This window comes from Devosia sp. (assembly GCF_035944845.1).
Lineage (GTDB): Bacteria > Pseudomonadota > Alphaproteobacteria > Rhizobiales > Devosiaceae > Devosia_A.
This window is the reverse complement of the sequence record NZ_DASZAW010000124.1, coordinates 1-56,636: the sequence shown is the minus strand read 5'-3', so window position 1 is coordinate 56,636 and position 56,636 is coordinate 1. Positions and strand designations below refer to the sequence as shown.

The 56,636-nt window shown below is 65.6% G+C and carries 51 protein-coding genes, 2 tRNA genes and 1 pseudogene (1 of these 54 running past the window's edge); 25 read left to right on the top strand and 29 right to left on the bottom strand.

The genetic code is table 11. The annotated features are described in order from the left end of the window. A protein-coding gene (locus VGV07_RS24565) for a LysR family transcriptional regulator (RefSeq protein WP_326871361.1) crosses the window boundary here: on the bottom strand, window positions 1-484 show its 5' portion. The gene continues 392 nt to the left of window position 1, outside the view; the window shows 484 of its 876 coding nt (coding positions 1-484); it begins with the start codon at window positions 482-484; the stop codon falls past the left edge of the window. 195 nt (window positions 485-679) lie between these two features. Here VGV07_RS24565 and VGV07_RS24560 point away from each other — a divergent pair, with 195 nt between their 5' ends. The 6 genes from VGV07_RS24560 to VGV07_RS24535 all read left to right on the top strand — a co-directional run bounded on the left by VGV07_RS24560 (window position 680) and on the right by VGV07_RS24535 (window position 7,523). After that, a complete protein-coding gene (locus tag VGV07_RS24560; RefSeq protein WP_326871360.1) occupies window positions 680-1,663 on the top strand; it encodes a nucleoside hydrolase in 984 nt (327 codons plus the stop codon). A 29-nt stretch (window positions 1,664-1,692) separates the two neighbouring features. After that, window positions 1,693-3,009 carry a sugar ABC transporter substrate-binding protein gene (locus VGV07_RS24555; protein ID WP_326871359.1) on the top strand — a complete coding sequence of 439 codons (1,317 nt, stop codon included), beginning with the start codon at window positions 1,693-1,695 and terminating at the stop codon, window positions 3,007-3,009. Between the two features lie 247 nt (window positions 3,010-3,256). Beyond that, window positions 3,257-4,126: a sugar ABC transporter permease gene (locus VGV07_RS24550; protein ID WP_326871358.1), complete on the top strand. Its 870-nt coding sequence runs from the start codon at window positions 3,257-3,259 to the stop codon at window positions 4,124-4,126. Next, window positions 4,123-4,980: a carbohydrate ABC transporter permease gene (locus VGV07_RS24545; RefSeq protein WP_326871357.1), complete on the top strand. Its 858-nt coding sequence runs from the start codon at window positions 4,123-4,125 to the stop codon at window positions 4,978-4,980. The genes VGV07_RS24550 and VGV07_RS24545 overlap by 4 nt, the downstream gene beginning before the upstream one ends. A 13-nt stretch (window positions 4,981-4,993) precedes the next feature. Then, on the top strand, window positions 4,994-5,980 hold the full coding sequence (gene add / locus VGV07_RS24540; protein ID WP_326871356.1) for an adenosine deaminase: 987 nt from the start codon (window positions 4,994-4,996) through the stop codon (window positions 5,978-5,980). A gap of 304 nt (window positions 5,981-6,284) precedes the next feature. Beyond that, on the top strand, window positions 6,285-7,523 hold the full coding sequence (locus VGV07_RS24535; RefSeq protein WP_326871355.1) for an AGE family epimerase/isomerase: 1,239 nt from the start codon (window positions 6,285-6,287) through the stop codon (window positions 7,521-7,523). Window positions 7,524-7,568: 45 nt separating this feature from the next. On the opposite strand, the gene VGV07_RS24530 is transcribed toward VGV07_RS24535, so the two are convergent. Next, complete coding sequence (locus VGV07_RS24530; RefSeq protein WP_326871354.1) at window positions 7,569-7,907, bottom strand: hypothetical protein; 339 nt, start codon at window positions 7,905-7,907, stop codon at window positions 7,569-7,571. 117 nt (window positions 7,908-8,024) lie between these two features. On the opposite strand from VGV07_RS24530, the gene VGV07_RS24525 reads away from it, so the two are divergent. The 4 genes from VGV07_RS24525 (at window position 8,025) to VGV07_RS24510 (ending at window position 15,364) form a co-directional block, all read left to right on the top strand. Next, window positions 8,025-8,594, top strand: a complete 570-nt coding sequence (locus VGV07_RS24525; protein ID WP_326871353.1) for a TetR/AcrR family transcriptional regulator — start codon at window positions 8,025-8,027, stop codon at window positions 8,592-8,594. A 135-nt stretch (window positions 8,595-8,729) separates the two neighbouring features. Beyond that, entirely contained in the window at window positions 8,730-10,154 is a 1,425-nt protein-coding gene (locus tag VGV07_RS24520) for an MFS transporter (protein WP_326871352.1), read from the top strand. Between the two features lie 63 nt (window positions 10,155-10,217). Beyond that, window positions 10,218-10,574, top strand: coding sequence for a hypothetical protein (locus VGV07_RS24515; protein ID WP_326871351.1), 357 nt, complete (start codon window positions 10,218-10,220; stop codon window positions 10,572-10,574). Between the two features lie 155 nt (window positions 10,575-10,729). Further along, window positions 10,730-15,364, top strand: a complete 4,635-nt coding sequence (locus tag VGV07_RS24510) for a hypothetical protein (protein WP_326871350.1) — start codon at window positions 10,730-10,732, stop codon at window positions 15,362-15,364. A gap of 230 nt (window positions 15,365-15,594) precedes the next feature. On the opposite strand, the gene VGV07_RS24505 is transcribed toward VGV07_RS24510, so the two are convergent. After that, window positions 15,595-16,500 (bottom strand): S1C family serine protease, encoded by a 906-nt coding sequence (locus VGV07_RS24505; protein ID WP_326871349.1) that lies wholly within the window; start codon window positions 16,498-16,500, stop codon window positions 15,595-15,597. A gap of 244 nt (window positions 16,501-16,744) precedes the next feature. On the opposite strand from VGV07_RS24505, the gene VGV07_RS24500 reads away from it, so the two are divergent. From VGV07_RS24500 to VGV07_RS24490, 3 genes are all read left to right on the top strand, one after another. Beyond that, window positions 16,745-18,151: an ABC transporter substrate-binding protein gene (locus VGV07_RS24500; RefSeq protein ID WP_326871348.1), complete on the top strand. Its 1,407-nt coding sequence runs from the start codon at window positions 16,745-16,747 to the stop codon at window positions 18,149-18,151. 144 nt (window positions 18,152-18,295) lie between these two features. After that, window positions 18,296-20,251: an ABC transporter permease subunit gene (locus VGV07_RS24495; RefSeq protein ID WP_326871347.1), complete on the top strand. Its 1,956-nt coding sequence runs from the start codon at window positions 18,296-18,298 to the stop codon at window positions 20,249-20,251. Between the two features lie 227 nt (window positions 20,252-20,478). Next, entirely contained in the window at window positions 20,479-21,804 is a 1,326-nt protein-coding gene (locus VGV07_RS24490) for an enolase C-terminal domain-like protein (protein ID WP_326871346.1), read from the top strand. Between the two features lie 329 nt (window positions 21,805-22,133). On the opposite strand, the gene VGV07_RS24485 is transcribed toward VGV07_RS24490, so the two are convergent. The 11 genes from VGV07_RS24485 to VGV07_RS24435 all read right to left on the bottom strand — a co-directional run bounded on the left by VGV07_RS24485 (window position 22,134) and on the right by VGV07_RS24435 (window position 34,399). Beyond that, on the bottom strand, window positions 22,134-23,288 hold the full coding sequence (locus tag VGV07_RS24485; RefSeq protein WP_326871345.1) for a mandelate racemase/muconate lactonizing enzyme family protein: 1,155 nt from the start codon (window positions 23,286-23,288) through the stop codon (window positions 22,134-22,136). A 272-nt stretch (window positions 23,289-23,560) separates the two neighbouring features. Further along, window positions 23,561-24,412 carry a penicillin-insensitive murein endopeptidase gene (gene mepA / locus VGV07_RS24480; RefSeq protein ID WP_326871344.1) on the bottom strand — a complete coding sequence of 284 codons (852 nt, stop codon included), beginning with the start codon at window positions 24,410-24,412 and terminating at the stop codon, window positions 23,561-23,563. 113 nt (window positions 24,413-24,525) lie between these two features. Further along, complete coding sequence (locus VGV07_RS24475; RefSeq protein WP_326871343.1) at window positions 24,526-25,566, bottom strand: Gfo/Idh/MocA family oxidoreductase; 1,041 nt, start codon at window positions 25,564-25,566, stop codon at window positions 24,526-24,528. Window positions 25,567-25,729: 163 nt separating this feature from the next. Further along, window positions 25,730-26,932: a hypothetical protein gene (locus VGV07_RS24470; protein WP_326871342.1), complete on the bottom strand. Its 1,203-nt coding sequence runs from the start codon at window positions 26,930-26,932 to the stop codon at window positions 25,730-25,732. Then, window positions 26,929-27,807: a carbohydrate ABC transporter permease gene (locus VGV07_RS24465; RefSeq protein WP_326871341.1), complete on the bottom strand. Its 879-nt coding sequence runs from the start codon at window positions 27,805-27,807 to the stop codon at window positions 26,929-26,931. The genes VGV07_RS24470 and VGV07_RS24465 overlap by 4 nt, the downstream gene beginning before the upstream one ends. Next, on the bottom strand, window positions 27,804-28,694 hold the full coding sequence (locus VGV07_RS24460) for a sugar ABC transporter permease (RefSeq protein ID WP_326871340.1): 891 nt from the start codon (window positions 28,692-28,694) through the stop codon (window positions 27,804-27,806). Before VGV07_RS24460 ends, VGV07_RS24465 begins: the two co-directional genes overlap by 4 nt. Window positions 28,695-29,029: 335 nt before the next feature. Continuing rightward, complete coding sequence (locus VGV07_RS24455) at window positions 29,030-30,340, bottom strand: ABC transporter substrate-binding protein (RefSeq protein ID WP_326871339.1); 1,311 nt, start codon at window positions 30,338-30,340, stop codon at window positions 29,030-29,032. 103 nt (window positions 30,341-30,443) lie between these two features. Continuing rightward, window positions 30,444-31,718 (bottom strand): neutral/alkaline non-lysosomal ceramidase N-terminal domain-containing protein, encoded by a 1,275-nt coding sequence (locus VGV07_RS24450; protein WP_326871338.1) that lies wholly within the window; start codon window positions 31,716-31,718, stop codon window positions 30,444-30,446. Then, window positions 31,706-32,851 (bottom strand): N-acetylglucosamine-6-phosphate deacetylase, encoded by a 1,146-nt coding sequence (locus VGV07_RS24445; RefSeq protein WP_326871337.1) that lies wholly within the window; start codon window positions 32,849-32,851, stop codon window positions 31,706-31,708. The genes VGV07_RS24450 and VGV07_RS24445 overlap by 13 nt, the downstream gene beginning before the upstream one ends. Continuing rightward, on the bottom strand, window positions 32,848-33,621 hold the full coding sequence (locus VGV07_RS24440; protein WP_326871336.1) for a sugar isomerase domain-containing protein: 774 nt from the start codon (window positions 33,619-33,621) through the stop codon (window positions 32,848-32,850). Before VGV07_RS24440 ends, VGV07_RS24445 begins: the two co-directional genes overlap by 4 nt. Then, window positions 33,614-34,399 (bottom strand): glucosamine-6-phosphate deaminase, encoded by a 786-nt coding sequence (locus VGV07_RS24435; protein WP_326871335.1) that lies wholly within the window; start codon window positions 34,397-34,399, stop codon window positions 33,614-33,616. Before VGV07_RS24435 ends, VGV07_RS24440 begins: the two co-directional genes overlap by 8 nt. 176 nt (window positions 34,400-34,575) lie before the next feature. On the opposite strand from VGV07_RS24435, the gene VGV07_RS24430 reads away from it, so the two are divergent. Further along, on the top strand, window positions 34,576-35,580 hold the full coding sequence (locus tag VGV07_RS24430; RefSeq protein WP_326871334.1) for a LacI family DNA-binding transcriptional regulator: 1,005 nt from the start codon (window positions 34,576-34,578) through the stop codon (window positions 35,578-35,580). Here VGV07_RS24430 and VGV07_RS24425 read toward each other — a convergent pair whose 3' ends face one another. Further along, complete coding sequence (locus tag VGV07_RS24425) at window positions 35,581-36,375, bottom strand: hypothetical protein (protein ID WP_326871333.1); 795 nt, start codon at window positions 36,373-36,375, stop codon at window positions 35,581-35,583. It lies immediately after the preceding gene. 56 nt (window positions 36,376-36,431) lie between these two features. Here VGV07_RS24425 and VGV07_RS24420 point away from each other — a divergent pair, with 56 nt between their 5' ends. Then, entirely contained in the window at window positions 36,432-37,280 is an 849-nt protein-coding gene (locus VGV07_RS24420; RefSeq protein ID WP_326871332.1) for an AraC family transcriptional regulator, read from the top strand. Window positions 37,281-37,341: 61 nt separating this feature from the next. On the opposite strand, the gene VGV07_RS27470 is transcribed toward VGV07_RS24420, so the two are convergent. From VGV07_RS27470 to VGV07_RS24400, 5 genes are all read right to left on the bottom strand, one after another. Further along, window positions 37,342-37,455, bottom strand: coding sequence for an SEC-C metal-binding domain-containing protein (locus VGV07_RS27470; RefSeq protein WP_414649994.1), 114 nt, complete (start codon window positions 37,453-37,455; stop codon window positions 37,342-37,344). A 171-nt stretch (window positions 37,456-37,626) separates the two neighbouring features. After that, window positions 37,627-39,384, bottom strand: coding sequence for a SulP family inorganic anion transporter (locus VGV07_RS24415; protein WP_326871331.1), 1,758 nt, complete (start codon window positions 39,382-39,384; stop codon window positions 37,627-37,629). Window positions 39,385-39,390: 6 nt separating this feature from the next. Further along, on the bottom strand, window positions 39,391-39,717 hold the full coding sequence (locus VGV07_RS24410) for a TIGR01244 family sulfur transferase (RefSeq protein WP_326871330.1): 327 nt from the start codon (window positions 39,715-39,717) through the stop codon (window positions 39,391-39,393). Between the two features lie 42 nt (window positions 39,718-39,759). Then, window positions 39,760-40,116, bottom strand: a complete 357-nt coding sequence (locus tag VGV07_RS24405) for a TIGR01244 family sulfur transferase (RefSeq protein ID WP_326871329.1) — start codon at window positions 40,114-40,116, stop codon at window positions 39,760-39,762. 2 nt (window positions 40,117-40,118) lie between these two features. Continuing rightward, window positions 40,119-41,018, bottom strand: coding sequence for an MBL fold metallo-hydrolase (locus tag VGV07_RS24400; protein WP_326871328.1), 900 nt, complete (start codon window positions 41,016-41,018; stop codon window positions 40,119-40,121). 97 nt (window positions 41,019-41,115) lie between these two features. Between VGV07_RS24400 and VGV07_RS24395 the strand changes: the two genes are divergently transcribed. The 3 genes from VGV07_RS24395 (at window position 41,116) to VGV07_RS24385 (ending at window position 42,964) form a co-directional block, all read left to right on the top strand. Next, the gene (locus tag VGV07_RS24395; protein ID WP_326871327.1) at window positions 41,116-41,457 is read left to right on the top strand and encodes a metalloregulator ArsR/SmtB family transcription factor; all 342 of its coding nucleotides are present in this window, start codon (window positions 41,116-41,118) and stop codon (window positions 41,455-41,457) included. After that, a complete protein-coding gene (gene trxC / locus VGV07_RS24390) occupies window positions 41,447-41,896 on the top strand; it encodes a thioredoxin TrxC (RefSeq protein WP_326871326.1) in 450 nt (149 codons plus the stop codon). The genes VGV07_RS24395 and trxC overlap by 11 nt, the downstream gene beginning before the upstream one ends. Window positions 41,897-42,334: 438 nt before the next feature. Continuing rightward, window positions 42,335-42,964, top strand: a complete 630-nt coding sequence (locus tag VGV07_RS24385) for a peroxiredoxin (RefSeq protein WP_326871325.1) — start codon at window positions 42,335-42,337, stop codon at window positions 42,962-42,964. A 103-nt stretch (window positions 42,965-43,067) separates the two neighbouring features. Here the strand turns inward: VGV07_RS24385 and VGV07_RS24380 are convergent, their stop codons facing one another. From VGV07_RS24380 to VGV07_RS24370, 3 genes are all read right to left on the bottom strand, one after another. Then, entirely contained in the window at window positions 43,068-43,835 is a 768-nt protein-coding gene (locus VGV07_RS24380) for a pentapeptide repeat-containing protein (protein WP_326871324.1), read from the bottom strand. Further along, window positions 43,832-44,566: a hypothetical protein gene (locus tag VGV07_RS24375; protein ID WP_326871323.1), complete on the bottom strand. Its 735-nt coding sequence runs from the start codon at window positions 44,564-44,566 to the stop codon at window positions 43,832-43,834. Before VGV07_RS24375 ends, VGV07_RS24380 begins: the two co-directional genes overlap by 4 nt. Window positions 44,567-44,672: 106 nt before the next feature. Further along, a complete protein-coding gene (locus tag VGV07_RS24370; RefSeq protein ID WP_326871322.1) occupies window positions 44,673-46,448 on the bottom strand; it encodes a pyrroloquinoline quinone-dependent dehydrogenase in 1,776 nt (591 codons plus the stop codon). A gap of 232 nt (window positions 46,449-46,680) precedes the next feature. Here VGV07_RS24370 and VGV07_RS24365 point away from each other — a divergent pair, with 232 nt between their 5' ends. From VGV07_RS24365 to VGV07_RS24350, 4 genes are all read left to right on the top strand, one after another. Then, window positions 46,681-47,295, top strand: coding sequence for a ubiquinol-cytochrome c reductase iron-sulfur subunit (locus VGV07_RS24365; protein ID WP_326871321.1), 615 nt, complete (start codon window positions 46,681-46,683; stop codon window positions 47,293-47,295). Between the two features lie 32 nt (window positions 47,296-47,327). Continuing rightward, window positions 47,328-47,720 carry a hypothetical protein gene (locus VGV07_RS24360; protein WP_326871320.1) on the top strand — a complete coding sequence of 131 codons (393 nt, stop codon included), beginning with the start codon at window positions 47,328-47,330 and terminating at the stop codon, window positions 47,718-47,720. Between the two features lie 69 nt (window positions 47,721-47,789). Next, a complete protein-coding gene (locus tag VGV07_RS24355; RefSeq protein WP_326871319.1) occupies window positions 47,790-48,509 on the top strand; it encodes a GntR family transcriptional regulator in 720 nt (239 codons plus the stop codon). 90 nt (window positions 48,510-48,599) lie between these two features. Next, on the top strand, window positions 48,600-49,649 hold the full coding sequence (locus VGV07_RS24350) for an SMP-30/gluconolactonase/LRE family protein (RefSeq protein WP_326871318.1): 1,050 nt from the start codon (window positions 48,600-48,602) through the stop codon (window positions 49,647-49,649). Between the two features lie 17 nt (window positions 49,650-49,666). On the opposite strand, the gene VGV07_RS24345 is transcribed toward VGV07_RS24350, so the two are convergent. The 3 genes from VGV07_RS24345 to VGV07_RS24335 all read right to left on the bottom strand — a co-directional run bounded on the left by VGV07_RS24345 (window position 49,667) and on the right by VGV07_RS24335 (window position 51,238). Then, window positions 49,667-49,743: transfer RNA gene (locus VGV07_RS24345), tRNA-Arg, on the bottom strand. A 77-nt stretch (window positions 49,744-49,820) separates the two neighbouring features. Then, on the bottom strand, window positions 49,821-50,438 hold the full coding sequence (locus tag VGV07_RS24340) for a hypothetical protein (RefSeq protein ID WP_326871317.1): 618 nt from the start codon (window positions 50,436-50,438) through the stop codon (window positions 49,821-49,823). Between the two features lie 119 nt (window positions 50,439-50,557). Beyond that, window positions 50,558-51,238, bottom strand: a complete 681-nt coding sequence (locus VGV07_RS24335) for a pseudouridine synthase (protein ID WP_326871316.1) — start codon at window positions 51,236-51,238, stop codon at window positions 50,558-50,560. 153 nt (window positions 51,239-51,391) lie between these two features. Here VGV07_RS24335 and VGV07_RS24330 point away from each other — a divergent pair, with 153 nt between their 5' ends. From VGV07_RS24330 to VGV07_RS24320, 3 genes and pseudogenes are all read left to right on the top strand, one after another. Beyond that, window positions 51,392-52,489, top strand: coding sequence for a Gfo/Idh/MocA family oxidoreductase (locus VGV07_RS24330; RefSeq protein WP_326871315.1), 1,098 nt, complete (start codon window positions 51,392-51,394; stop codon window positions 52,487-52,489). 331 nt (window positions 52,490-52,820) lie between these two features. After that, a pseudogene (locus VGV07_RS24325) lies at window positions 52,821-53,306 on the top strand (transglycosylase SLT domain-containing protein); the annotation flags it as partial. Between the two features lie 100 nt (window positions 53,307-53,406). Further along, window positions 53,407-54,516: a hypothetical protein gene (locus VGV07_RS24320; RefSeq protein ID WP_326871313.1), complete on the top strand. Its 1,110-nt coding sequence runs from the start codon at window positions 53,407-53,409 to the stop codon at window positions 54,514-54,516. Between the two features lie 54 nt (window positions 54,517-54,570). On the opposite strand, the gene VGV07_RS24315 is transcribed toward VGV07_RS24320, so the two are convergent. The 3 genes from VGV07_RS24315 to VGV07_RS24305 all read right to left on the bottom strand — a co-directional run bounded on the left by VGV07_RS24315 (window position 54,571) and on the right by VGV07_RS24305 (window position 56,563). After that, window positions 54,571-55,533, bottom strand: coding sequence for a GlxA family transcriptional regulator (locus VGV07_RS24315; protein WP_326871312.1), 963 nt, complete (start codon window positions 55,531-55,533; stop codon window positions 54,571-54,573). A gap of 336 nt (window positions 55,534-55,869) precedes the next feature. Further along, window positions 55,870-55,945, bottom strand: a tRNA-Ala gene (locus tag VGV07_RS24310). Window positions 55,946-56,140: 195 nt separating this feature from the next. Continuing rightward, complete coding sequence (locus VGV07_RS24305) at window positions 56,141-56,563, bottom strand: TIGR02300 family protein (protein WP_326871311.1); 423 nt, start codon at window positions 56,561-56,563, stop codon at window positions 56,141-56,143. Window positions 56,564-56,636: the final 73 nt, after the last annotated feature.

The following is a 56,636-nucleotide window of genomic DNA, read 5'->3' as shown; positions in this document are numbered from 1 at the left end:
CGACGACGGCGACAGTCATGCCGGGAATCTCGGGCACCGGGCCGACGCCGATATAAATGTCGATGGAGCGATCGGCCGGATTGATCTCGCGGCTCCAGGTGGTGAGGCGCACCGAGGTGCCATCGAGTAGCGCCTCGAGGCTCTGCAGCCGCGGCACCAGCCAGCGCAGGAGGAAGGCGTCAGGCGCCGTCAGCATGATGGTCTGGCGGTTATGGGCGTGACGCAGTTGCTCGGTGCCGCGCGCAATCGAAGCGAAGGCCTCGGAGATGGTCGCGGCATATTCCGCGGCGGCGGGCGTCAGGCGGATCGAGCGGTTGCCGCGTTCGAACAGCTCCACCCCCAGCGCATCCTCGAGATGCTTGATCTGACGGCTGACAGCGCCGTCGGTGACGCTCAGATCCTGCGCTGCCTTCTTGACGCTGCCGAGCCGGGCTGCCGCCTCGAAGGCGCGCAAGGCGTTCAGCAGGTGGCCAGTCTCAACCATTGACGAAAACTCAATCGAACGGCCGATTTGTAAATTGTTGCCGAAGGCCCGTCCAGCCTAGTGTTTTGGCTCGGATGCGAGGCGCGAGGCCGCCGGAACCGGGTTCCTCCCTCTCCAGGTTTCGAAGCCTGGCGCCCTCGTGTCCGGATCCACGCACGGCGACGTTCTCTTCCACTGCCCAGAGCAAGATTTCTTATGTCCGCATCGACTCTCCACCGCATCATCATCGATTGCGACCCCGGCCATGACGACATGGCGGCGATCCTGCTCGCGGCGTCGCATCCGGCGATCAGGATCGAGGCGATCACCACGGTGTGCGGCAATGCCTCGCTGGAGAACACCACGCGCAATGCGCTGAGGATCGTCGACGCATTCGGGCTCGACGTGCCGGTGCATGCCGGCGCCGTGCTGCCGCTGCTGCACCGCTACGAATTCCCGGCCGCCTTCCATGGCCCATCGGGCATGGACAGCGCCGGGGTCGAGCTGCCGCAGACCGAGCGGAAGGCCGATGCGGTGGGGGCGGTCGAGGCGATCATCGCCAAGGTCGATGCCAACCCGGGCGAGGTCACCCTGGTGGTGATCGGGCCGATGACCAATGTGGCGCTGGCGCTGGCGCTGCGGCCGGACCTGGCGACAAAGCTCAAGCAGATCGTCTTCATGGGCGGCTCGGCCACCGAGGGCAACGTCACCCCCGCGGCGGAGTTCAACACCTGGGCCGATGCGGAAGCGGCGCGCATCGTCTTCAGGTCGGGCGCCAGGCTGGTGATGTTCGGGTTGAACCTGACGCACCAGACGCTGCTCAGCCGCGCCGACATCGCCCAAGTGCGCGCCGCCGTCGCCGGCGACAATCCGGTGGCCGACATCATGGCCTTCTATTGCGGCACCTATTACGCCTTTGCCGGCGACGACAAGCCGGGCGCGCCGCTGCACGACCCCTGCGCGGTGGCCTACCTGATCGACCCAACGATCTTCGGCATCGCTCAATTGCCGGGTGAGGTGATCATCGGCGATGGCCCGGGCTATGGGCAGACGCTGATCGATTTCCGCCCTCAGGACCCCAGGCACGACACGCGGGTCAAGAATGTCGGCGTCGCCATGACGGTCGACGCGCACAGATTCACGCAACTGGTGACGCCCGGCCTGATCTGGGGCGCCAGGCGGTTCGCGAAACTGGCCTAGAATTCAGCTACAGGAGAAGGGTACGTAAAATGAAGATGTGGACCACGGCCTTGGCGATCAGCATGGTGGCGGCGATGACCGCCGTACCGGCGCTGGCGCAGGACAAGACGCTCAACATGATCGTCATCGAAGGCGGCGACACCACGGCCATGCAGGCCGTCGTCGATGCCTATACGGCGGCGCATCCGGGCACCAAGATCAACCTGCAGCCCTACCCGTTCGCGCAGTTCTTCCAGGTGGCGGAGCTCCGGCTGCGCTCCAAGGACGCCGGCATCGACCTCGTCTATGTCGATGCGCCGCTGGTCGCGAGCTATGCCTCGCGCGGCTTCCTCGCGCCTGTCGATGCCTCGATCGATACCTCGAGCCTCGTGCCCGCAGCGATCGACGCCGGCAAGTATGATGCGACGCAGTTCGCGCTGCCGATCAACAGCTCGGCGCAGGTGCTGTTCTACAACAAGAAGCTGTTCGCCGATGCCGGCATCACCGCGCCGGACGGGCTCACCGCCGGGCAGAGCGCCACGCAGGCGGAAGTCGATACGCTGGGCTCGACCAAGCGCTGGACCTGGGAACAGGTGGCGGACGCGGCGCAGAAGCTGACCGTCAAGGATGGTGGCCGCACCACGCAGTATGGCTTCACCGTCGAGCAGTTCGGCGAGCTCTACCAGTTGCAGCCCCTCGGGGAATCGCTGGGCACCGACGTGATCGCGCCTGATGGCGTCACCGCCAAGGGTTATCTCGACAGCGAAGCCTGGGTGAAGGCAGGCACCTACTGGCACAACCTCTATAACGAATGGGCGGTGAGTCCGAAGAGCCTCGGCTATGGCGAAGCGGCGTCGCTGTTCGGCAATGGCCAGCTGGCGATGTTCGCCGGCGGCACCTGGAACCTGCCGATCCTCGCTCAGACCGGGGTCGATTTCGGCGTCGCCCCGTTCCCCTATTTCGAGGGCGGCAAGGTGCTGACCCCGACCGGCAGCTGGTATGTCGGCGTCAGCGCCGCCTCGAGCAACCAGGCCGAAGCCTTCGATTTCGCCAAGTTCCTGACCACCTCGGACGAAGGCACACGCGTCTGGTTCAAGGCGCTGAACCAGTTGCCGGTGAGCAAGCCCTTGCTCGACGAGATCAGCACCGCGACCGATTTCGATGCGTTCCCCAATAACGTGTTCCGGCTGGGCGTCTACGACTCGCTCAACACGGCCAAGGCGCGTCCGGTGACGGCGGCCTATGGCCAGTTGCAGGATGCGTTCCGCACCGCGTTCGTCGATATGGCGAATGGCGTGGCGGTGACCGATGCATTGGCGAGCGCCGTGCAGAAGTTCGAGTCGGCTGCGGCGCGCGTGGCGCAGTAGTCTATCGTGGGCGACAAGTTGCCGGCCAGTGACGGAGTGCCTTCTCCCCTTGTGGGAGAAGGTGCCCGAAGGGCGGATGAGGGGTATCTCTCCGCGTACTGGTAGCCCGTCGCTTCGCTCCGGTCTCGCTACACTTCGTTGCGCGGACCCCTCATCCGGCCTTCGGCCACCTTCTCCCACATGGGGAGAAGGCGACTGCCTCAACAATCGTGCCTACGCCTCCATTCACCCGGTGAACCGCTCCACAATGGTCAGAAGCAAAACTCCCCTTTTCCTGCTCGCGGTGCTGCTGGCGCCGGCGCTGGTCGGGCTCGTGGTGTTCCGGCTCTATCCGATCGCGCTGGCGGTCAGCGACAGCTTCTTCAACATGCTGCGCGGCAACCAGGTGTTTGTCGGGCTCGACAACTACGTGGCGCTGTTCACCGATTCCGCCTTCTGGAAATCGCTGCAGGTGACGCTGTGGTTCAACCTCTTGATCAACCCGATCCAGATCGCGCTCGCGCTGGGGCTGGCGCTGCTCTACGTGCAGAAGTTCAAGGGCGTGGCGTTCTATCGGGTGCTTTTCCTCATCCCCATCGGGGTGTCGCTGCCCACCGCGGTGATCATCTGGCGCATCATGCTGAGCCCGGATGGGCTCGCCAACGGCGTGCTCAACATTGCCGGCATTCCCGGCCAGCCCTGGCTGACCTCGGAGAGCCTGGCGCTCTATTCGATCATCGCCATCGCCACCTGGAAGGGCATCTCGTACTGGATGATCTTCATCATCGGCGGGCTGCAGAACATTTCGCCCGAGATCTATGACGCAGCCAGGATCGACGGCGCGCGAGCCTGGCAGCGCCTGATCTTCATCACCATTCCGCTGCTCAAGCCGACGCTGCTTTTCGTGCTGGTTGCCGACGTCTCGATCAATTTCCTGCTGTTCGCCCCCATCTTCATGATCACCCAGGGTGGGCCGGCCGACAGCACGAACGTGCTGATGTACGAGGCCTTCAAGTCGGGCTTCATCTTCGGCGACATGGGCCGCGCGATGTCGATCATCGTCGTGGTGGTTGCCATCCTCCTCGTCATCGTCGGGCTGCAGTTCCGCCTGCTCAACGGCAAGCCGGAGAAGAAATGATGCACGGCACCCCGCACGCGCTCAAGAAGGGCATCGGCTTCGGCCTGAAGCACGCCGCCTATCTCGCCATCGCGTTCATCTTCGTCTTGCCGCTGTGGTGGGCGATCGTCTCGTCGCTTCGCCCCAACACCGAAGTCTTTGCCGATATCTTCCCGTTCACCGCCAAGGCGCTGATCCCCTCGCCATTCTCGCTCGAGGCCTACCAGGGGGTGTTCGACCGCGGCTTCGGCCTGATCATCGCCAACACGATGTTCGTCGCGATCGTCACGATGATTGGCGGACTGATCGTCAACGGCATGGCCGGCTTTGCATTCGCGGTGTTCGACTTCAAGAGCAAGAACGCCATCCTGACGCTGATCATCATCAGCTTCATGCTGCCCTTCGAAGCGATCGCGCTGCCGCTCTACACCGTCACGCTGCAGTTGGGCTGGCTCGACAACGTGGCAGCGTTGATCGTTCCCAGTGTTGCCAACGGGCTGGCGGTGTTCCTGTTCTACCAGTTCTTCAAGGAAGTCCCGAAGGACTACCTCGAGGCGGCCAAGCTCGATGGCGCCAGCTGGTTCGATGTCCTCGTCCGCATCTACGTTCCGCTCTCGATCCCGACCTGCATCAGCGCCGGGCTGCTGCTCTTCGTCTTCCAGTGGGAGGCGTTCCTGTGGCCGCTGCTCGCCATGCCGAGCCAGCAGTTCAAGGTGATCCAGGTCGGCATGGCGGCCTTCCAGCAGCAATACCAGACGATCTGGAACCAGCTTTTCGCAGTATCGGTGATCACTGCGCTCATTCCGATCGCGCTGCTGTTGCCGTTGCAGCGCTATTACGTGCAGGGCCTGGCGAGCGCCGGCATCAAGGGTTGACCGGGAGGGGATAGTGACGCGCGACGAACTCAGGGCGCTGCCCAAGGTGGAACTGCATCTCCACCTCGACTGCTCAATGAGCTTTGCCTCGGTGCATGCGCTCGACCCCAGCGTGACGCCGGAGCGCTATCGCGCGGAATTCCTCGCGCCGCGCAAATGCGTCAACCTCGTCGACTATTTCCGTTATCTCGCGCCGCCACTGGCGCTGCTGCAGAGCCGTCGGGCGCTGACGGTGTCGACCATCGACCTCATGCGGCAGCTCAGCGAGGACGGGGTGATCTATGCCGAAATCCGCTTCGCGCCGCAGTTGCATCGACAGACCGGGCTTACGACCGACGAGGTGGTGGAGACGGTGCTGGCGGCGCTGGTCGAAGGACGAAAGACTTATCCGGTGGAGGCCCGGCTGATCCTCTGTACGCTCCGGCCGGACGACACGGCACAGGGGCTCGACCTGGTGCGCATCGCCGAGAAGTATCGGACAGATGGCGTCGGTGGCGTCGACCTCGCCGGCGATGAGACGGGCTTCGGGCTCGGCGAACATATCCCGGTGTTTCGCAAGGCGGCCGAGCGTGGGCTCAACGTCACCGCGCATGCCGGCGAGGCGGGCGGCGCCGAGAAGGTGCGCGAGGTGGTGGAGCAGCTGGGCGTGCGCCGCGTCGGGCATGGGGTGCGCTCGATCGAGGATGACGCGGTGATCGCGCTGCTGCTCGAGCGCGACGTGCATCTCGAGGTCTGCCCCTCGTGCAACATCCAGATCGACGTGTTCGACCGCTACGAGGATCATCCGGTGGACGCACTGGTGCGGCGCGGCGTTTCGGTGGGGATCAATACCGATGCGCGCGGCCCGACCGACCTGACGCTGACCGAGGAGTATGATCGGCTGCAGCAGGTGTTCGGCTGGGACGCAGCGCAGTTCCGAGCGGCCAACCTCGCGGCAATCGGGCGGGCCTTCGCTGACGACGCGACCAAGGCAGCGCTCCGGGCGCGGCTCGAGGCCTAGGGCATTCCGTCATTCCGACGACCGGCAGAGCCCCAAGCTCGGTGTCATCCCTGCGAAAGCAGGGACCAACTCGCCGCCCGCGCCAGCTGATGCATGGGTCCCTGCTTTCGCAGGGATGACAGCCGGTGGGAATCGAACATCGCGCCAGTTCGAGCATACCGCCAACGATCCATGCTCGTATGGTAGCGCTCGACGCTGCGCTGCCCGCTGGGTAGAAACAGTGCAAACACGACTTTGATTTGTCGCGCTTTCGAACCGGAAAAGTCTGCAACTTTTCCTGAAAGCGCTCCAGAGGGAGCTGAACATGCCGGCGACGACCACCCAACCCTGGCGCAACCGCAGTTACCACCGGCGCTGGCTCCTGGAGCAGGCGGACGGGCTGTTCGGGTTCTTCCAGAATCGGGCGTTCAACCCGCAGGGCGGCTTCTTCGATCTCGATCCGACCGGCCGGCCGCTCAACACTGCCAACCCGGTGCGGGGCATCCACTCGACGGCGCGCATGGTGCACTGCTTCGTCATCGGCAGCCTGCTTGGGCGGCCGGGTTCGGACCAGATCGTCGACCACGGCATGCAGTTCCTGTGGGAACGTCACCGCGATACGAAGGCCGGCGGCTATTTCTGGACGGTCGATAATGACGGGCCGCGCGACGGGCGGAAGCAGGGCTATGGCCATGCCTTCGTGCTCTTGGCTTCCTCCAGCGCCAACCTGCTCGGGCATCCGCTCGCCGACAAGATGCTGGCCGATGTGACCGAGATCCTCGAGACCAGGTTCTGGGAAGAGCAGCACGGCGCCATTGCCGAGGAGTTCAACGCCGACTGGTCGGTGATCGCCCCATACCACGGGCAGAACTCCAACATGCACCTGACCGAGGCGCTGATGGCAGCGTTCGAGGCGACCGGCGAGTCGCGCTATCTCGACAAGGCCGAGCGGATCGCCGACCTGATCATCCGGCGCAAGGCCGGTGAGAATGGCTTCCGCGTTGCAGAGCATTTCGACGGCAACTGGCAGGTCGACAAGGGTTATCTGGGCGACCAGATGTTCCGGCCGCCCGGCACGACGCCCGGCCACTGGCTGGAATGGGCGCGGCTGGTGCTGCAGCTCTGGGCGCTCGGCGGCAAGAAGCACGCCTGGATGCCCGACGCGGCCGAAGCGCTGTTCAAGCAGTCGATCACGCTCGGCTGGGACAAGGACAAGGGCGGGTTCTTCTATAACCTCGACTGGAACGACCAGCCGGATATGCGCGACAAGCTGTGGTGGCCGGCCTCCGAAGGCGTGGGCGCCGCGGCATTCCTCTGCGAGCACCGGCCGAGCGCTTTCCACGAGGAGTGGTACCGCCACATCTGGGACGTGATCGAGAGCGCTTTCATCGATCACACCAATGGCGGCTGGCATGAGCAGCTGACCGAGGACCTGAAGCCGAGCTACACGTTGTTTGGCGGCAAGGGCGACATCTATCACGCGCTGCAGGCGTGCCTGATTCCGCTTTACCCGGCGACCGGGAGCTTGACCAAGGGGATCCTCGCGGAGATTTCCGGCCACTGAGGCCTGCAGGCTCGTTGCCTTGGTCAACCAAGCACGGAGCCGCAGTCAGCTCACTTCCGGCAATTCGGTGCGGGAGCTGTAGAGCTTGATCCCCAGTTCGGTGATCTCCAGCAGCACCAGGTGAATGGCGTCACTGACCGGCGCGAGTTGCGCCGCCGCCGCCGGACTGGTGGCGGCGATCTCGTCGACGGTGCGCTGGAACTCGGTGATATCGGCATATATGGCGGTTGCCGTTTCCTCGAGATCGATCAGTTGCCTGTCGTCGGGCTTCTGCTGGCGCGCCCGAGCAGCGAGCAGGGTCAGCCGCGCGGCTTCGGTGCGCCAGCGCTCGATATTGCGGCCGAAGTGGTTCAGTCGGTCGGCGATTCCGTCGTTGCTGGACATCAGAGCCTCACCATGAGTTTGGTGCTGAACGGGCGAGCGCGTCGTTTCGATGCGTCTCCCGCCGCGGATTGTTTCCGGTTGACATCTTTGCAACTAGTGAGTATGCACTCACTCACCATGAAGTACACGCGCACCAACCTGTCCGATGCGGACACCCGCAGAGAAGCCATCGTCGAGGCGGCGCTGGTGGCGTTTGCCGATGCCGGGTTCCAGGCGACGCCGGTGACGGCAGTAGCGGCCGGGGCCGGGATCAGCCAGGCCTACGTGTTCAAGCTTTACCCGACCAAGGAAGAGCTGTTCGTTGCCGCGGTGGAGCGCTGCTTCACCCGGATCGAGGCGGTGCTGGAAGCGAGCGCGCAGACTGTCGTCAACGGCACGCCAGACGAAATTCTCTACGCCATGGGCGATGGCTACGCCGCACTGATCGCCGATCGCAAGATGCTGATGATCCAGGTGCATGCGCAGAGCGCTTCGGACGTGCCCGCCATCCGCGAGGTGCTGCGCAGCGGGCTCAAGCGCATCGTCAGCTATGTGAAGCAGCGCACCGGCGCCAGCGACGAAGCGGTGCAGCGCTTCATCGCCTTCGGCCAGCTCTGCCACCTGATCACCACCGCCGATATCTACGACCTCGGCGAAGACTGGGCTCGCCTGCTGGCCCGCAACATCCGGCACGCGCCGGCGCTTTGACCTGCCGGTTCACCGGCCAAGACGTGACGTCCACTCGTGACGCCCTGCCCCCCGCTTCTGAGCGGGAACAAGGCGTCATTTCTTGAAGCCAACAAGTGAGTGATTACTCACTCTATCTCGTAGGAGAACAGTTTGATGTCCACCGTTGCCGCAACCGCCGCCGAGACGGCGGCCCCCGAGCGCAGCCGCAATCGCTGGCTGGCCCTGACCTTCCTGGCGCTGGCGCAGTTCCTCGTGGTGCTCGATGCCTCGATCGTCAACATCGCGCTGCCCAGCCTGGGGGCCGGGCTGGGTCTCGACCCGGACCTCCTCACCTGGGTGATCACCGCCTATGTGCTGCCGTTTGGCGGGCTGCTGATGCTGGGCGGCCGGCTGGCCGACCGCTATGGGCACCGCACCATCTTTCTCGCCGGCGTGTTCGGCTTCATCGCCGCATCGCTCGCCGCCGGGTTCTCGATCAATGGCCCGATGCTGCTCATGTCGCGGGCCGTGCAGGGCGCCTCGGCAGCGCTGCTGGCGCCGGCGGCGCTGGCGCTGCTGATGCAACTGTTCCCGGCGACGGATGGGCGCGGAAAGGCGCTCGGCATATGGGGCGCCGTCGCCGGACTTGGCAGCGTTGCCGGGGTGCTGCTGGGCGGCATACTCACCGCCAGCATCGGCTGGTCGGCGATCTTCTTCATCAACGTGCCGGTGGGCCTCGTCGTTCTGGGTGCGATCCCGGCGCTGCTCAGCCGCGACGTGGTGACCAGCAAGGTGCGGCTCGATCTGCCCGGCGCCATCACCATTACGCTTGGGGTCGTGGCGCTGGTGGCGGCGTTCTCGATGGTGCTCGAAGTCGGCTTCCTGTCGCCGGTGACTTTGGGGCTTGGTGCTGCCGGCGTTGCGCTGCTCGGGCTGTTCGCCGTTATCGAGCTTCGTTCACCCGAGCCGCTGGTGTCGTTTGCCATCTTCGCCAGCCGCTCGGTGACGCTGGGGAACCTTGCGGTGCTGCTGATCGGCGGCGCGGTGGTCGGGCTGTTCTTCGTCCTGTCGCTGCACATGCAGAACGTCCTCGGTTACGACGCGATGTTGACCGGCATCACCCAGGTACCGCTGGCCCTGGCGCTGATCGTTGCCGCTGGGGCGCTGCCGCCGGTGCTGGCCAAGTTCGGTTCGGCCCGGACGCTGGCGGTGTCGCTGGTCATTCTCGCGGCCGGCCTTGCCTGGCTGGCGCTGGCGCCGGTTGGCGCCGATTTCGTGCTGCACCTGCTGGGCCCGACGATCATCATCGGCGCCGCGCTGGGCGGGGCGTTCATTGCCGGCACCGAACTGGCGGTGCAAGGCGTCAGCGAAGCCGATAGCGGGCTCGCCAGCGGGCTGGTCAACACCAGCCAGCAGATCGGCGGCGCCCTCGGCCTTGCCCTGCTGTTCACGCTGGCGACCACCATGACCGACGGCCTCGGCGCCAATGGGGCCGACGAGATCACTGCGCTCGCCGGCGGCTACTCGGCAGCCTATCTCGGCGCCGCCGGACTGGCGCTGCTCGGCGCCCTGATCGCCGCCCTCGCCGCGCGCCAGTGATCTTCAAAGCACCGGCGCGATGGCGTGCCGGTGCGCCTTCCTCAAAGCCAAGGAGTACAAGCAATGACCACCGACAACTTCACCGCCCCGCCCAAGGACAGGTCGCACAAGCTTGCGCCGCGCTACGTCACTTGGTCCGCCATTGTCGCCCCCGTGCTGGTGCTGACCGGCTGGGCCTTTATCGCCGCTGTGCCAATCGCGCTCATGACCTGGGGCACGTGGACCGACAAGCGGGTTCGCGCGCTGCGCTGGTGGAGCGGGTTGACTGCCCTGCTCTACGCCATCCCGTTGGTGCAGTACCTGCTGCGCTCCAATCCCGAGGCGAGCATGTCCTCGATGCTGCACCCGGCCATGGGCATCGCCATTGCGCTATCGGCTGGCGTGGTGGTGCTCAAGATTGTCAAAAGCCATCGTGGCTGAAGCAATAGACGGGCCGGCGGCACAACAACCAGCCGCCGGCCCCTCGACTTAACAAGACTAGTGCCGTCGGCTTCCTGTCGTGTTATTGTCGTTGGGCGGAGTGCACGCGACAGGGACGGCGCGTGAGCCTAGGGGCGTAATGGCGAGGAGAGGCCATGACGTCGTTTTGCGGTCTGCGGATCAGTCGGAATCAGTTCGTCGGCGCACTTGCCGCGGCACTCATCGCTTCCACGACATTGCTGGCAACGGCTGCCGGGGCGGCTGACGAGGCGATCTTTGCGCCCGGCGAGCCTGTGGTGACCGGCTTTGCCGGCGTCGTGCCGCCGGAGGCGCCACCGGCCGGCGCCGACCCGCTCGACTACACCTTCATCGATCCGGCGGGCCGCTCGATGGTGATCCAGCACCTGCAGCCGGATGGACCGCCGACCGGGCAGTTGATCCCGGCTGAGCCGGTATTCTCGGCAACCGCCGCCGATGTCGGGCAGGTATTCGGGGTGGCGCTCGACGATGCGCCCGAGTTCAGCGGCGCGGCGGCGCCCAACATCTACCTCGCGGCGAGTTCGGCGTTCGGGCTCAACATCGTCGTGCCGGATGCCGACGGCAACCCGATGCGCAGCAAGCTCGGGGCGCCCGAGGCCAGCTTCATGCCCGGCCAATGGGGCACCGCCGGCGGCGTGGAGGGCTATCCCGGCTCGATCTGGAAGGTGGATGGCAGCTCCGGCGAGATCTCGCTGTTCAGCACCATCGCCGCCAATAGCGGCGCCGGCCTGGGCAGCCTGGTGTACGACCCGGCCAGCGCGCAGTTTTTCGTGTCCGACCTCGATACCGGCCTGATCTACCGGCTGGCGGCAGATGGCATCATCCTCGACACTTTCGACCATGGCGTCGTCGGACGGCCGACGCATGAGCTCGAACCGGTGGCGGACGACGGCAGCGCCATGGCCATCACCGATCCGGCGTTCAACAGCGAGGATCCGGCGACCTGGGGCTTTACCCAGCCGGAGCGCAAGGTGTTCGGCCTCGCGGTCAGCGGCGGGCGTTTGTTCTATGCCGTCGCGGCGCAGATCTGGTCGGTGCGCATCAATGCCGATGGCAGCTTCGGTGCGGCGCGCTGGGAGCTCGATATCGCCGACCTGCCCTCGAGCAACGAGATCGCCAGCATCGCCTTCGATCCGCAGGGACGAATGATCCTGGCGCAGCGCGGCCCGCAGGCCGGCAGCTACGACTATTCGGTATTCGCCGAAGCGCAGACTTCGTCGGTGGTGCGCTACGAGCGCGAATTCCCCGATGATCCGACGACGCCGGGCACCTGGGTGGAGACCCCCGACAGCTATGCCATCGGCATGGCGCCGGAGGGCAGCAACGCCTCGGGCGGTATCGCGCTAGGACCGGATTTCGATGAGGAATCCGGAACGCTGGGCGGCGCCTGCAGCGCCTACCTGTGGTCGACCGGCGACGCGCTGCGCGACAACCTGAATGTCGACGCACCGCTCGATCCGCCGACCCAGGTGCATGGCCTGCAGGGCAATGCCCTGGCGCTGGCGCGGCCGCAGAACGACCCGCCGACCCTATCATTCTTCGCCGACTATGACGGCAATACCGATGACGATCAGGCTACCGCACAGGGGCATGTCGGCGCGGCCGCCATCTGGCAGGTGTGCGAGAGTGCGCCGGCCACCTACGTTCCGCCGCCGGCCGCGCCGCCGCCGGATTACCTGCCGCCGAGCTACGAGCCGGACGAAGACGAACCGGATCTGCCCGATGAGCCGCAGTTCAACAACCTGACGCTGGAGAAATGGGCGAAGCCCTTCTTCTGCTTCGACGGTGGCGCCGACTGGTGGTGCAACTTCACCATCCGGGTCGAGAACACCGGCAGCGAACCCTATTGGGGACCGGTGGTGGTCAACGACCACCTGCCGGCCAACAATCCCGGCGCCGGCATGAGCTTCTGGCCGCAGCCGCCATGGTCGTGCGGCCCGACCGGGCCGACGGCCTATAAGTGCGTCACCGGCCCGGTGCTGCTCTACCCCGGCGACGGCGTGGTGCTGCACGAGGTGGTGAAGCTGCCCAAGGCGCTGGTGAACTATTGCCACCTCGCCAATGCGGCCGAACTCGACTGGTTCTGGGGCGGTGATGACGATCCGAGCGACGATTTCAATATCGGCGTGGCCGGCATCAAGGCGCCCGGCTGCTTTGCGGTGCCGGGCAGCGACCTGGTGCTCGAAAAGATTGCGGCGCCAAGCTGTGCCGATGGCGGCGCGACCTGGAACTGCTCATACGTGGTGCTGGTGCAGAATGCCGGGCCGGGCAACTATTCCGGGCCGATCACCGTCACCGACACGCTGGGCCTCAATGCTCCGACGACGACGCTGGGCCCCTGGGCCTGCGCCCAGGCCGGGCCGGTGCTGACTTGTAACATCCTGGCGCCGCCGGTGAACGTGCCGCCCGGGTGGACCTCGGGGTTCCTCGTCACCTCGCATGTGCCGAAGGGCATCCTGCCGGCGCTCTGCGGCCTCGACAACAAGGCCAATATCGCCACGCCCATAGGCGGGTCGCCGACCAACCTGTTGCCCGGCAACGACTTCGACGCGGTCACCGCGCCGATCCCCGATCCGGCCTGTGCCGGGCCGGCGCAGGATATCGACCTCAAGATGCACAAGACCGCGCTCGGCTGCTCGCCCTTCTTCTATGGGGTGAACGGCTATCTCTGCCAGTGGCGGATGACCATCAGCAATGTCGGCACCGACCCCTATCTCGGGCCGCTGTCGTTCGTCGACAGTTCGGCGGGGGTGACGACCAACTTCCTCACCCTGATGTACCCATTCTGCACCGGGGCGGCTGTGACCACCTGTACGCCGCCGGGAGCCGTAGGGATCAATCCGGGCACGCCCATCGTCGTGCCGTTCCACACCTTCATTCCGGACGGGCCGGGCGTCTGCTCGGTGACCAACAACCTGTCGATCCTCGCCCCGAACCCTGGTTCGCCGCAAAATCCTGGCGGCAACGATTCCGACACGGTCGGCCAGATTCTGCCCAATCCCGCCTGCATCGCACCGGGCGCGCCCAAGCTGAACATCCAGAAGACCGCCACGGGCTGTGCCTCGGATCCTTCCAGCGAGAACTGGCTCTGCGACTTCGACATCACCGTGTTCAACTATGGCGGTGGCCCGCAGCCGGGGCCCATTCAGGTGCGGGATTTCAACGACAAGCCGACGACGTTCTCCGGGGCGGCCTGTGTGCCCGCCGGGGTCGATCAATGGCTCTGCACCCGTCCGGCGGCGTTGCCTTCGCTGTCGAACTGGAGCTTCCAGGCGACGACGACGGTCAATCCCAACAGCGTGACGCTGGCCGACTGCAACGTGATCAACACCGTGCTGATCACCAACCCGCCCTCCGGCGGCGACCCGGGCTACCTCGCCCAGGCCACCCAGAAAGTGCCGCAGCTGTTCATCAACCTGGGGCCGGGGCCGGTCGCGGTCTATTGCGATCCGCCCAGCCTCAAGCTGACCAAGACGGCGATCAAGACGGTCAAAGCCGGCGACGGCTACGACGCGACGTTCACCGTCCGAGCCACTTCGACCGGACCCGACCCCTATATCGGCACGGTCGAGGTCGACGAGCTGCTGCCGGACGGGACGAGCTTTGTCTCCTCCAGCAACTGGGCCTGCGTGCCCACGACCGACAACGACATGCACTGCTCGTCGACGTTCAAGACCATCCCGGTGGGCAAGTACACCGAGATGACGATTACCATCCACATCCCCACCGAGGTGGCGGTGGCGGGCCAGTGCAACATCGTCAACACGGTCAACGCCTCCATCTCGGCGGCGGTGCTGCATAGCGACGAGGGGGTGCAATACACCGCCTCGGCGGCGGCGCAACTGCCGGCCAGCGTCTGCCGACGCGGTGCTGAACCCGAGCCGGAACAGTGTCCAACCAGGCAGGTGATGCCGAATGGCGGCTGCTGCGAGGCCGGCACGCAATGGAACGGCAAGCAATGCGCCAAGCCGCGGCCGACGGCGCCGAAATGCCCCGCCGACAGCCACCTGAACGATGCCGGCAAGTGCGTGTGCGACGCGGGCACGCGCGGCGATCCGGGCAAGTGCAAGCCGATCCAGTCGACGCCGAGTTGCGACTTCCGCGACAGCCGGCTGGTCAATGGCGAATGCGTCTGCAAGCCCGGCACGCATGGCAACCCCGGCAAATGCCGTCCGGACGTGGTCGAGGAGCCGACCTGTCCGGATGACAGCCGCATGCGCCGGGGCGAATGCGTCTGCCTGCCAGGAACGATCGGCAAGCCGGGCAATTGCCGGCCCGAAGTGATCGAGCCGATCTGCCCCGATGACAGCCGGCTGCGTCGCGGCGAATGCGTCTGCCTGCCGGGCACGATCGGCAAGCCCGGCAACTGCCGGCCCGAAGTGGTCGAGCCGGTCTGCCCGGACGACAGCCGGCTGCGCCGTGGGGAATGCGTCTGCCTGCCGGGAACCCTCGGCAAGCCCGGCAATTGCCGGCCTGAAGTGATCGAGGAGCCGACTTGCCCGGACGATAGCCGCCTGCGCCGCGGCCAGTGCGTCTGCCTGCCCGGTACCAGCGGCAAGCCCGGCAACTGCCGGCCGGATATCGTCGAGGAACAGACCCCAGCCTGTCCGGACGATAGCCGGCTGCGCCGCGGTCAATGCGTCTGTATCCCGCCGACGACCGGCAAACCGGGGGCGTGTGAGGCACCAACCCTGGAACGCGAGCCGCTGCGGCCGCTGCGGCCGGGACTGAAGTTCCCGACTATCAACTGACTTGGGGGGCAGTGGCTAACTTCAGCTCTGCCCCCAAAACCATCGTGGCTTACCCCTCATCCGGCCCTTCGGGCCACCTTCTCCCCGACGGGGAGAAGAATCTGGATAGCGCCGTGATCACCCCTATTCCTCTCCCCGTCGGGGAGAGGGTGGATCGGCCGTCAGGCCGAGACGGGTGAGGGGTTGGCGGGTACTGAGCGAGAGGCCAATTGCCTGCCCCACCGAATGCCCTACTGCAGATGCGGCTTGCGCAAAAAACTGTTGCGGTCGGCGGATTTGATGCGGACCCAGGTATCGCGACCATCGCGCACCACGCGCATCGGGAACTCGGCGCCGGCGGGGCCGCTGCTCCATACCTTGCGATAGAAATCGGCGAGACTTTCGACCTCGCTGTCGCGCACATCGGATATCACGTCGCCCTGGCGCAGACCGGCCTTGGCGGCCGGGCCGCCATCGGCGACGCTCATCACCACCACTTCGCCGTCGCTCTCGGCCGAGAATACCCCGAGCCAAGGTCGGGGTGGCCGGTTGACCTCGCCGCGGGTCAACAGGTCGTCGAGGATCGGGCGCAGCAGGTCGATAGGGACCACCATGTTGATATCGGCGGTTTCGCCAGCCCGCATCATCTGCAGGCGGAGCGAGCCGACGCCGAGCAGCTTGCCATCGGCGCCGATCAGCGCCGCACCGCCCCACGAGGGGTGCGCCGGTGCGGTGAAGATGGCTTCGTCGAGCAGGTATTCCCAGTAGCCGGCGAACTCCTGCTTGGCGACGATGGTGGCGCGGATCGAGCGGCCAGTACCATCGGCAAACACCACCGCGTCGCCGAGCTGGGCGTCGGCCGAACTGCCGAGCTCGAGCGCCGGCAGGTCGAGCGGCCCGAGCGCCTGCACCAGGCCAAACCCGGTTTCCTGGTCGTAGGCGAGGGCGTGGGCGGCGACCACCCGGCCGTCCGGGGTAGTTATCCACACCTCTTCGGCTTCGGTGATCAGATAGCCGATGGTGAGCACCAGGCCGTTCTCGCGGATTACCACGCCGCTACCCTCGCGCAGCGTGCCGAGGCCGGCCGCAGTGAAGGCGTCGTCGGGGATGGTGGATCGGACGGCCACGACTGACCGCAAGGTCGGATCGATATCCATGCTCTTGTCCTGGAGTTGCGGAAACCGGCGGGCGCCGGGCTTTTGGCCGGACGCGATGCCTGTGCACAAGGTAGGCAATGGGTGGGGGCCCCGCAAGGTCTCAAGAGCCGAACCGTGAGGTACGTGTTGCAGCAGAGCGAAATCTGTTCAATGGTGCAGGTGTTGTCATACAAGGTGGACGTGAGAGCCGCCGACGAGCCGTGACTAGGAGAGACTGCCCAAACGACGAGGAGGAGAAACTACCATGACTATCAAGAAGTTGAGCCGTCGCGACGTCCTGAGGGGGAGTGTTGCTACCGGCGCCGGACTTATCGCCGCGGGGAGCGGCTTTCCGGTTTTCGCACAGGACGCGGCGCCCGCGCCTGACGAGGCCCTGCCCGTCGGCGGCTCCGGCAAGCTGACCGTCATCCACCGCACCGAATATTTCGAAGCGGCACAAACGGCGTTCCGCGACACCGTCCAGGCCTTCGCCGATGCCAAGAACGTCGAACTCGACATCTCGACCACCAACCCCGAGTCGTTCGGCGACTTCATGGGCAAGATGACGGCGGCGGTGAAGGCCGGCAACCCGCCGGATTTCGCCTACACGTCGAACGTGTCGATCTCGCAACTGCACCTGCTCGACCTGGTCGAGGACATGACCGACGTGGTCGACGAAGCGGTCAAGCGCTACGGCGACATCATGCCGGGCCTGAACGCCGCCAAGACCGCACAGATCGATGGCAAGTGGTGGGCGGTGCCGCTGATCGGCACCACCACCGGCTACTATGCGCGTGGCGACAAGCTCAAGGAAAAGGGTATCGACCCGGCCTCGCTCAAGACCATCGTCGATCGCCGCGAGGCGGCGCTCGCCATTTCGGGACCCGACTTCTACGGCTGGGGCTTCACCCCCAACCAGTCCGGTGACGGCTTCGGCTTCCTGATCGCGACGGTGCAGGCCTTCGGCGGCCACTTCACCGACGAGACCGGCCAGGTGGTGACGTTCGACTCGCCGGAGACGGTGGCGGCGTTCGAGTTCCTGCGCGAAACCTACGACCGCAATGGCAAGTATGCCGCCATGCTGCCGCCGGGTGTCGAGAGCTGGAACGACACCGGCAACAACGAAGCGTACCTGGCGGGCCAGATCGGCTTTACCCAGAACGCCTTCTCGATCTACGCGCAGGCGAAGCGCGACGGCAATCCTGTCTATGCCAACACCCTGCTGCTGCAGGCACCGGCGGCGCTCAACGGCGACAGCCGCGACGGCGGCAATGTCGGCGGCTGGATGACCGTGTTCAAGGGCGCACCGAACGCGGCGCTTGCCAAGGAACTGGCGCTGAACCTGCTCGATCCGGCCAACTTCGGCAAGATCGCGGCCCTGGGCAGCGTGCTGTTCACGCCCGCCTACCAGAACCTGTGGACGCCCGAACTGCTGGCGGCAGAGCCGAACCTGGCGACGATCAAGCAGGCGGTCGACGTCACGGATCCGTTCCTCGGCCAGTCCTGGCCGGCGAACCCGAATGCCGGTGTCGATGCGATCCGCGCCCAGGGCGTGCTCGAGCAGTCGGTCGGCAACGTCATCTCCGGCCGCATGGCGCCGGCCGATGCCGTCAAGGATGCGCACCAGAAGATGCGTGACCTCTTCGAGGAAGGCGGAATCATGCAGCCCTAAGGCTGCCATGCTTCCTGGCTGGGGGCGGGCTACGCTCGCCCTCGGCCATCCCGTGCCGGCCAAGGCAACCACGTCGTGCTGCCAGGTCGTGCCCAACTCCTGCGCCCAGCTTTCTCGGGCGCTTCAGCTGGAAGGAGCTTGACCATGGACAAGCGCATTACTCTCGATATGCCCGTTGCCGGCACCACCACTGCCGCGCGTCCGCGGTTCAAGCTCAAGAATATCCTGGGCCGCGACTGGAGGATCGCCTACCTGTTCGTCCTGCCCATGGTCCTGTTGATGGCGGGGCTGATCTTCTGGCCCTTCATCAGCGCCATCCTCATGTCGATGACCACCTTCAATTTCAACACCGGCGACACGGTGCAGGTGGGCCTGAGGAACTACCAGCGGCTCTATACCAATTCCGACTACCTGCTGAGCCTCTCGAACACGATCAATTTCACCTTCTGGTCGCTCTCGATCAAGTTCGTCACCGGCATGACCATCGCCATGATCCTGCATTCCAAGTTGCCGTGGCGCAACCTGATGTCGGCGATCATGCTGCTGCCATGGATCGTCCCCGAGATCGTCACGGCTTTGGCCTGGAAGTCGATCTACGACCCGCTGTTCGGTGGCCTCAACCCGATCCTGCAGGGCGCCGGCATCATCAACAAGCCACTCGGCTGGCTGTCGGATTCGAACCTGGCGCTGGGCAGTGTCATCGCGGTGAACGTCTGGAAGGGCATTCCGTTCTTCACCTTGCTGCTGCTCGCCGGCCTCAAGGCGATCGATACCGAGCTCTATGAATCGGCGGAAGTCGACGGCGCCAACGCCGTGCAGCGCTTCCGCTACATCACGCTCCCCGGCATGCGCTACGTTATCCTCGTGGTGCTGCTGCTGAGCTTCATTTCCACCTTCAACCAGTTCGGGCTGATCTTCCTGATGACCGGCGGCGGGCCGAGCGGCGCGACGCGGCTCTACTCGATCCTTGCCTACGAAAAGGCCATCGGCTCCCTGCAGTACGGCCCGGGCAGCGCCATCGCGCTCTCCGTGGCGCCGCTGATGGCGTTCCTGATTTACCTGCTCTCCAAGTACATGCGGCACGACGAGCGCGCCGCCGGGGTGCAAAAGAAGGGTCTTGGCATCGGCAAGTTCTTCGGCCGGCTGTTCAGCGCCGTGCTCGACGTCTTCTTCTGGCCGTTCGACATGCTGAACCGCGGCATCGAACAGGTGGGTCGGGCGCTGCGCAAGCGGATGACCGGTTCGACCGAGAAGCCGGTGTTCAAGCCGCAGGGCCGCGAACGCATGGGGATCGGCATTCGCATTCTGATCCTGCTGCCGATCATGGCGTTCGTGCTGTTCCCGTTCTACTGGGTGCTGATCACCTCGTTCAAAACCACAACGCAGATCAGCCAGCGGCAATCGATCTTCTGGCCCGACCCGCCGACGCTCAACCAGTACCAGGAGCTGCTGTTCGGTTCGCCGTTCCTGCACTGGCTCGGCAACTCGATCCTGATCGCGGCGCTCAGCACCATTATCTCGGTGGCGATCGCGGCGCTCGCCGCCTATGCGCTGACCCGGCTGAAGTTCCTCGGCGCCGGGCTGCTGACCACGGCAATTCTCATCACCTACCTGTTGCCGGGGACGCTGATCTTCATCCCGCTCTACCAGACTCTGAGCGACCTGGGGCTGATCAACAGCTATGGCGCACTGCTCACCACTTACCCGACCTTCCTCGTCCCCTTCGCCACCTGGGTGCTGATCGGCTATTTCCGCTCGATCCCGGTGGAACTCGAAGAAGCAGCGATGATCGACGGGGCGAGCCGGCTCTACGCCTTCATCCGCATCACCCTGCCACTGGCGGCGCCGGCACTGCTGTCGGTGGCGCTGTTCGCCTTCACCAATGCCTGGAACGAGTTCCTGTTCGCCTTCGTGTTCATCACCTCGGAATCGCTCAGGACGCTGCCGATCGGCCTCCAATCAATGGTGGTGGGCGACATCCTGCCCTGGGGCGAACTGATGGCCGCCTCGCTGCTGACGGCTATCCCGGTGGCGGTGCTCTACATGTACGCCCAGCGCTTCCTCGTCGGTGGGCTGACCGTGGGGGCGGTGAAGGGGTAACGCGCACTGACTTCCCTCTCCCCTCAGGGGCACGGGACGAGGGCGCAGCCCTCGCCGGGAGGGGGCGCGCAGCGCCGGATGAGGGATGCAGCAGTAGCGGCGTGCTGGGTAAGCCAGCATGCCGAGAGACTGCACCCCTCACCCTGCTCCGCTAGGCGGCAAGCCGCCAAGCTTCGCTGCCCTCCCCTGAAGGGGGCGAGGGGCAAACTGTTCAACCGAGCTTCCCAATGACCGCCACCCCCACTATCACCGCCCTCCGTGTCGTCCCCGTGGCCGGCGAGGACAGCATGCTGCTGAACCTCAGCGGCGCGCATGGCCCGCTGTTCACCCGCAACATCGTGCTCCTCACCGACAGCGCCGGCCGTACCGGGCTCGGTGAAGTCCCCGGCGGCGAGGCGATCGCACGAACGCTGGAAGACAGCCGCGAGCTGGTGGTGGGGCGCGAGATCGGCGCCTATCGTTCGGTGCTGCGGCAGGTGGGCGAGGCGTTCGCCGGCCGTGATGCCGGCGGGCGCGGCGCGCAGACCTTTGACCTTCGCATTACCATCCACGCGGTGGCGGCGCTCGAGTGCGCCCTGCTCGATCTGATGGGGCAGTTTCTCGGTGTGCCGATGGCCGAGCTGCTCGGCGACGGCCAGGTGCGCGATCGCGTCGAGATGCTGGGCTACCTGTTCTATATCGGCGACCGGACCAGGACGCCGCTCGGCTACCGCGCCGCAACCAGCGGCGACGACTGGGAAAGGGTACGCGATGAGGTGGCGCTGACCCCCGCCGCCATCGTGCGGCTCGCCGAGGCAGCCGAGGCGCGTTACGGCTTTCGTGATTTCAAGCTGAAAGGTGGCGTACTGGCAGGCGAGGTGGAAGCCGAGGCGATCGAAGCGCTGGGCGAACGCTTTCCCGAGGCCCGGCTGACGCTCGATCCCAACGGGGCCTGGTCGCTCGAGGAAGCGGTGAAGGTCGCGAGCCGGCTGAAGCCGATCCTCGCCTATGCCGAGGACCCGTGCGGGGCGGAAGCCGGCTTTTCCGGCCGCGAGGTGCTGGCGGAGTTCCGGCTCCGCACCGGGGTAAAGGTTGCGACCAACATGATCGCCACCGACTGGCGGCAGCTGGGACATGCGATCAGGCTCGGCAGCGTCGATATCCCGCTGGCCGATCCGCATTTCTGGACACCGCGCGGCTCGATCGACGTGGCAAAGCTCTGCCAGCGCTGGGGCCTCACCTGGGGCAGCCACTCCAACAACCATTTCGATATCTCACTGGCGATGTTCACCCAGGTCGGCGCCGCGGCACCGGGAAGCATCACCGCACTCGACACCCACTGGATCTGGCAGGACGGGCAGCGGCTCACCAAAACGCCGCCGCTGATCCGTGACGGGCACGTCGCCGTGCCGGACCGACCGGGGCTTGGCGTGGAGATCGACGAGGCGCAGCTCGAAGCGGCGCACCAGCGCTATCGCTCGCTGCCGGCGGGCAGCCGAAACGATGCAGCGGCGATGCAGTACCTGATCAGCGGCTGGAGCTTCGACGCGAAGCGGCCGGCTTTGGTGCGGTAGGGGTGGCTAACTGAAGCAGACGGCCCCCTCCCGGCCTCCCCCATAAAGGGGGAGGTGCCCTGCCGGCGTGTTTGGCACGATCGAAGACCGAGCCTCGACTCTTCACCTCCCCCTTTATGGGGGAGGCCGGGAGGGGGCCGTCTCTATCCGGCGTATTGGGCCCCACCCCACCCAGCTTCGCTAGGCGGCAAAGCCGCCAAGCTGCGCTGCCCTCCCCATCAAGGGGAGGGAGAGAAAGAACCGCTGGCTGTGGTGCCGGCGTATCCCTCCCCATTGTGGGGAGGGATCAAGGGTGGGGGTGGTCACGCGCTCCGAGCGTCGTGGCTGGCTCACTCGAACCACGTCGTCCCCGGATACTGGTGCTGCCTTGCGACCTCCTCGTTCAGCTCCAGCCCGATCCCAGGCCGATCCGTCAGCTTGATCCGCCCGTTCTCGATGATCTCGCCGCCATCGGTGATGGTCGACCAGTAGTCGCGGTGGAACCAGTGGAACTCGAGGACGAGGAAGTTGGGCACCGTAGCGCAGACATGGGCCGAGGCCATCGTGCCGATCGGTGACGATACGTTGTGCGGCGCGAACGGGATGGAATAGAGGTCGGCCATCTCGGCAATCTTGCGGCACTCAGACAGCCCGCCGCATTTCGGGATATCGGGCATGATGATGTCGAGCGCCTGCTGCTCGAACACTTTTCTGAAGCCATGGCGCAGATAGAGGTTTTCGCCGCCGCAGATCGGCACGCTGGTCGAGCGGGTGATCTCGGCCATGGCGTCGATATTCTCGGGCGGGATCGGCTCTTCCAGCCACATCAGCTGCAGGTGCTCGAGATCCCTCGCGAGGCGGATGGCGGAGTGCTTGTCGAGCCGGGTGTGGAGGTCGCAGGCGACCTCGACTTCCTTGCCGGCGGCTTTCACCACCATCTCGGCCAGTTGCACCATGCGGTCATGCTCCCACTTGTTGGGAGTCATGTTGAACCGGTCCTTCTCGTACCAGCCGGTCTCGGTGCCGGTGTGGCCGTAAGCGCGGATATCGAGATCGACCTTCAGCGCCGAAAAGCCGGCTTCGAGGACCTTGTCGACCTCGGCCTGCACCTCGTCCATGTTCATGCCGGGCGACACCTCGCAGTCGCAATAGACGCGGATGTCGTCGCGGAACTTGCCGCCCATCAGCTCGTAGATCGGCACCTTCAGCGCCTTGCCCTTCAGGTCCCAGAGGGCGATTTCGATACCGGTGAGCGCGGTGATCAGCGCGCCGGCGAAGCCGCCTTCGAACACCAGGCTGCGCCGGGTTTCCTCGAAGATCGCATCGATGGCGAAGGGGTCGCGGCCGATCAGCCGTTCCTCCAGTTCCTTGATGATGGCGATGGCCTGGTAGCCGCCATGCACGCATTCGCCGAGCCCGGTGATGCCGGCGTCGGTCTCGATGCGGACCCATAGATGCATGCAGTGGCCGCTCGTCGCCGCCGTCTTCACCGAAGTGATCTTCACGTCGCTTCTCCCTCGTTCTGGTCCCGCGATCCTCCCCGAGGGACGTACATCAGGTTACAGCCCGAGGCAGCGTTGGCAATCGCCGATCGGGCAACAAAGCGTAGGCCGAAAGTCTTATGCTCCACTCCCGGAAGCTATGGTCGCGATGACGCGCGGCGGCATGCCAGGATGGGCAACATCGAAGTTGCGCTCGCCCGAGACCAGGCTCTGGCGCATCAATGCCGCTCGCGCCGATCCCCCGATCCACAAGTGAGCGCAGCCGGGGCGAGGGTTCAGTCGGCCTTCAGCACCGCCGTGCACGCCTTGGGCAGATCGGCGAGCGTCAGTGGCGGCGCCGGCGGCTTGTCGCTCGGCTTGTACGGCTCGTCGGTGAACCAGTAATCGAGCTCGGCGCCGCAGCCGTCGCCAGCGGGTGCTGGAGCCTGGTTGACGCAGAGCTCGACACCGGCCGGACAGCTGAGACGCACGTGGAAATGGTCGTCATGGCCGTACCAGGGGCGGATCTTGTTGAGAAAGCTACGGTCGCGCCAGGTGACGGCGCAGAGCGATTTCTTGATCCCAGGAGCGACGAAAATGCGGGCCACGCCCGGCAGCTCAGCGGCACGGTAGAGCAGCAGGCGCTCCGCTTCGCCGAACTTCTTGGGGTCGATGTCGCGAGTGCCCTTCTTCAGCACCGACCGGGCAGAGAGCGTCTCGCGTTCGTTGGCGCTGAGCTGGTGATCCGGCATCCGCTCGAACCAGATATCGACATCGAGGCCGATCTGATGCGAGGCGTGGCCGCTGACCATCGGCCCGCCGCGCGCCTGCCCCATATCGCCGACGAGGATGCCCGGCCAGCCATCCTGCGCCGCGGATTTGGCCAGGGCGCCGATATAGTTGACGAGCTCAGCACTGCCCCAGCGCCGGTCGCGCGACAGCCGCATTGCCTGCCAGCCCGGGCCGTCGGTCGGCAGTTGCACCGCCCCGGCAATGCAACCCTTGGCGTAGCTGCCCACTGGCACCTCGGGTCCGGTGGTGGGCGAATGCATGGCGCCGAACAGGTCGCGCGCCGGCTGGGCCAGGGCGACCGAAGCCAATGTCAGCACGGCTAAGGCCGCCAGAGCAAACATGCGAAGCAAGGCCATGATCCCCTAGGTCGAAGCACCCACGACTCAGGATTCTAGACGCAATATCGGGGCTATGTCGTGGCGGAGAAACACATTCGCCCCTCCCCCGATTGGCACGAACTGCATCGCCCTCAGCGCTCGAGCTCAGCCACCCGGACCGGGCGCTGTTCGGCACTCGAGGCAAGGATCGCTTCGATCAGCCGGTGCACCTTGAGCGCCTCCTCGCCGGTGACCAATGGTTCGCGGTCCTCGTCCGGCGCATCGAGAAAATCCTCGAGCACGGCGCGGTGCCGGGTGTGCGCGTAGCCCATCGGGTCGGCTCCGCCACCATGGCCGCCGGCAGCGACGCTGTGATCCTCGATGCGGCCATCGCGCCAATAGAGCATCAGGCTTTCACCCGTCAGCACCGCCGTAGCGTGGTCGAAGACCAGTTCCAGCCGTTCGGGGAAGCCCGGGAAGCTGGCGGTGGTGGCATCGATCGAACCGATCGCGCCATTGGTAAAGCGGAGCGCGGCGCTGACCACGTCCTCGCATTCCATCCGGTGCGTCCGCGATGTGCCGACCATGGCGCTGACCTCGGCGACCGGGCCAGCGAGGCTCAGGAACAGGTCGAGCGCGTGGATGGCCTGGGTCAGCAGCACGCCACCGCCGTCGCGGGCCAGCGTGCCGCGGCCCGGCTCGTCGTAGTAGGATTGGGCCCGCCACCAGCGGATCGAGGCCGAGGCCGTCACCAGTTCGCCGAGTTCTCCCTCGGCGATACGACGCCCCAGCTCTCGGGCATTGGGGCGGGTGCGGTTCTGCAGCACGATGCCGAGCCGGACGCCGGCGCCCCGAGCGACCTCGACGACCTCGCGGGCGCGGGCCGGACTATGCTCGATCGGCTTTTCGAGCAGGATGGCTTTGCCCGCGGCCGCCGCCAACCGCACGATTTCGAGATGCGCCGATGGCGGAGTGAGCACCAGCACGAGATCGACTCGTGGATTGCCGATCAAGGCTTCGAGATCGTCGGTGACCGGAAAGCCGTATGCCGCATGTGCGGCTTCGCGACGTTCGGCCGAGCGGCTGAACACGCCGATCACCTCGGCCCGATCGGCGAGGTCGGAAAGGCTCAGCGCGTGCGGCTTCATGCCCATGCCGGCGCCGATCACGGCGATGCCCCTGCGCTGCTGCATGTGCCCTCCTCGACCTTATGCTTCCCTCACCGGCGTCATCCCCGCGCAGGCGGGGACCCAGTGGGATCTCTCATCTTCAGCAGATGCCGAGGCATCCACTAGGTTCCCGCCTGCACGGGAATGACGTCCGTGGGCGCTTCACCATCAACGAAACGCCCGATGCCTAGCTCCGCCGACCGACCATATCGATAGCGGCCAGCAGGCTCAGCCCGGTGTGGTAGCCGGGGTCGAGATCCGGGGTGGCCGGCACGTAATCGATCGGGCCCTCGTCGGTGAGGCATTGGTAGGCAATGCCGGTGCCGGGGCGCCAAAAATCGCGGAAGAACACTTCGTCGGCCTTCCGCCAGACGCGCAGGCTCTCGGCGCTGTGCGAGCGCTCATGGCAGAGCGCGGCGCTGCGGATGGTTTCGGGCAGCGACCACCAGGGGCAATAGGGCGAGATCGGCGCGCCGCTCGCCGCCGACACCACGAGTCGCACGCCGGGGCCGACAAAACCCTTGTCGAACGAGGAGATCAAAATGGTCTCCAGCACCCGCAGCAGTTCGGGGTCTGCGTCGCGCTCCAGATAATCGAGGGCGAAACCGACGAACTCGATGCCGTGCCCGACATTGCAGCGGTCTTCGCCCGGCACGTTGCGCAGCAGCCCGCTGGCGGGGTCGAAATAGTTGTCGATGACGTGGCCGATGAAACGGTCGGCAAAGCCGGTCAGGTCGCGCCGGCCGATCCGCGTCAGCAGCGCCCCGGCGCTGAGCATGATCATGCGCGGGCCGAAATCGGCGGCTTCGGCGTCGCGCATGGCGCGCGACAGCGGCACTTTCTCGTCGATCTGGAAACGGTCGTCCTCGATCGCCTCTATCACCGTCGCGAGCAGGTCGAGCTGGCGCGGCAGGTCAGCCGGGGCGTATCGCGCGGCGGCGGCCACCAGCCCCTTGGCGGCGAAGGTGTCGGAGAAAGTGTAGATGTCGGCCGGTTGCGTTTGCGGCACGAATGTTTCGCCCTCGAAGCGGATCGGGCGCATGTCGCGATCGTAGCAGAAGTAGACGTGCCCATCGGTCGCCCGCAGCGGGTCGAGCGCCGCGTAGAGCCGATGCCCGGCAATGTCGAGCGCCGTGGTGAGAGCCGGGTTCTCGCGCTCGAACGCCGCCGCGTGAGTGACGATTGCCTCCAGTGCGCGGCCCTGGATCCAGCCATAGACGTGGTCGGGGCTGCGCCAGCCATCGACAGCGCTGTAATCGACGAGGGTCAGCGGGTTCAGCTTGGTGTTGACGAACGCTCCGCGCAGCGGCGGCCGCGCCAGCATCCAGCGCAGCGTTTCGGCATTGGAGGCGAGATAGCGCTCACGAGCGGCGGCGAAGAAATCGCTCATTCCTTGAGCCCGGTACTGGCGACGCCGGCGACGAAGTTGCGCCTCAAGAACACGAACAGCGCCACCGAGGGGACGAGGACGATGGCCGAGGCGGCGCTGAGGCGACCGAGGTCGACGGTGAAGCCGGTCTGGAACAGCGCGAGGCCGACTTCGATGGTGTAGCTGTCCTTGGTGGTAGCGACGATCAGCGGCCAGGCGAACGCCGTCCAGGCCTGGAAGAAGGCGAGGACGAACAGCGCGCCCAGCGCGCCGCGCAGCAACGGCACGACGATGCGGATGAAAATCCAGATCTCGCCGGCGCCGTCGATGCGCGCCGCCTCGAGCAGCTCGTCGGGTATCGAGTGGATGACGTTCTGGCGGATCAGGAAGATGCCGAAGCTCATCACCAGGTAGCCGAGCAGCAAGCCCCAGACCGAGTTGAGAATGCCCAGACCCTGGGCCTGGAAATAGAGCGGGATCATGTAGACCTCGAACGGCACGATGGCTGTCGCCAGGATGATGGCGAACAGCACGCTCATCGCCCGCGACGGGAATTTCGCGAGGATGTAACCGGCAATGGTCGAGGTGATGAGAATCGCCGCCGCCGACATGAGGGCGAAGCTGAAGCTGTTGAAGATCCAGCGCAGCAGCGGCGTATCGGCCAGCACCGCTTCGATATTGGCCAGTGTCGGCTTGGCCGGAATGACGCTCGGCGGCCAGCTCAGCATCTCCTCGGGCGTCTTGAACGCATTGGCGACCAGCAGCACCAGCGGCAGGATCATCAACAGGCCGAACAGGCCGAGAAACAGGTCGATGCCGAAATTGGTGACGCGCGCCTTCAAGGTGCGGTCGCCGACCTCCCGGGCGTGTGCTTCGATTTTGGTCTTCGCGCTCATCGCGGTGCCCTCCGGTCGCGCAGCAGGCTGAACTGGACGAAGGTCAACAGCAGCACGATGGCCAGCAGCACCACCGCCTCGGACGCGGCATAGCCGACACGATAGTTGCGGAAGCTGTTCTCCAGCATATCGAGCACCAGCACCCGCACCTGCCGCCCCGGGGCGCCCTGCGCATCGGAGGCGAGCACATAGACCTGCGCGTAGACATTGAAGGCCGAAACCAGCGTCACCACCGAAACATAGAGGGTGATCGGCTTCAGCATGGGCACCGACAGGTGCCAGAACGATTGCCGGCCGGAGGCGCCATCGAGCTTGGCCGCCTCATAGACCGAAACCGGCAGGCTCTTGAAGCCGACGAGGTAGATCAGCACGGCAAAGCCGAGCGCCTGCCAGGAGCAAAGCACGATGACGCAGATGATCGACAGCACCGGATCGAACAGCCACGACATCGGCTTGACCCCGAACAGCGACAGGAAGGCATTGAGCGGCCCGAGCCGCGCATCGAAGATCCACTTCCACGCCATCGCGGCCGGCACCAGCGACACCACATGCGGGATGAACACCGCGGTTTCGTAGAAGGCGGCGAAACGCGAGCGGGTGCGGTGGAAGATCAGCGCCGCGATCACCAGCGACAGCGGGATGGTGATCAGCAAGACGCCGAAGGCAATGATCGAGGTGTTGAACAGCGCCTCGTGGAACAACCGGTCGCCCAGCAGCTCCTGGAAATTCTTGAGCCCGATGAACGGCTTCTTCTTCGACAGGATGTCCCACTTGTGCAGGCTCAGTCGAAGAATTTCGCTGATCGGATAGACGCGAACGAAGGCGAAGATGGCAATGACAGGCAGGATAGCGAGGAGCGAGAAGAGCAGGCGTCGTCGCTTCAGCATATCATCGTCTCCGTGCTGCCTCCGGGGCAATCGCAATTGAAGAGCCACCGGGCTCTCAGTTGTCCTCCACCGCGTAGCGGGGTCCGGATGAGGGCTATGGCCCTCACCGTGGGGGGACCGCCGAATGCGGTGGAGGCGGGCGGGATGAAGCGCCAATGTGTGTGGCCGCCCCCTCCACCAGCTTCGCTGGTCCCCCCGGGGTGAAGCCTCTGGCTTCATCCCCTCCCCCGTTTCACGGTGGAGGACCACTGAGAGGCCAGCGGCCAATCCCCAGATGCGATTGCGCTGGCGGTGCCTCCGGGACGTGTCCCGGAGGCGAACTCTATCGGGCCAGCTTACTGGCCGAGCAGCCCTTCGCGATCGAGGATGGCGTTAATCTCCTTGTCGGCATTCTCAAGGAAAGCCTTGAGCGCTGCATCGTCGGTAGCCAGTTCCGGCTTGGCGAAGGCCTCGACCAGGAAGGCGGCGGCACGGGTCTGGATCTCATCGATCGGCCCGATGGCCGGAACGGTGAAGAACTCGTAGTTCTCGGGATAGTTGACATAGGCATCGAAGCCGGGCTTGGCGGCGAGGACAGGCGAGAAGTCGAGACCCGAGCGGTTCGGCAGCCAGCCGACATTGTCGAGCAGCCAGAGGAGGTTTTCCGGCTTCTGCGTCGCCATCACAAAGGCCCAGGCGGCGGCTTCCTTATCGGCGCCGGCTTTGACGTAGAGCTGGCCCGGGCTGACGATCGAGCCGCGCGGCAGCGGGGCCGTGGCATATTTCAGGTCCGGGGCCTTGGCGGCGATATCGCCGATCACCCAGGACTCGCGGATGAACATGGCGGTCTGGCCACGCTCGAAGGCGTCGGCGTCGGCGGGCGACTCGACGGTCACGGTCTTGGTGGTGAACAGGTTGTGCAGGTATTGCTTCATGGTGGCGATGCCGGCTTCGGAGGCGAAGTTCGACTTCCACAGGCCCTCGCCGGCCGGCGCGATCAGCTCGCCGCCATGCTGCCACATGTTGATGGCGAACTTTTCGGCAATGCCCGAACCGCCGCCCGAAAGCCGCAAGCTCCAGCCGGTGACGGTCGGCGCGCCGCTGGCGTCGCGCTGCGTCAGCTTTTCGGCGTAGGTATCGAAATCGGCCATGGTCTTGGGCGGTTCGGTGAGGCCGGCCGCGGCGAACATGTCGGTATTGTAGTAGAGCGCGCTCTGGCCGCGGAACAGCGGCATGCCGTAGACGGTGCCGTCATAGCTGGCCGAGTTGACGAAGAACTCGCCGAAATTGGCCGGGTCCTTGACGAAGGCCGTTACCTCTTCCGGCGGGGTATTGAGCAGGCCGCCTTCGAGATAGCGTGCCGCAATCGTGGTCGCCAGTTCGATGACTTCGGCGGCTTCACCCGAGGTGACGCCGAGCGCCACGCGCTTTTCGTGCTCGCGCAAGGCGATGGCTTCGACCGTGACCTTGAGGTCCGGGTATTCCGCCGCCATCCCTTCGGCGACATGCTGATAGAACGGCGCCAGTTCCGGATAGCCGCTCCAGACCCGGATCTCCTGAGCGGAGACGGCGGTGGCGGCCAGCCCGAGACCCATGGCGGACGCCAGCAGCAGCTGTCGTCCGAGTGTCGAGGCAGAAAGCTGAGGCCGAGAAAGCAATTTCATCATCGTTGTCATCCCTGTTTAACGAACGATCCAGCACATAGTGAAGTCTTGACTGCAACCGGTTGCGTGTCAAGCGGCGCAAACCGCGCGACAGCGTCGAAACCCCTCATTTTCTAGGCGTTGCAGCCTGTTTGTGTAGTCCGAGCAAGGTCTTGGCCGCGAGGGCCAGGCGCTCGGCAGAACCGGCGGCGAATGCCCCGGGCATACCGATGAAGCGATGCGCTTCATCGACCTCGTAGCCGCCGAAGCCAAACTCGCTGGCAGGCGGAATGTAACCCGGCGTGCCGTCGGCATAGGACAGCACCAGAGCCGGCCGGCCGGCGCAGGCCGCGCGGACGGCCAGGCCGGTTTCGGCAAAAATCTCTCCCGGCAGCGCCACGATCGGCAGGCCGCCCCAATCGAGGACACTGACGCGACCACGCCAGCTCCCCGCAGGCTGGCCGGCATAGCGGCGGGCCCAGTTGGCCCAGTGCTGCAGCACCGTGGCGCGCATCGGCTCGGCCGTGCGGGCCTCGTCGTCCCAGGCAGCGGCCAGCGCCGGCAGGTCGCGTTCGCGCTGCTCGAGGCTCAGCTCGACCCATTGTTCGGCGGCGACCGCGGTAGCTTCGAGCGGTGCCTCCGGCGCGGCGAGCGCTGCCTCGGCGATCCGGGTGCCGAGCCGCTCGGCATTTTCGAAGGTACGGGTGGCGCTGGCGTTGAGCGTCACCGACGCCTGGGCGGTGTGCCCGATATTGACGTCGCCACAACAGCCATTGAGGAAAATGGCCACGGCGCCGGGATGCGCGGCCTCGATCGTGGTGCGCACGAAATGCGGGAAATCCGCGGTCATCAGCCGGTTGTCGGCCCCCAGCACGGTGGGGTGGCAGGCATAGGAGACGATCACCGCCAGCAGCCTTCCGTCGGCGTCGCGAATGCGCAGCACCGGCAGCGCGCGATCGAGCGGGCCATCCGCGTGCCGCCGATTGCGGGCCACGTCGGGGTCGGTGCCAAGACCGATGCTCAGCTCGGCCGGGACGGTATTTGCTGCCGCTTCGGTCAGCGCCGTAACGCAGCCGTCCTCGAGCGCCTGCAGAAACGCGGGGTCAGCCTCGGCGCTCAGGCGGTCCGGCATCGACACCGGCGCGCCATGCGTGTGGGTGGCGGCGACGATGACATTGGCGGCAGGCAGCGGGCAACGTTCGCGGATGCGGGCGCTCATCGCCTCGTGAATGCCGATGACGTCGGCGACGACGATCGCCGTGTCGCCGATCACCACGGCCCGCGCCGTCAAAGGGTCATGCACCCCGGTCGCCGGCTCGGTGCGCGCCGCAAACCCGGCCAGCAGCAGGCCGGGCGGCGGCGTGATGTCGACGACGGCGATCCCGGCCCTCAACGCGCCCATACCCGCTCCCCGGCCAGATAGGTTGCGGCAATGGCGAGGCGTTCGGCGCCCGGCGACCACTCGAACTGGATGAGATCGGCCGCAGCGCCCGCCTCGAGCCGCCCACGCCCCCCGGCGAAGCGGCCGGGGTTGCGCGTCGCGAGGCCCAGCACCTCGGAAAGACTCAGTCCGGTCGCACCGATCGTGCGGGCGACGTCGTCGGCCAGCGGCAGTGCGGCGCCGGCAAGGTATGGCGTGCCGGGCGGGCCCAGCCGGCCATTCGCCTGCAGCTCGACGCGGCCGCCGATGGTCTGATGATAGATGCCGGGCTTCAACCCGCCGGGCGACACCACGTCGGAGACCAGCAGAGCCTGGTCGAGCCCCTTGGCGCGCAGCATCGCTTTCAACGTATCGGCCGGCAGGTGGTGGCTGTCGCCGATCAGCGTGGCGGTCAGCCGGTCATCGGCAAGTTGCGCCCAGATGACGTTGGGGTGGCGCGGCAGCATGGCCGAGGCGCCATTGCCCAGATGGGTGGAGAGCCTGGCGCCAGCCGCTGCGGCAGCATGGATCTGTTCGGGCGTCGCATCGGTATGGCCGATCGCGACGTGGACCCCCTGCCCGGTGGCGTGGCGCACCAGCGCGATGGCCGCATCGGAATGGGGCGACAGGGTCAAGAGGCCGACCAGACCGCCGCTTGCGGCCTGCCAGCGCTCGAACTCGGCGATGTCGGCGTCGCGGACATGTGCGGCAGGATGGGCGCCGCGCGGCCCATCGTGGATTGAAATGAACGGCCCCTCGACATGCACGAACGGCACGGCGCGGGCGACCAGCGGGTAGCGGGTGCGCGCCTCGCGGATGGCGACCAGACCGGCGGTGATGTTCGCTTCGCTCGCGGTCACCAGGGTCGGCAGGTACGTCGTGGTGCCGTGCGCCAGCATCAGCTCGGTCAGCGCCAGCACCCGCTCGGGGGTTACCGTGCCGTCGTTGAGGTCGTACTGCGCATAGCCGTTGACCTGCAGGTCAACCAGCCCGGGCCCCAGGTAGAGCGGCCCGTCATAGTCGGCCGCCGCAATGGCGGTGATACGGCCGCCTTCGAAGGCGACGGCGACGCCCTTGCCGGTTTCAGGATCGCGTCCGACCAGGCGTTCGCTCACAGCCAGCGCACCCGCTCGGCGAAGCGCGCGATGAACTTCGCATTGGCCTCGTCGCCACCCGGCGCATTGCCGCTGCGCCAGACCGGCGGCTCGATGCCGCGTTCGACCAGCTTGGCGACGGTGCGGATCACCAGGTTGTTGAGCGCGAAGGCGTTGGCGAAGGTGGAGATGGCGCCGATCTTTTCGCCCATGCCCGGCACCTTAACGATGGCGTCGCCGATCGGCACCTTGCAGTCGATGGCGATATCCACCAGCTCGTGCAGGTTGTGCTTGGTCGGATGGCGCGCCGGGTGGGTCGGAGCGGAGTTGTTGGCGTGCTCGTGCGAGTTGACGCCGATGAGGAACACGCCGCGGCGCTTGGCCTCCAGTGCCGCATCGATCAGCGCGGCGTTGATGCCGTAGGCATTGACGAGGATCAACAGGTCGCCGTCGCCAAGCCGCTGATCGGCGATCACGATCTTGCCGTAACCGGGGGTGCGCTCGATCGCCATGGAGCGCAGCGAGCCACCAGAGAGCAGCGTGCCCTCGTCGAGGATGGCGCTGACATGCATCAGGCCGCCGGCGCGGAAGAAGATTTCCTGCGAGGCGAGGTTGGAGTGGCCGCCCGGCCCGTAGGCGTAGACCAGCCGGTCGGCAGCAATCTGCTCGGCCACCCGTTCGGCGGCACGTTCGGTCGCGTCGCGCTCCTCGACGAGGATGCGCCGCATCAAGGCGGTGACGTCGTCATAGTAGCCGCGGCAGAGCGCGTCGGCGTCGATCACTTCAGGCATGAGGATCTGACTCCGCATCGAGGTAGAGCGTGCAGTCGGGGTGGGTGCGGAGGATCGAAGCCGGGCAGTCCGTGCTCAGCGGCCCCTCGAGCGTCGCGCGCACCGCGTTGCGCTTGCGCTCCCCCGGCACCATGCAGAACAGCCGATCGGCCCGCAGCAGCCGCGGCACGGTCAGCGTGATGGCACGCAGCGGCACGTCGGCGAGCGTTGCAAAGCAATCGTCATCAACCTGCTGCTGCCGGCAGACCTCATCGAGCTCCACGACTTTGACATCAAGTGGATCGTTGAAGTCGGCAACCGGCGGGTCGTTGAAGGCGATATGGCCGTTCACCCCGATGCCGAGCTGCACGATGTCGATCGGCGCCTCGGCCAGCAGCGCCGCGTAATCGCGCGCCGTCGCCTCGGGGTCGGAGCCGGGCAGGATCGGGTGCACGGCGGCGAACGGCAGACGGTCGAAGATATAGCGCGACAGCCAGCTGCCGAAGCGCTCCGGCGCGTCGGGGGCGAGCCCGATATATTCATCCATGTGGAAGGCGGTGACGCGGTGCCAGTCGATGCCGGGCTCGGCTGCCAGCGCATCGATCACGTCGCTCTGGCTCGGGGCCGAAGCGAAAACCATGCGCACCGCCGCCTGGCGGGCGAGCCGCGCGCGCAGCTCCGCAGCGATCTCGCCGGCGGCGACGCGGCCCAGCTCCTCGCGGGTGACGAAGCTCCGGACCTTGAGCTGATCGACTTGCCGGTCACGCGTTCCGGCCTCAGGCACGACACTCGAACTCATCGGCTAAAGCACTCCCCGCGACGCATCGTTCTCGAACCACGATTTCGTTTGACTATCGAATGCAACCGGTTGCACGTCAATCCCCTGTCGAACACTCGGCATTGGATGGAACGGGATATTGCCAAGCCACGCTGAACTGTGGGAGCGATCGTTCCAGGCTGCGCAAGGGCAATGGCATGACCACAGGCAAGGGCCGCAAGGACCTGCCCACCATGATGGATGTGGCAAGGACGGCGGGGGTCTCGAAGTCGACGGTGTCGCGGGCCTTCACGCAGCCGGGCATGCTCGGCGCGGAAACCGTCGCGCGCATCCTCGAGATCGCCAGCAGCATCGGCTATGTTCCCAACCACACCGCCCGGGCGCTGAGCACCGGGCGCTACGGCAACGTGGCGCTGGTGGTGCCCGATGTCGCCAACCCGTTCTTTCCGCCGCTGATCCGCGCCGCGCAGATGGAAGCCGACCGCTCGGATTTCTGCGTGTTCCTCGGCAATTCGGACGAGAGCTGGCGGCAGGAAGACAAGCTGGTCGACCGCTTCCTCAGCCAGGTCGAGGGGCTGGTGCTGTGCGCCTCGCGCCTCACCGACGAACGGATACGCGCCCATGCGCTGAAGCGACCGCTGGTGCTGGTCAACCGCGACGTCGAGGGCATTCCGCGCGTGCTGATCGACAGCGCCATCGGCGTGCGCGAGGCGATCGCCCATCTGGCGGAACTGGGTCATAAACACATCGTCTATATCAGCGGCCCGGCCAGTTCGTGGTCGAACCAGCAGCGGCGCGCCGCGGTGCGGCTGGGGGCCAGGCAGCACCGGCTCGAGGTCAGCATCGTCGCGGCGCGGGTGCCGAGCTACGAGAGCGGCCGCGCCGTGGTGCCGGATATTCTCGCCACCGGCGCCACCGCTGCCATCGCCTTCGACGACCTGACGGCGCAGGGGATCATGACCGGCCTCGCCGATCGCGGCGTCAGCGTGCCCGCGGATTTCTCCATCGTCGGCTGCGATGACGTGCTGGGGGCTGCGACCTACCCCTCGCTGACCACGGTTTCCAACCGCTCGGACGAAACCGGCCGGGCGGCGATGTCGCTGCTGCTCGACATGCTGGGCTCACGCGCCGTGGGCGACGCCCGGGTGACGCTCGACACTTATCTGGTGGTTCGCAACACCACGGCGCCGCCGCGACGCTGATCAGCGGTATGCGCGTTCGAGCTTGGCCGGAGCGATGGTCGGGTTCTCCGCCCGGAACAGCTCCAGCTCGGCCTCGTTCGGCGACAACTCGCCATGGCGCCGCAACCCGCCATGCGAGATGTTGATGCTCATCGCCGGCTCGTCGCCGGCCTCGACCCAATGCGGCGTCAGCAGCACGTTCCACAGCTTGTCGCCCGGCCGCATGTCGTAGCAGAGGCTATCTTCCTCGCGCACGTCGGCAGGCTTTGCCAACTCACCTGGTTTGTAATTGACGCGCGTCGCCTGGTCGGCCCAGCGGTCGGGATCGACCAGGCCGCAGAAGCGTTTGGTGCCGTAGATCTGCCAGGCCAGCACGTGTGAAAAATCCATGTGATAGTTGGTGGCGCTGCCGCGCCCGCTGATGAAGACGATCGGGTAGCAGCGCTCCCAGGTGTAGCCGGCATCGGTCAGCATCTGCTCCCACGGTCGCAACACCTTGTCCCCGAAACCGTCCAGAAAGCGGCCCGGCGCGTCGAACCGCGCCAGGTCGAAATGCGCCAACGCGAAGGGCTGCTCCATGACCTGGTCGATTGGCGTGCTGCGAAAGGCATCGACCGACTTCAGCGCCAGATCCAGTTTCGCCGATTTCAGGCCGGCCTTGTAGGAGACCGCATCATCGTTCCGCATCTCGTCGATCACCCGATCAACCGGCGGGAACCGATAGTCGAAGTCCGCCAGTCCTGGCGCCATCCGGAAATTGCGGGGCCCTGCCCAGCGCTGGCCAAACTCGTCCCAGTTCCGTGTCGTCGAATGCATCGCTACTCCGGTGTCTGTGTGAGGCCACATCCTCGGCGGCCTCTGCCACAAAGCCCATGGACGCCGGACGCACGGATTTGTACTTTCCGCGCATCATGGTTCTCGAAGACGCCGCCTGGACCTTTCGATTGCTGTCGGTGCCCCGCAGCACTCATGCCGCCAAGGAGCGTTTCACCGATGCACCGCAATGGAGCAGCGACCTCCACCTGATTCATACCGTGGAGGGTTGCGGCATCCTGCATGTCGGAGGCGAACGATATGAAAGCACGCCTGACAATGTGCTGGTGGTGCCGCCATACCGGCGTTGCCGCTGGGAGAAGCGAGGGCCGGGCACATGGACGATGCTCAACCTGCACGCCCGCCTCGACGAGGCGGACGGGACGGCGCTGCACGAACAATCGCTGCTGCCGATCAGTTTCACCCCGATCGGACTGGCCGCAATTCATTCGCGGTTGGCGCTGATCCAGCAGCAATGGAGCGGCAGCGTCGTGCAGCGCGGCATCGCCGCCAGCAGCGCCCTGGCGATCATCACGTCCTACCTTGCCGCATTCGGTCGCGCGCCGACAGGGGTCACACCCCGCGACCCGCAGATGCGGCAGCTGCGTGAGCGCATCAGATCGCAAGCCGGCGACAAGTTCGATGCGACGACGCTGGCGCGCGAGGTGGCGCTCAGCGTCAGTCAATGCAACCGCCGTTTCCGCGCCACCTACAAGCTCTCGCCCAAGGCCTATTGGCAGCAGTGCCGCTTTGCGCGGGCCCAGACAATGCTGCTGAGCAGCTCGGACAGCATCAAGCAGGTCGCCGAGGCCCTTGGCTTTTCCGACATCTACTACTTCTCACGCTGGTTCAGTCAGCACTGCCAGATGCCTCCGACGACATTCCGACGTCAGCATCGCGAGATGTAGCTGTGATGGGCGCACAGGCGGGCTGGCCGGTTCCCTAGGTCGTCCGCTCAGCCGAGCAAGCCTAAGCCAGGTGGCAGTGCTTGGAATTTTTGCCGCTGCCGCATGGGCACGGATCATTGCGTCCGACGCCGCACCAGGGATTCCGTTGCCGCGGCCAGCAGCGCCGAAATTGCAATCACCAGGCCAAAGACGAACAGACAGGGTCGTGGATCGAACAGGCTAGCCAGCTAGCCGGTAACCACCGCCAGCGCACCCCCGCATGGCGTCAGGGTCTGCCTGCTACCCAGGTAGGACATGTGCCTCTTTGTGCCGAACTGGGAAGCGAACCGCAGTCTGCCGTGACGGCTCAGCCAGCGGCGACCAGACTGGGCGCAGTCGGCTTCTTCGACGCGCCGGACGCCTCTCGCACGATGGCCGCAACCGCCTGATGCTGGCTCAGGTGCACCCGCCCCTGCAGATGCGCAAGGAACGCCGTTCCCTGCAGCCGGTCCATCACCGGGCCCTTTACCTCCGACAAGTGCAATCGCACGCCCATGTCGGCGAGCTGCTGCTGGATGGCCTCGAGGCTTTCGAGCGCCGACATGTCGATCGCATTGACCGCCGAGCACATCAGGACGACGTCCCTGACCGCGGGATCGGCGGCGACGCGGTTGTAGACCAGATCCTCGAGGTAGCGGGCATTGGCGAAATAGAGGCTCTCGTCGATCCTGAGGGAGAGCAGCCCGGGCACGGTATCGACCTTGTGCCGCAGCACGTTGCGATAGTGCTCGGTGCCGGGGACCTGCCCGACAACGGCGGCATGGGGCCGCGACGAGCGGTAGAGGAACACCAGGATGGATGTGCCCACACCGAGCGAAATGCCGATTTCGACGCCGAGCAGGAGCGTTCCGGCGATGGTGATCAGCACCGCGAGGAAATCGGCCCTGGAGTAGCTCCAGGCGCGCCTGAGGATCGAAAAATCGACGAGGCTCAGCACGGCGATGACGATCGTGGCGGCAAGCGTGGCCTTTGGCAGGATGGCGAGAAACGGAGTCAGCAGCAGCGTGGCGAGCGCGATACCCACCGCGGTGAAGGCGCCGGCCGCCGGGGTCGCCGCGCCGGCATCGAAATTGACCACCGAGCGGGCAAAGCCCCCGGTCACCGGATAGCCGCCGCCGATGGCGGCTGCGATGTTGGAGGCGCCCAGGCCGATGAGTTCCTGGTTCGGCGCGATCCGCTCCCGCCGCTTGGCCGCGAGCGTCTGGGCCACCGAGATCGATTCGACGAAGCCGACGACCGAGATGATCAGCGCCGGCACCAGCAGCGCCTGCACCGTTTCGAAGTCGAAGCGCGGCAGTGACAGCATCGGCAATCCCTGCGGCACGGCGCCGACCAGTGCGACGCCCTTGGCGCCCAGTTCGAACAGGGCCGAAGCGCCCATGGTGAGGAACACCACGAACACCGGACCCGCCCGCACCACCACCTTGGCGGCGCCCTCGGGCAGCTTGAGCCGCCTGAGCCAGTGCTTGAGGCTGGTCCGGATCCACACCAGCAGGCCCAGCGCGAAGAGGCCGACGGCAAGGGTGTAGAAATTGATGTCGCCCAGGCCCACGGCGAGCGACCGGATGATCTCCGGCAGGGTCTGGCCCTTGGCGGAAATTCCAAGCAGGCCGCCCAGTTGGCCGGTGGCGATGATGATGCCGGATGCGGTGATGAATCCGGAGATCACCGGGTGGGACAGGAAGTTGGCGACGAAGCCCAGACGCAGCACGCCCATGACGGCCAGCATCAAGCCCGACAGCAGGGCGAGCAGCACTGCGGCGCTCGCGTAGTCGACCGTCCCCTCGGCTGCGAGCCGCCCCACTGCCGTCGCCGTCATCAGCGAAACGACGGCAACCGGGCCGACGGCGAGCGAAGTGGAGGTGCCGAAGATGGCGTAGGCCACCAGCGGCAGCACCGAGGCGTAAAGACCTACCTCCGGCGGCAGCCCGGCCAGCAGCGCGTAGGCCAGCGATTGCGGGATGAGCATGATGGTCACGATCATCGCCGCGACCAGGTCGCTGGCGAGCGTCTGCCGGTTGTAGCGGCGCCCCCAATCGAGGATGGGCAGGTAGGCCTTCAGCATCCTGGTCTAGTTCTGCAGCGTTGCGTAGAGGTTGCCGGCGCGGGCGCCGGAGCGGCAATAGCCGAGGACGGGACGCGGCAGCTGCTCCATCGCCTGGCGGAAGCGGGTGATCTGCTCGGAGCCCAACACGCCCGAGACGGGAACGTGGACGATCTGCAGCCCGTGCTTTTCCGCCTCGCGCGCCACTGCGTTGAAGCTGGGCTGGCCGCCCTCTTCACGATCGGGACGGGCGCATACGATGGCCCGGAAACCGGCCGCAGAAATCTCCGGGATCTGCTCGGGGGTGATCTGTCCGGTCACGGAGAACTGGTCATCGATCTTGCTGGCACGCACTGTGTCTTCTCCCGATCTTGCGTTGACGAACGGCCACATGGCTCAGGACCGCATGGCAGCGCCGTAGAGCGAGCCGGCCCGGGCGCCGGAGCGGCAGTAGCCGTACATCGGCTTGGGGAGGTTCTTGAGGGCCGCCTTCATGGCCTTGACGGAACCATCCGAGATGCCGCCCGAAATGGGGATGTGCACCGACTTGATGCCGAGCTTTTCCGCCTCGGCCGAAATCTGCCGGAAGCTTGGCTGGCCCGGCTCTTCGTTGTCGGGGCGGGCGCAAACGATGGACTTGAAGCCGGCTGCGGCAAGCGCCTCGATCTGGTCCGGCTGAATCTGTCCGGCGACGGCGAAGTTGGGGTCGATGGTGCGGTAGTTCATCTGATTGGCTTTCTTGAAGGGCCACATGGTCACAATCCGTTGACGGGGATTTTGAGGAAGGTCTTGCCGGCTTCGTCCTCGGGCGGAAGCTGCCCGGCCCGCATGTTGACCTGCAGGGAGGGTATGATCAGCTTGGGCATGGTGAGCGTGGCGTCGCGCGCCTCGCGCATCTTCACGAACGTGTCTTCGTCGGTGCCCTTGCCGACATGGATATTGTGGTCGATCTCGTCGCCGACGGTGGTTTCCCACTCGATCTCGCGGCCGTTCGGACCGTAGTCGTGGCACATGAACAGCCTCGTCTGACGCGGCAGTTCGAGCACCCGCCTGATCGAGCGATAGAGCGTGCGCGCGTCGCCGCCCGGGAAGTCGGCGCGGGCCGACCCACCATCCGGCATGAACAGCGTGTCGCCCACAAAGGCCGCGTCACCGACGACATGCGTCATGCAGGCCGGGGTGTGGCCGGGGGTGTGCATGGCATGGGCCGTCATGGTGCCGATCTGGTAGCTGGCGCCGTCGCTGAACAGCCGGTCGAACTGGCTGCCGTCACGCTGGAACTCGGTGCCCTCGTTGAACACCTTGCCGAAGGTGTCCTGGACGATGGTGATGTTCTCGCCGATCCCCAGCTTGCCGCCGAGCTTGGACTGGATATAGGGCGCCGCCGACAGGTGGTCGGCGTGCACATGCGTCTCGATCAGCCACTCGAGCTTCAGGCCGCGCTTGCGGATGTGATCGATGATGGCATCGGCATGTTCGTAGCTGATGTGCCCGGAGGCGTAGTCGAAATCCATCACGGAATCGAACACGGCGCAGGCCGGCGAGGCCGGGTCCTTGACCACATAGCTGATGGTGTTGGTGGCCGGGTCGAAGAAGGCGGCGACGTCTGGCTTGACGGAAAGGTCGGGGGTGAACGGGATCGGCGAACTCGTCATGGTATGTCTCCATCGGCAGTGGTCTGGACACCCCTCAACGGAAGGCGGCGTCCAGTCTCTGGTTGACAGATATATTCGAATATTCTAATATGTCAATATGAAAGCGATCGACCTGGAACCGCGGTCCGCCGATGCCGCCGAACTGCTCGCGGCGATGGCCAACCGGAAGCGACTGATGATCCTCTGCCATCTGCTTGACGCCGAGTTGAGCGTGCAGGAGCTCGCGGCGAGCGTCGGCCTGGCGCAATCGCCGCTGTCGCAGCACCTGGCCAAGCTACGGCTGTTGCACCTGGTCTCGGCGCGTCGCGACGGGCAGACGATCCGCTATCGGCTGGCGTCCGACGAGGTCGAGCGACTGCTCTCGACCCTGAACGGGATCTATTGCGCCGCCGCGGCCCCAAACCATTCCCTTCAGGTGGAGAACCAGCATGAGCACTGAACGACGGGTCGTTTGCACCGGCTGCGGGTCGACCAACCGGCTGCCTCTTGAACGTGGGGCAAAGAACGCAAAGTGCGGGACATGCGGAGCGCCGTTGTTTGCCGGCCGACCCAGCGATGTCGATGGAACCGCGTTCGACCGCCAAGTGGGAAAAAGCACTGTTCCCGTGGTCGTCGATGTCTGGGCACCCTGGTGCGGCCCGTGTCGTGCCATGGCGCCCGAGTTCGAGAAGGCGGCGCAGTCCCTCGAGCCACGCGCCAGGTTCATCAAGCTCAATTCCGACAAGGAGCAGCACATCGCCTCCCGGCTCGGTATCCGCAGCATTCCGACGATGCTGCTATTTCGCGAGGGCAAGGAACTCGGTCGCGTGTCGGGCGCCATGTCGGCCGAACAGATCGGTCGCTGGCTCGGCGAACAACTCGGGCCCCGCGGGCAGTAGCGGACCCGGCTTCCCCTAAATGATCATCGTGATGGCTGCGGCGCTTTGATCTTGGTCAATAGCCGCCAACGCCGCCGCGATAGCGTCGCTCGATAAACCCAAGAGATGAGGACATGAACGCATACTCATAGCTGGCACCACAGTTCTGCTGGCGACCGCGATTCTCGTCGGCATGGACATGATGGGGCACCCCGGGCGGCATCGCTCCATGATGATGGATGCAAACGACGACGGACCGTCAGCGCCGAAGAAGCCGCATCAGCGGCAGAACTGGAACTGATGCCCGGGTCAGTCGACGTCGTGCACGGCGCGAGCCCCGCGCACCGCGCCGTACCAGGGCCACTGATCCCGTTCGCCGGAGCATGGCCTCGACTGCCTGACCCGGTGCGCTCCAGTTCGCCTCACTTCACGCAACGTCACACACAAGGAAGCAAGAGCATGTCACTTCACATCGGCGACATCGCACCCGATTTCAGCATCGACACCTCCAAAGGGCCGATCAGCTTTCATCAGTGGGCAGGTAGCTCCTGGGTGTTTTTCTTCAGCCACCCCGCCGACTTCACGCCCGTCTGCACCACAGAGATGGGCCGGACGGCTCAACTGGCCGGCGAGTTTGCAAAACGCAACACCAAGACACTGGGGCTGTCGACCGACACAGCCGCCGAACATCTCAGGTGGATCGACGACGTCAACGCGACACAGCATACCCGGGTCGAGTTCCCCATCGTCGCCGACGCCAACCTCGAGGTGGCGAGGCTCTACGACATGATCCACCCCGCGCAGAGCACCACCGAGGCGGTGCGGTCGGTGTTTATCATCGACCCGAACAAGGCTATCCGGCTTATCCTCACCTACCCGATGAACGTCGGGCGCAACTTTGATGAGATCCTGAGGGTCATCGACGCCTTGCAGCTTGCCGATGCCAACAAAGTGGCGACACCGGCCGACTGGCGGCGGGGCGACAAGGTCATCATCCCGCTCTCAATCACAAATGACGTGGCTCTGGAGAGATTTCCGCAGGGCTGGGACGCGCCTCGTGCCTACCTCAGATTCACCGAGGTGAAGTAGCAGCGGCTTGGTGAACCGAGGTAGAGCGGAAACCTGGCCCTCCTGCTTCAGAAGGAGAGGTTGGCGAAGATCGAATGATCGACGCAAGCTCGGGCCAGCCGCCTTACTGCCCCTGATAGTTCCCATCCGGCATCAACGCGTCCTGCCAGTTGGTGCCGTCGGTGATAGCGTCGCGGAGGTTGGCGGAGACGAGGCGGGTGCCCGAAAGGTTGGCGTCGGTCAGGTCGGCCGCGATCAGCCGGGCGCCGAACAGGTCGGAGCGGTGCAGGTTGGCGCCGCGCAGGACGCTGCCTTCGAGATTGCTCGCGGTGAAATCCGCGCCCTCGATGGTGCTGCCGGAAAAATCCACCCGCTGCATATTGAGCTGACGGAAGCTGGCGCCGGAGAAATCGGCGTTGGTGGCCTTCACCCCGCCGAAACGCGCGTCCTCAAACTGGGCGAAGCGCAGGCTCGCGCCATCGAAATGGGCATTGGTGAGGATGGCGCGACGGAAGTTCACGCTTTCGCCCCTGGCGCCGGTCAGGGACGCGCCGCTGAGCGTCGACCGAAAGAATACGGTGTTGCCCAGTTTGGTGTCGGCAAGATCGGCACTGGATAGCTTGGCGGCGGTGAAGTCGGCGGCCTCGAGATTGGCGCCCCTGAGATTGGCCGCGCTCAGATCGGACTGAAAGAAGAAAGCGCCACTCAGGTCGGCGCCCGACAGATCCGCCCCCACCAGGTTGCGATCGCTGAGGTCGGCGCCGGTAAGTGTGCAGCCGGGACAAGAGGTGGTTTCACCAGCGAGGAAGGCAGCGGGGTCTATGGATTGCGCCAGGGCCGACAGTTGCGCCGAAAGCAACAGCGCGAGCGCCGCGCCGACAACCTGCCTCATGGCGCGGCCTTTACCGCGTCGAGCGTCAGATCAAACGCTTCCCAACGGGTCGAGGATTCATACTGACCGGGCTCGAACATCCCCTGAATGTCGAGGCCGGTCTGGCCCGGCTTGCGGAAATAATGGGTTTCGACCCGCACGTGGCGACCGTCGACGTCCTTGCTGCACACCTCATTGATGAACATCTCGCCGACGCCGGTTTCACCCGGCGCCCTGGGCAGGTCGGTGCAGTTCCAATCGCGGGTGCCGTAGCGCTGGAACACCGGCAACCGGAACAGGTAGGCGCGGCCGCGATCCTCGATGCCGGCGCGGTCATCGGTGACGGCACGAAAGCCGCGCACAACCCCGGCATCATCGAACAACAGCGACAGCACCACGGGGAAGTTGGCGAGCCGGGTGCCGCCGAAACGCTGCAACCAGAGCTCTTCGCCATACTGGTCGTGGAAGCGCTCGGCGAGTTTGCCGACACGGCGTCCGAACTCGACATAAACTTCGTGGAGCCCCCGCTCGTCGGCGGCGCACTGGGCAAAGTCGGTCCAGCCGGTGACGTGCTTGAGCGGCGGCCCGCCATTGGAGCCGCAGGCGAAAGCCTCATACCCCTCGGTGGGGAGCGATGCGGCGGTTTCGCCGATGGCGAGGGTCCGGAACTCGGGCGACAACGGTGCCCCCGAGGAGGGGAGCGCAAGGCCTATCAGCAACAGGGCCGGCAGAAATCTCACGAACTTGATCATGGTACCGTCGCGCAGGCGGGAAAAAAGGTGTGGCACGGCAGCTTTCGCCGCCGCACCGAGGATTGCGGGCACGGCGGCGCATTCGCCAACGTGCCCGAGGGAGAGATCAGTTCACGGCGAAGACGTACATCGCGTCGGTGGGCACGAAATACTTCAACGACGGATCGGCGTTGATCTGCGCCGTGCTCGGCGCCGCACCGGCGAGGACCGCGATATACTCCTTGCCGTCGACCGCATAGGCCATCGGCGGAGAGCCAAGCGAGGTGCCCACGTTGAACTTCCAGACTTCTTTCAGCGTCTCGTCGTCGTAGGCGTAGATCCAGCCGGCACGGTCGGACCCGAACACCAGGCCGCCGGCGGTCGCCAACATGCCATTGCCGCGGGCGATCAGGTGGGTCTTGGCGGCAATCTTGCCCGTGACCGGATCGATTGCCACGACCGAACCACTCTGTTCGGCCGGCAGTTCGGTGCCCTCGGGAGCGGGCAAGCGACCGTTCCATTCCTTCTGCGCCGCCACCACGTCGTACTCGCCGCCGGTGATGGTCGGGTTCGGTGCCTCGGTCGGTACGTAGGCCGAACAGCCTTCGTTGGAGGTCAGGTAAACCAGCTTGGTCTTGGCGCTGTAGGAGGCCGGCTGCCAGTTCTTGCCGCCGCCGAGCGTCGGGCAATAGATGCCAGGCAGGTCGTCACGCGACCCGACGGTGCCGGCCACGTATTTCTGCAGGTCGGCCGCAGGATCGTAGCTCAGCGGCAGGCCGGTCTTCTGGTCGATGCCAGTGGTCCAGTTCAGGTCGTCGACGTACTGCGTTGCATGCTGCAGCTGGCCGTTGGTGCGATCGAACGCGTAGCCGAAGCCATTGCGCGCCGCGCGGAAGGCGAGGTTGCTGTCGCCGTTGTCGATGAGCTGGGTCTCGCCGATCTCGTCGTAGTCGTAGGGGTCGTTGGGGGTGAACTGGAAGTGCCACTTGATGGCGCCGGTTTCGGTATCGAGCGCCACGAGGCTCGAGGCATAAAGATTGTCGCCGGGACGATACTCGGCGTCGATCTGCGGCGCCGGGTTACCCGTGCCCCAGTAGGTCAGGCCGAGCTTGGGATCATAGCTGCCGGTCGCCCAGATCGAGCCACCGCCGGTTTCCCATGTGCCTTCGCGCTTCCAGGTCTCGCTGCCGGGCTCGCCCGGCGCCGGGATGGTGTAGGTGCGCCACTTCGGCTTGCCGGTATTGAGGTCGATCGCCTCGATCCAGCCGCGGATGCCGTATTCGCCGCCGGCAGGGCCGTAGAGCGCCACATCGCCGATGACCAGCGGGGCAACGGTGAAGCTCTCAGCGCGGGCCTTGTCGGCCTGCTGGGTTTCCCAGTTGAGCTCGCCGGTATCCTTGTTGATCGACATCACCCGACCATCGAGGGTCAGGGCGATGACGTCGTTCTTCCACAGCGCGATGCCGCGGTTCTCGGCGCCGCAGCAGGTGGCATCGGAGATCCACTGCTTGTCGACCTCGGGATCCACCTTCCACATGATCTTGCCGAAGCGGCCGTCGCGCACGTCGACCTTGTAGACCCGGCTCCAGCCGGCCTGGACGTACATGAAGCCGTCCTCGACCAGCGGCGTGCCTTCGTTGCGGGCGCTGGCATAGCGGCCTCCGGCCGAGGCCTGGTCGAACTGGGTGACGAAGGCCAGCGACAACTTGTCGACATTGTCCTTGTTGATGCCGTCGAGCGGGCTGTAGCGGTGGGCGTCATAAGTCCGGTGGACCATGAGCCAGTTGCCGGACTCTTTGTCGGCGTCAACAAGCCGTTCGTTGGTTACCTCTGCCGCCGAGGCCAATGACGCCATCGTCACCGCCAAGGCCAGGAGGCCGACGCCTAAGCGCAAGCGTGCCATCTTCCTCATCCCTTTTTTCGAGAACTCGGCCGCCGACCCAATGGGATCGGGAGCGCCGCAACGTTATCGCAATGCTGGGTTTGGCCGCCAGAATGTACGCGGCCCACAAAAACCAATTCAGAATATAGGAACAAGCACTGACGCCAGCTTTCTATATTCAAGCACAATGAGGGTGCGGTGCTATCGGCCGCGCTGCCGGCCGGTCGTGGCCGGCACTTGAGGAGAACATCTGATGAAACAAGGCACTACGGCAGAACCGACGATTGAGGCTCAGTGTGGCTGCCAGTGCACCAGGGTCAGCCGGCGGAGCGTATTGGGCGGCCTTGCGGCAGCGGGCGCCTTTGCCGGGCTGGGTGGCACGGCGCTGGCCGCAGCGCCTGACGCGATGCCGCCGCAAGTCGGCGATTTCCTGGTCTCACCGGCAGGCCAAACGCCGCTGACGCCTGATAGCATCAAGCTCGACAGCAAGCCGTTCGAAGCGGTGGCTATGTCGCCCGACGGCGTGGTGCGCAATGCCGAGTACGAGAACACCGTACTGCTGCTGCGCTACGACCCGGCGACGCTGCCGGCGGAAACCGCGGCGAGATCCGCCGAAGGCGTGCTCGGCTACACCATCATCTGTACCCATGCCGGCTGCCCGCTCGGCGATACGCTGAAGAACAAGTTGCTTGCCTGCGATTGTCATGGCTCGCGGTTCGACCCGACCAAGAATGGCGAAGTGGCGCATGGACCTGCGGTGCGCAAGCTGCCGCAGCTGGGCCTCAAGGTCGAGGATGGCAAGCTGGTCGTGGCGGAGGCATTCGACTCTCGCGTCGGTGGCGACATGATGGGCGAAGACGATCGCTGATCGGCCATCCGGCGTCGAGAAGGAGTGACGAAGTGAAACTCAGACTAACTCTTGCGGCGACCTTGTTCGTCGTTCCCGGCACTGTGCTGGCGGCGAGCCTGCCGATTGCCGGTAGCTATGGTACGCCAGCCGGGTGTGCGGCCCATGCCGGGGCGGCCGATGCCAGCGGCGACAAGGTGCTGATCAGCGCCGATGACGTACGCTTCCAAGGCAATGTGTGCCCCTATACCGGCCTCACCGAAACCGGGGAAAAGACCTGGCAGATAAAGATCGCCTGCGAGAGCGGCCATGAGGAGGTGGTTCGCGGAACGATCGATCTCACAGAAAGCGCCGATGGCTCCAAACTGGTTGCGGCTCTCAAGGACGGCTCGGGGCCGGAGGGCGAGTTTCTGCCCTGCGACGCCGCGGTGGCCCCATCACCGTAGTTAGAATCTGATTTTTTCTGGTTTTTGGAGTTATTGGACGGTCCGGACGCCTCTGCAAGGGACCCAACAGTGTCAGCTCTGCCAAAGAACAGCGATCGCGTTTCGGACAGTGCGATCGTTTCCGCCACCCGAATTCGGGCCACGCTCCGAAGCGACATCCTCACGGGCAAGCTTCGGCCGGGCACCAAAGTGAATGTTGAGGACCTCGCCGACCGCTACGAGACGTCGCATATCCCGATCCGCGAGGCGTTGATCGGGCTGGCGTCGGAAGGGTTGGTCAAACGCGAGGAACGACGAGGCTTCTTCGTGACGGCGTTCACGGCAGAGATGCTGGAGGAGTTGATCAAGACAAGGTGCTGGCTCGAGGAGCGGGCACTCACCGAGAGCATCAAGAACCGCACCGTCGCATGGGAGGAGGAACTGGTTCTGGCGCTGCATTGGCTATCGCGGACGCCACGATATTCGGACGCGGCGCGCCAGCAGCTCAACCCAGCCTGGGATGAACGGCACAAGCAGTTCCACCAGGCGCTGATCAGCACCTGCGGCTCGTCGCTGCTGCTGCGCTACTGCCAGGAGATCCGCGATCGGGTGGACTCGTATCGGTTCATCACCGAAAGCGCCAACCCCGCGCCGTTCGAAGCTCGTCCCGACGAGCACCGGCTGATCGCCGATGCGGCGCTCGCCGGCGACACGAAGACCGCAGTCGATGTGCTGCTACGGCACTATCGGCAGACGCTCGAGATCATCACCGCGACCTTCGTCTCGACCAAGCCGGAGGAGACAGCGTGATGTCGAGAGGATCGAAGCCCTGCCGGGAGGCGCGCAGGAGCACCGGCGATCCTCCTGGCCTCTTATCTCTGAACTAAGTGGAGGAAGTCGATGCAGCCCGTATCAATCGCCAGCGTGGTCCTTATCGCCGGGCTTGCCGCCAGCCCATCATTGGCCCAACAAGCACCGACCCCCGGCCCCTACTTCGTCGGCAACCCGCTCGGCCTGCCGGTGAACCCGGCCGCCGACGGAGCGTTCGTGCCGATATCAAGCAATGTGAAGGTGTTCGGCGCTATCTACGCCACCGAGAGCTGCTCTTATGACCCGGAACGCGACCTGATCGTGGCGCCGGCCCGCGGGGTGAGCCAGGCCGTTCAGGAGAACAACGCCTTCGTCGCGCTGATCAACCATGACGGGTCGGTCAACACGGCGCGCTGGATCGGCGTACAAAACCCGCAGCAGCGGGCGGCCCTGCAGCCACCGCTCATTCTCAATGAGCCGTTCGGCAGCGATATCGAGGGGGGTATCCTCTATATGGCCGACCGCGACGGCGGCACCGCGGACCCGGCCGACCCAACGAAGACGACGCCGAGTGTGGCGGTGATCCGCAAATTCAGCATGAAGACCGGCGAACCCCAGGGCGAGGTCAAGATCGAGGGCTCATCCTGGATCAACGATATCGAGGTGGCGCCCGACGGCACCATCTATGCCAGCAATACCGGTGTTGGCGGCAAAGAACCCCAGCCCGACACTTGGCAGGTCTGGAAAGTGGCACCGGACGGCCAGGTTTCGGCGTGGATTCAGGGCGCTCCCCTCAATCAGCCCAACGGCATCGCCTTCGATGGCGACGGCAACGTGGTGGTGGTCAATATCGGCAGCGACGAGGTGCTGACCTTTGCCGCCGCCGACGCCAAACTGCTGAAGACCGAGAAAGCGGCACAAGCCGGCAATGACGGCATCGTGGTCCTGCCCGACGGCACCAAATATGTCAGCAGCGTGATCAACGGCGGCATCACCAAACTGACGCCCGACGGCACGGCGTCCCTGATTGCCGAGAACATCCCAAGCGCCGCCTCGATGTGCTACGACGCCGGTGCAGAGCAACTCGTCGTGCCGATGAACGCCAATAACGGGCTGGCGTTTGTCAGTCTCGACCAGTGACGATGTGATGAAAGGTTTGGCGCACCCGGCGAGATTCGAACTCACGACCTCTGCCTTCGGAGGGCAGCGCTCTATCCAGCTGAGCTACGGGTGCAGCGGGACTAGGCAATAGGCGATTGGTGCGACGAGTGCAAGACGGTCGGCTCAGGGGTGAGCCGACCGGTGGGAAACTCAGGCGGCGCGGTGCCACAGGCGGTCGAGTTCGCCCAGCAGGCGGAAGGTGATGCCGTCGACAGCTTCGAGGTCACCCAGCGGATCGGTGGCTGCGCCGTCCTCGCGGGCGGCATGAAGCGCGGCAAAGACCGAGGCGATGCCGTCCTCGAGGTCGCTGTCGAGCAATGGCGCATCGTCGTCGGCGCCGTGCGCCCCGGCGTCGAGCTTCACGACGGTGTCGGCATGGGCGGCAGGCATGTCCTCGAAGGCACCGGCAGCGAGCGGCTCGGAGGGTTCATCGATCAGGGCGGCTTCGATGGCCGCAGCGATGTCGGTGGACACGCCCTCTGCTGTCGGGATCTCGTCACCGAGATCAGCGCCAGCGTCGAGTTCACCGGCCTCGGTGGGCTCAGCAATGGAATTGGCAACCGGTTCGTTCAAAGCTTCGCCGGCGCCGGCAGAGACGTCGGCGGCCTCGGCCGGCGGCACCTCGTCCACGAGGGGTTGTGCCGCATCGGCAAATCCCTCCACCGCCGCAGCAGCCCAGGCATCGTCGGCGTGGCTGTCGTCTGCCAGGGCGGCGACGATCGGGCCGATATCGGAAGCGGCGTCCTGCCGGTCCTTGATCTCGCTCATCGTTCTCTCCGAGCTCGGGTTGAGACGCTCGGGACGCTAGAAGGCGCAAATGGCCCGTTTCGGACCGGATTTCGGCACTCCGGTGACGATTTCGTGACGGCCGGAGAGATGGGAACGGCTCAGAATGGCGCCGGAACGCGGAAGTTCACCCAGTGCCCCGCGGGGTGATTGAAGCCCAGCTCCTCGGCGTGGAGCTGCAGCCGATCGGCGGCGGCGAGGGCCTCGCCGGTCGAATAGAACGGGTCGCCGAGGATCGGGTGGCCGAGTTCGAGCATGTGGACGCGCAACTGGTGGGTACGGCCGGTGAGCGGATAGAGCCGGACCCGGGTGATGCCGCCCTCACGATCCTCGACTTGCCAGTCGGTGACGCTGGCGCGTCCCCTTTCATAGTCGACGCGCTGGCGCGGCTTGTGTTCCCAATCGGTGGCGAGCGGCAGGTCGACGCGCCCCTCGTCGGCCTGGATATCGCCCCAGACCCTTGCCACGTATGACTTTTTGGCGCGGCGCTGCTCGAATTCCTGGCCGACATGGCCGAGCGCCTTCTTGTTGAGGCACATCACCAAGACGCCCGATGTATCCTTGTCGAGCCGGTGCGCCATGGCCGCGCCGGGCCAGCGCTGTTTGACCCGCGCCTCCAGGCAATCGGCCAAAGCCGGGTCCTTGCCGGCGACCGACAGCAGGCCCGAGGGCTTGTCGAGCACGACGATATCGTCGTCGGCATGCACCACGCTGAGCCAGGGCTCGGTGGGCGGGCGATAGTCGAAACTGGTGGGCATGGGATTGAGCATTGCGCCGCTCATAGCAGGATCGGGCGGCGGTGAGAAACCTTGCGTTACGTACCTCATTGCCTCTGGCAATCGGCGCCAATTGCGGCGATGCTGGCTTGAAGATTGGAGCGGCGCGCCCGACCAGGCGGAGCGGCCGACTCAGCGAAAGGGATGGAGACAGTGACTATGGACGGCAAGCGTCGCGTTGGCGTGGGCATCATCGGGTGCGGCAATATCTCGAGCCAGTACCTCAAGGCGATGCGGGATTTCCCGGTGCTGGAGGTGATCGCCATCGCCGACATGAAGCCGGAGGTGGCGGCAAAGAAGGCGGCCGAGTTCGGGCTCGCCGCCGTGTCGGTCGAGGCGCTACTGGCCGACCCCCGGGTCGAGATCATCGTCAACCTCACCATCCCCCGGGCGCATGTCGAAGTCGGCCTTCGCGCCATTGCGGCGGGCAAGCACGTCTATGGCGAAAAGCCGCTCGGCATCAGCTACGCCGAAGGCAAGACCCTCGCCGCGGCGGCAGCCAAGGCGGGGCTCAGGGTTGGATCGGCGCCGGATACCTTCCTCGGCGGAGCCCATCAGGAGGCCCGGGCCCTGCTCGACAGCGGCGCGGTGGGTGACATCGTCGGCGGCACGGCGTTCTTCGCCTGCCCCGGCCACGAGCGCTGGCACCCCGACCCGGCGTTCTATTACGATGTCGGCGGCGGGCCGGTGCTCGATATGGGGCCGTATTACATCACCGACCTCATCAACCTGCTCGGCCCGGTGAAAAGCGTGCAGGCGATGAGCGCCACGCCGCAGAAAGAACGTCCGATCTATTCGGAGCCCAAGAAGGGCCAGTTGATGCCGGTGAAGGTATCGACGCACGTGGCGGGGCTGTTGCAGTTCCATTCGGGCGCCATCATCCAGGTGACGCTGAGCTTCGACGTGCCGGGTCACGCGCACCTGCCGTTCGAGCTTTACGGGACGAAACAGAGCGTCCTGGTGCCCGACCCGAACATGTTCGGCGGCGAGGTGAAAACCCGGGCAGCGGGTGAGAAGGACTGGACCGTGGTGCCCTATGCCCTGCCCTATGCCGATGCCAACTATCGCTCCCTGGGGGTTGCCGACATGGCGCATGCCATTCTCGAGGGCCGCCCGCATCGCGCCTCGGGCGACCTGGCGCTGCACGTGCTCGAGGTGATGGAAACGTTCGAGATGGCGAGCCGCGAAGGGCGGGCCGTCGAGATCACCACACCGGTGGAGCGCCCGGCGCCGCTCAAGGAGTCGGTGATCGCTTAGGCGATCGAGAGGCAACTGGACCCGGGACCGCTGGGCTGCTCCCACCACCCCTGTCTCCTTCCCGCGCGGGAGGGGAGACCAGAGCATTGAGGCGGTAAGGAGGTCGCCCTCGCGGGGAGGGACAGGGGTGGGAGCGCTCGTTACGCTGCGGCTTGCAAGCCACGTTCGTGGCGCCGAGCCCCGCAAATCCCGCTCAATTCGCCCCGGGTTCCCCCGCGCAAAAGCTTCTGTTAAGAGAAACTCCATGTTCAGGGGCCCTGTTCTTTCGCGCGTTGTGCGCCTCACGCTTGCCGTGCCTGTGCTGGCCGGCCTGGTGGCGGGCTGTTCGATGGCGGGGTTGCCGGGGTTCAAGCCTGCCTCGCCGAAAGCCGTCGCGGCCATTGCCCCCACCCCCCAAACGCGGACCGAGAGCGAAGGCGAGGCCTTCGTGCCGCTGGCTTTTGCCGAGGCGCCGGCCCGCACCTCGTCAGCCGGGGTCGATGGGCTGATCAGCAAATATGCCAGCGTCTATGGCCTGCCGGAGTCGCTGGTGCGCCGGGTGGTGCAGCGCGAGAGCGGCTTCAACCCGGGGGCGCGCAACGGGCCCTATTACGGGCTGATGCAGATCCGGCACGATACGGCGCGCTCGATGGGCTATGGCGGCAGCGCCTCGGGGCTGCTCGATGCCGAAACCAATCTCAAATATGCAGTAAAGTACCTGCGCGGCGCCTATATCACTGCCGGCTACAATTCCGACGGTGCCGTGCGGTACTACTCCCGTGGCTATTATTACGATGCCAAGCGCCTCGGCCTGCTCGAGGAAACCGGCCTCCGCTGAGCCCCTGGCGGGCCTAAGCCCCTAAGTCTGCATCCGATTTCCGCTGGCGGTTTGTTGCCGGGGTGACATAGTGCGCCTGGTCACCAGCGGGGCGGCACACATGGCAAACGCGGCAACGACAGCAGTTCCATTCGGGGCGCGGTGGAAGCTCCGCATCTCGGCCATCGCTTGGTTCCTGCTGTCAGCCGGGTTCCTGCTCGGGCTGCCCGTGCTGCTCGATGTGAGTTGGCTGATTGTCGCCGCGCTCCTTGTCATCGCGCTGCTGCTGGGCTTGCTCGTCGCCTGGCTCCTCCGGCTGGTTTTTGGCGGGCAACGGCGGCAGCCGTTCTTGATCAGCTACATCAAGGCCGTGCTCGGGACCCTGTTCGTTTTCGGTATCGGGCTCGCGATACCGATCTACTATGCGGCCGTGTACACCGATCTGAAGCCGTTGACCGTGCCGCAGGCAACGCTGTCGAACGGCAAGCAGACCATCGTGTTCCAGGGCATGATGCATGTCGGCTCGGAGCCGTTCTACAAGGGCGTGGTGTATGACCTCGAGAAAGCGCTGACCGAGGGTTACGTGATTTACTACGAGGGCGTGCGGGGCTCGCCGCAAGGCGACCAGTGGTTTGCCGACACGCTGGCCGGCGGCGGCGACCTCTCCGCCAACTACAAGATGCTGTCCGACGTGTGCGGGCTGAAGTTCCAGCTCGACTATTTCCAGATGCTTGCCGCCGACATGGCGGCACATCCCGAGCGGCACGTCGCGGCCGATGTCAGCACGGCCGACATGATGCATGAATATGAGCGGCTGGTCGCCGCCGATCCCGGATTCGCGACGCGGGTGCAGCCGGCCAAGGCCGACGCCACGGCGACGACCAAATCGTCGGAGAGTATCTCCTCCCTCATCAGCCTGCTCGACGGCAGTACGGCCGAGCAGAAGCGAATTGCCGGTTATGCCTGTCGCGGCTTTCTGACCTGGGCCCTCAGTGGGGCCGATGCGCCGTCCCCCCTGGATCCGGTGCTTCTCGACTACCGCAACCGGGCGCTCGCCGACCGCATCGCCAAGGACACGCACCAGTTGATTTATATCACCTACGGCGCCGAGCACCTGCCCGGACTGCTGAAGGACCTCCAGGCGATCGACCCCGCCTGGGAGATCAGATCGGTGAAATGGCAGCGCGTAGTGGAAGCACCCGACGACGTGACCGGGCAACTGGCGAACTGAAACGGCCCTCTAGGATCATGCCGGCACTACAGGCCGGCCTCCCCGCGGGAACGCCTAGGCCGCAGGTTGGTTCGAAGCGCCCCGCTTTGCCAGGTCGCGCCGCAGAGCCTGGGGAGGCAGACCAAAACAACGCATGAAGGCGCGCCGCATGCGTCCGGTATCGCCGAACCCGGTGGCCTGGGCGATGTGATCCAACGGAGCGTGGCTGGTCTCGATGGCCGCCCGCGCCGTTTCGAGGCGGAGCCGCTCTACCGCCTTGGCAGGCGTCGTCCCGGTCTCGGCAGAAAAGACCCGGGCGAAGTTTCTCTCACTCATCGCCGCCTGGTCGGCGAGACGCTCGGCGGTAAGCTCTTCCGTGATGTGTTCGCGCATCCACATGATGAGGTTGGCGAAGCGACCGGTGCGGCCGCCCAGTTCGACCAGGGCGGCAAACTGGGATTGGCCGCCGGGCCGCCGTTGGTGCACGACCAGTTGCTGGGCCGTGCGGCGCGCCGCCTCAGCCCCGAGGTCATCCTCGATGAGGGCGAGCGCCAGATCGATACCGCTGCTGATGCCCGCCGAAGTCCAGACATTGCCGTCGCGCACGAAGATGCGTTCAGCGTCGAGATCGATGCCCGGATAGCGGCGTGAGAAATCATAGGAGTTGGACCAGTGGGTGGTCGCGCGACGACCGGCCAGCAGCCCCGCCTCGGCGAGAATGTAGGCGCCCGAACAAACGCTCGCCATACGCCTGGCGCTGACGCTCCCGAGCCAGCCCAGGATCTCGCGCAACGCCTCGGGCGAGCGATTGATCTCGCCGCCGGAGACAATCACCGTGTCGAACGGGCCGCCGGCAAGCGGAACCGATGCGAGCCTTGCACGGGACGAACTCTCGACCTCGCCACCGCCGGGGGCCATCACCTGCAGCTCATAGCTGCCCGGGTTGAAGCGCTCGGCGATCTCGAATGCGGCGATGGGGCCCGCTGCGTCAAGGAGCTGGAACCCGGGGTGCAGGACCATCACAATCGAGCGTACCATGGCAGATTTCGCCCGGTTTTTGACATTGCTGCCATAGACTGCCCGATCTAGCCTTGCCTCGCAAGTTGATCGTCGCGACGCGTTTCAAGTCGACTGCATTGGCACAGCAAGGCGGCCCGCTGCGATTGGGCCTGGAGGGGGAAGCCCCTTAGGGCCGCCGTATCGGAGCGAATGCTCGGCGCGGCGAATGACGCCAGTCGGCGCTCGCACAACGACGACGCCAACCGACGATTCGCGTATGCGGCATTTCCGATATAGGGGTGCTTGTGCCAACGGCCACGGAAGCCAGAAGCCTTCGCAATTTCTTGCGAAGCCTCAGTGCCTTCCGGGGAGGAGTGGTGGAGCCAAACGGAATCGAACCGTCGACCTCTTGAATGCCATTCAAGCGCTCTCCCAACTGAGCTATGGCCCCATCAACGATCCCTGGGGATCACATCCGGCGACACGAGAACCGTGTCTTTGGGAATGCGCCGCGGCGGTTTCCCGTCGAAGCGCGGTGCTATCTACCCACGTCACCCCTCGCATGCAAGCGGTATTTCGTGGGCTCGGCGCGGTGGGGAAAAGTTCTCGACTTTTCGTGCCCTTGCCCGCACCTGCGAGGTCGCGCTTAGCGCTCGTCCCCGCCGCCGCCGACGTCGAAATCGAGGTTTTCATCCTCGTCTTCGTCCTCTTCGAGGAACACGTCGCTGTCGTCGTCGCCGATGTCTTCGACGTCTTCGACGTCCTCGACATCAGGAATCTCTTCACCGTCATCGCCGCCGCTTTCTTCAGCGTCGGCATCCTCGAGCGAGACGATCTCGGGCGCGCCTGGCTCGGCCGCTTCCTCGGTCTCGATCTCTTCCTCGTCATCCTCGTCGTTGCGTTCGGCAGCCGCCTTGGCGCGCACCGCCGCTACGGCGTTCTGTTCGAAATAGGAGCGCGGATAGGACTTGCCGGTATAAGGCGAGACGATCGGATCCTTGTTCAGGTCGTAGAACTTCTTGCCGGTATCGGGATCTTCCCGTTTCGTACCGCGTTCGTCGTTGGCCAATTGCTTCCTCGTGTAGAAAGGCGGGGCCACCCGCAGGGAAACGTCCGGTTAGGGTGAAAGTTTCGCCCTGTCA

Bases quoted from the DNA above. Each gene is read 5' to 3' on its own strand.
- VGV07_RS24560 (WP_326871360.1), top strand. From the start codon at position 680: ATGTCCGCATCGACTCTCCACCGCATCATCATCGATTGCGACCCCGGC.
- VGV07_RS24555 (WP_326871359.1), top strand. From the start codon at position 1,693: ATGAAGATGTGGACCACGGCCTTGGCGATCAGCATGGTGGCGGCGATG.
- VGV07_RS24550 (WP_326871358.1), top strand. From the start codon at position 3,257: ATGGTCAGAAGCAAAACTCCCCTTTTCCTGCTCGCGGTGCTGCTGGCG.
- VGV07_RS24545 (WP_326871357.1), top strand. From the start codon at position 4,123: ATGATGCACGGCACCCCGCACGCGCTCAAGAAGGGCATCGGCTTCGGC.
- VGV07_RS24535 (WP_326871355.1), top strand. From the start codon at position 6,285: ATGCCGGCGACGACCACCCAACCCTGGCGCAACCGCAGTTACCACCGG.
- VGV07_RS24530 (WP_326871354.1), bottom strand. From the start codon at position 7,907: ATGTCCAGCAACGACGGAATCGCCGACCGACTGAACCACTTCGGCCGC.
- VGV07_RS24525 (WP_326871353.1), top strand. From the start codon at position 8,025: ATGAAGTACACGCGCACCAACCTGTCCGATGCGGACACCCGCAGAGAA.
- VGV07_RS24520 (WP_326871352.1), top strand. From the start codon at position 8,730: ATGTCCACCGTTGCCGCAACCGCCGCCGAGACGGCGGCCCCCGAGCGC.
- VGV07_RS24515 (WP_326871351.1), top strand. From the start codon at position 10,218: ATGACCACCGACAACTTCACCGCCCCGCCCAAGGACAGGTCGCACAAG.
- VGV07_RS24510 (WP_326871350.1), top strand. From the start codon at position 10,730: ATGACGTCGTTTTGCGGTCTGCGGATCAGTCGGAATCAGTTCGTCGGC.
- VGV07_RS24505 (WP_326871349.1), bottom strand. From the start codon at position 16,500: ATGGATATCGATCCGACCTTGCGGTCAGTCGTGGCCGTCCGATCCACC.
- VGV07_RS24500 (WP_326871348.1), top strand. From the start codon at position 16,745: ATGACTATCAAGAAGTTGAGCCGTCGCGACGTCCTGAGGGGGAGTGTT.
- VGV07_RS24495 (WP_326871347.1), top strand. From the start codon at position 18,296: ATGGACAAGCGCATTACTCTCGATATGCCCGTTGCCGGCACCACCACT.
- VGV07_RS24490 (WP_326871346.1), top strand. From the start codon at position 20,479: ATGACCGCCACCCCCACTATCACCGCCCTCCGTGTCGTCCCCGTGGCC.
- mepA (WP_326871344.1), bottom strand. From the start codon at position 24,412: ATGGCCTTGCTTCGCATGTTTGCTCTGGCGGCCTTAGCCGTGCTGACA.
- VGV07_RS24475 (WP_326871343.1), bottom strand. From the start codon at position 25,566: ATGCAGCAGCGCAGGGGCATCGCCGTGATCGGCGCCGGCATGGGCATG.
- VGV07_RS24470 (WP_326871342.1), bottom strand. From the start codon at position 26,932: ATGAGCGATTTCTTCGCCGCCGCTCGTGAGCGCTATCTCGCCTCCAAT.
- VGV07_RS24465 (WP_326871341.1), bottom strand. From the start codon at position 27,807: ATGAGCGCGAAGACCAAAATCGAAGCACACGCCCGGGAGGTCGGCGAC.
- VGV07_RS24460 (WP_326871340.1), bottom strand. From the start codon at position 28,694: ATGCTGAAGCGACGACGCCTGCTCTTCTCGCTCCTCGCTATCCTGCCT.
- VGV07_RS24455 (WP_326871339.1), bottom strand. From the start codon at position 30,340: ATGATGAAATTGCTTTCTCGGCCTCAGCTTTCTGCCTCGACACTCGGA.
- VGV07_RS24450 (WP_326871338.1), bottom strand. From the start codon at position 31,718: ATGGGCGCGTTGAGGGCCGGGATCGCCGTCGTCGACATCACGCCGCCG.
- VGV07_RS24440 (WP_326871336.1), bottom strand. From the start codon at position 33,621: ATGCCTGAAGTGATCGACGCCGACGCGCTCTGCCGCGGCTACTATGAC.
- VGV07_RS24435 (WP_326871335.1), bottom strand. From the start codon at position 34,399: ATGAGTTCGAGTGTCGTGCCTGAGGCCGGAACGCGTGACCGGCAAGTC.
- VGV07_RS24430 (WP_326871334.1), top strand. From the start codon at position 34,576: ATGACCACAGGCAAGGGCCGCAAGGACCTGCCCACCATGATGGATGTG.
- VGV07_RS24425 (WP_326871333.1), bottom strand. From the start codon at position 36,375: ATGCATTCGACGACACGGAACTGGGACGAGTTTGGCCAGCGCTGGGCA.
- VGV07_RS24420 (WP_326871332.1), top strand. From the start codon at position 36,432: ATGGACGCCGGACGCACGGATTTGTACTTTCCGCGCATCATGGTTCTC.
- VGV07_RS24415 (WP_326871331.1), bottom strand. From the start codon at position 39,384: ATGCTGAAGGCCTACCTGCCCATCCTCGATTGGGGGCGCCGCTACAAC.
- VGV07_RS24405 (WP_326871329.1), bottom strand. From the start codon at position 40,116: ATGTGGCCCTTCAAGAAAGCCAATCAGATGAACTACCGCACCATCGAC.
- VGV07_RS24400 (WP_326871328.1), bottom strand. From the start codon at position 41,018: ATGACGAGTTCGCCGATCCCGTTCACCCCCGACCTTTCCGTCAAGCCA.
- VGV07_RS24395 (WP_326871327.1), top strand. From the start codon at position 41,116: ATGAAAGCGATCGACCTGGAACCGCGGTCCGCCGATGCCGCCGAACTG.
- trxC (WP_326871326.1), top strand. From the start codon at position 41,447: ATGAGCACTGAACGACGGGTCGTTTGCACCGGCTGCGGGTCGACCAAC.
- VGV07_RS24385 (WP_326871325.1), top strand. From the start codon at position 42,335: ATGTCACTTCACATCGGCGACATCGCACCCGATTTCAGCATCGACACC.
- VGV07_RS24380 (WP_326871324.1), bottom strand. From the start codon at position 43,835: ATGAGGCAGGTTGTCGGCGCGGCGCTCGCGCTGTTGCTTTCGGCGCAA.
- VGV07_RS24375 (WP_326871323.1), bottom strand. From the start codon at position 44,566: ATGATCAAGTTCGTGAGATTTCTGCCGGCCCTGTTGCTGATAGGCCTT.
- VGV07_RS24370 (WP_326871322.1), bottom strand. From the start codon at position 46,448: ATGGCACGCTTGCGCTTAGGCGTCGGCCTCCTGGCCTTGGCGGTGACG.
- VGV07_RS24365 (WP_326871321.1), top strand. From the start codon at position 46,681: ATGAAACAAGGCACTACGGCAGAACCGACGATTGAGGCTCAGTGTGGC.
- VGV07_RS24350 (WP_326871318.1), top strand. From the start codon at position 48,600: ATGCAGCCCGTATCAATCGCCAGCGTGGTCCTTATCGCCGGGCTTGCC.
- VGV07_RS24340 (WP_326871317.1), bottom strand. From the start codon at position 50,438: ATGAGCGAGATCAAGGACCGGCAGGACGCCGCTTCCGATATCGGCCCG.
- VGV07_RS24335 (WP_326871316.1), bottom strand. From the start codon at position 51,238: ATGAGCGGCGCAATGCTCAATCCCATGCCCACCAGTTTCGACTATCGC.
- VGV07_RS24330 (WP_326871315.1), top strand. From the start codon at position 51,392: ATGGACGGCAAGCGTCGCGTTGGCGTGGGCATCATCGGGTGCGGCAAT.
- VGV07_RS24320 (WP_326871313.1), top strand. From the start codon at position 53,407: ATGGCAAACGCGGCAACGACAGCAGTTCCATTCGGGGCGCGGTGGAAG.
- VGV07_RS24315 (WP_326871312.1), bottom strand. From the start codon at position 55,533: ATGGTACGCTCGATTGTGATGGTCCTGCACCCCGGGTTCCAGCTCCTT.